Raw genomic sequence first — 57671 nt, forward strand, 5'->3', positions numbered from 1 at the left:
GCGGGGATGCCCTCGCACGATGCCGTTATCGCGCGGGTGCCGGAGGGCGTCGTTCCGGAAGCGCAGCCGGCGAGCCGGCCCGGCGGGGCCGGTCACCGGCGCCGTGGCCGCCAGGGGGCGGCCACGGCCGGCGGGGATGGTCGGGTCGCCGCCGGGCTCAGGCGGTCTGCTGGATGGCCGAGAGCATCCAGGGGCCGCCATCGGTGCGCAGGAAGGTCCACAGCTCGGTCGCCTCGGACGGGCGGGACGGGTCGCCCTCCACCACGGCGCCGTCCGCCGTGCGGCGGGTCACGTCCACCATCGAGACGCGCATCGCGACGGTGGCGTATTCCCGCCTGCCCTCGCGCCACGCCTCCGCGAGGTCGCCCTGGACGAGGCGGACATCGGCGGTCTCGTTGCGCAGGCCGCGGCTGGCCAGCTCGGTGAGCTGCTCGTTGAAGTAGGAGACCATCTCCGGCGTGCAGATGCGCTGCAGCCCGGCGAGGTCCTGGCGCGACCAGGCGCCGTTGACCTCCTTGAGCAGCCGCTCGAAGGCCTCGTAGTCGGTGGGCTGCACCGCCACGGGCGGGCCGCCGGCCGGCGAGACGCCGCCGCCGAGGGCGCGGCCGCCGTTCTGGAGCGGGCCGCCCATCGCCTCGCGCGCCATGCCGGGGGGCATGCCGGCGGGGGCCATCTGCGCCTGCTGCCGGCGCCGGAAGAAGCCGATCACCAGCCAGGCCAGACCGGCGAGCAGGGCGATCTGCAGCAGGAAGCCGAGGAAGCTGGCGAAGCCGCCGAGGCCGCCGGTGAAGCCGTGGCCGAACAGCAGGCCGCCGATGCCGGCGCCGATCAGCCCGCCCATCAGCCCGGCGCCGAAGCCGCCGCCGAACAGGCCGCCGCGCGCGGGCTGCGCCGCCGCGCCGGCCATTGGGGCCCCCATGCCCGGACGCGACGGCTCGGTCATGCTCCGCTCCATCGGGCGGGCCGTGCCGGGCGCGGTGCTGGTGGAGGGGGGTGCGCTGAAGGTGCGGCTGCCGCGGCTGCCGGCCGAGACGCCGCCACCCGGTCGCGCATCGGCCACGGTCGGGCCGAGAACGAGCGCCGCCACGGCGAGCGCGCTGAGGAAAGAGGCGGTGCGGCGCATGGCTGGACGACTCCCAGAGCAAGATTGCATGGATGTAATATAGGGAATTGCGCGGCGATTGCGATACCTATCGGTCCTCTACCTTTCGGCCCTCTGCCTTCCCTTCGGCCCGCATCCGTCGGCCCTGCCGCCGCGCTGCGCCAGCGAGGCGCATCGGACGGAGCTTGGCAGCCGGCGGCGGATGCCGGATGAATTCCCTGTCACCGTTCGCCCCCGCACGGAAGTTGCACACGGGAGTTGCAACGGTGGCGCTTCGCTCGGGTTGCCGGCACGGCCAACCGGGACTTCCCGCAGGGCATGCTTCGCCCGGTCGCCCGGTCGCCCGGTCGCCCGGTCGCTTGGCCGCGCGGCGATGCGCGAGGGCGCGGGGCCCGGCCCGACGGCCCCCGCGCGATGCCGGCACGCGACCGGCCGACCGTCAGGCCTCGCACGAGCCATTGACGCCCGCTCGCCGGCTCCGGCAATGACGCGGCACGATGGGGAGGGAGCCGGACCATGCCGGTATCGCGCAGCGGACACGGCCGGATCCGGCCGGCGGCACGGCCGGCGCCATGAGCGCCGCGCCCTTCCTGGTCGGCAACGGCGCCGGCTTCTCGGGCGACCGCGTGGACGCGCCGATCCCCGTGGTGCGCACCCTGGTCGCGCGCGGCCTGCCCGCCGCGCTGTTCCTGGAGGTGCTGGGCGAGCGCACCGTGGCGCTGGCGCAGCTCGAACGGCGGCGCGACCCGGAACTCGGCTACGAGCCGATGCTGGAGCGGCTGCTGGCGCCGATCCTGGCCGACTGCCACCGGCACCGCATCCCGATCCTCGGCAATTTCGGCGCCGCCAACCCGCCGGCGGCGGGGCGGCTGATCGCGGCGCTGGCCCGCCGCCTGGGCCTGCCCGAACTGCGCATCGCGGTGGTCACGGGCGACGACGTGCAGGGCAGCATCGACCTCGGCGCGCTGGCCGTGCACGAGGCCGATGCCAGCCTGCCGGCCGACGCGGCGCGGCTCGTCGCCGCCAACGCCTATATCGGCGCCGGGCCGCTGGTGGAGGCGCTGCGGCAGGGCGCCGACGTGGTGGTGGCCGGCCGCACCTCCGACCCCGCGCTGGCCATCGCGCAGCTGCTGCACCATTTCGGCTGGGCGGCGGACGACTGGGAGAAGCTGGCCGTCGGCGCCGCCTGCGGCCACCTGCTGGAATGCGGCAGCCAGGTCTCGGGCGGCGTGTTCTGGGACCCCGGCCGCAAGGACATCCCGGACCCCGCCGACATCGGCTTCCCGATCGCCGAGGTGACGGCGGAAGGCGGCCTCGTCGTCACCAAGGCGGACGCGACGGGCGGCGTGGTCGACCTGCGCACGGTCAAGGAGCAGCTCCTCTACGAGCTGCACGATCCGGCGCACTACATAACACCCGACGTGGTGCTCGACATCACCGGCTGCACGCTGGAGCAGCTTGGCCCCGACCGTGTCGCGGTGCGCGGGCTGCGCGGCCGGCCGGCGCCGGAATCGCTGAAGGTGACGGCCTGCTTCGAGGGCTCCTGGCTCGGCGAGGGCGAGGTTTCCGTCGCCGGCCCGAACGCGCTCGGCCGCGCCCGCGCCACCGCCGAGGTGCTGCTGGAGCGGCTGCGCCGGCGCGCGCTGCCGGTGCGCGCACGGGTCGATCTGATCGGCGTCGCCAGCGTGCACGACAGCGACGACGGCGCGCTGTGGCGCGGCTATGACGGTCCGGAGCCGCCCGAGATCCGCATCCGCCTCGCCGCCGAGGGCACGGACCGCGGCGCGGTGGACCAGGCGGCGCGCGAGGCGCTGGCGCTGCTCTGCTGCGGCACGGCGGGCACGGGCGGGGCGCGCTGGCGCGTCACGCCGCGCATCCTGACGCGCTCCTACCTCGTGCCGCGCGCCCTGGTGCCGACCGGGGTGACGCTGCGCACGGCACGGGAGATGAACTGATGCCCGGGGACGCGGACGAGACCATCGAGGTGCCGCTCTACGACGTCGCGCACGGCCGCGCCGGCGACAAGGGCAACCGCTGCAACATGAGCCTGATCCCGTACCGGCCGGAACTCTACCCGGTGCTGGCGGAGCAGGTGACGGAGGCGCGCGTGCTGGCGCTGTTCGCGCATCGTGGCGCCACGCGCTGCACGCGCCACGACCTGCCGAAGCTGCACGCCTTCAACTTCGTGGTGGACGACGTGCTGGAAGGCGGCGTGAACGGCAGCCTGAACCTCGACGGGCACGGCAAGACGCACTCCTTCCGGCTGCTCGGCCTGACCGTGCGCGTGCCGCGCGCGCTGCTGGAGGGCTGAGCGCGCCCTCCGCCCCGCTCAGTCGATCCCCGTCACCATCTCGTCGTCGGCGGTGCGCGTCATGAAGGCCGGCAGGCCGATCGGCCGCAGCTGCGAGGCCGGCAGCGACGGCTTGAACGGCCGGTCGCCGCGGCGCTTCGCGAAATCCGCCTTCGCCGCCTCGCGCAGCGCCGCGTCGGTCATCAGCTCCCAGCCCGCCGCCGCCAGGATGCGCGCCGTGTTGAGCGAGCCCTTGTCGCCGATCGACATGCCGCCGCAGGCGGTCACCGGCCAGGTGTGCAGCCCGACGCCGAGCGGCATGGTCGGCCAGGCGAAGACGCCGACCGGCGCCTGGTAGCTCACCTCGCCGACATCGGTGGAGCCGCCGGCCGAGATCTCGTGCAGGAAGGGCAGGGGCTGCGCGGCCAGGCCAGCCTCGCGCAGCTTCATCTCGCGCTGGCAGGCCTTCGCGAATTCCTGCTCGGCCGGCGTCCACTCGATCGGCACGGCGGCGAGGTGGCGGTGGAGCAGCCGCGCCAGCGGCTCGTTCGGCAGCAGGTCGTGCGTGCCGAAGAAGTGCAGCACCTCGGCGCGCGTCTGCGTCGCCGTGGCGGCGCCTTCCGCGACCTGCTTCACCCAGGCGGTGAGGCCCTCCACCTTCGGGCGGTCGAGGTCGCGCAGGATGATCCAGACCTGCGCGAAGTCCGGGATGACGTTCGGCGCCACGCCGGCCTGCTCGTAGATGTAGTGCATGCGGGCGCTGGGCTCGACGTGCTCGCGCATCATCTGCACGCCGATGCCGAACATCTCCGCCGCCTTCAGCGCGCTGCGGCCGTTCCACGGGTCGATGCCGGCATGCGCGGTGCGGCCGTGGAACATCACCTTCACCTTGTCGAGCGCGTTCAGCCGGACGATGCCGGCGCCGGCGAAGGGCGCCGGGTGCCAGGCGAGCGCGGCGTCGAGATCGGCGAAGAGGCCGTCGCGCGCCATGTACACCTTGGCGCCCTCGGTCTCCTCGGCGGCGCAGCCATAGACGCGGATGGTGCCCGGCGTGCCCTCGGCCTCCATCATCCGCCTGAGCGCGATGGCGCCGCCGGTGCAGCCGGCACCGAGCATGTTGTGGCCGCAGCCATGGCCCACCTCGGCGCCGGTCGGGCCTGGGGTCCGGCGCGGCTCGGCGGCGTTGCCGAGGCCGGGCAGCGCGTCGTATTCCGGCAGGTAGCCGAGGCGCGGGCCGCCGCTGCCGTTGCTCCATTCCGAGACGAAGGCCGTGGGCACGCCCGAGGTGCCGCGGCTGACGGTACGGAAGCCCGCCGCCTCCAGCTCGCGCAGGTGGATCGCGGCGGACTTCACCTCGTGCAGGCTCAGCTCGGCGTTGGTCCAGACCTCGCGCGAGAGGCGCAGGATGGCGTCGCGCACCGACTCCACGGCGCGCGCGGCCGCCGCCGAGGCGGCGGCCGGCGGCGGTGCCGAGGCGGCGGCGGGCGGGGCGGCGGCCGTCTGCGCCGCGGCGGGACCGGCCACGGGCAGCATGCCTGCCGCGCCCAGCGCGGTCAGGACCTCGCGTCGTCCGGTGGCGGGCATGGCGTCCTCCTTCTCGTCTTGTCTCGCGCGGCTCAGCCGCCTGCCGCGCCCTGCGTCCCGACATGCACGGCGTAGAGCGAGCGGCTCGCCGCCATGAACAGCCGGCTGCGGTGCCGGCCGCCGAAGCACAGGTTGGCGCAGCGCTCCGGCAGGTGGATGTGCAGCACCGGCTTCGCCTCGGGCGTGAAGACGCGCACGCCATCCAGCCCCTCGCCCATGCCCCAGCCGCACCAGAGGTTGCCCTCCACGTCGCAGCGGAACCCGTCCGGCGATTCCGCCGGGCCGCAGCGCAGGAAGACGCGTCGGTTGGCGATGCGCGTGCCGTCCCCGGTCACGTCGTAGACCAGGATGTTGCGCGGCGCGGCGCCGGATTCCACGACGTAGAGCAGCTTCCCGTCGGGCGAGAAGCAGAGTCCGTTCGGCCGCGCGATGTCGTCGGCCATCACGCGCAGCTCGCCCGTGGCGGGATCGAGCCGGTAGAGGTTGGTCGGCAGCTCCGGCTCGGCCTTCTCGCCCTCGTAGTGGCCGAGGATACCGAATTCGGGGTCTGAGAACCACACCGCCCCGTCGGGGGCCACGATCACGTCGTTGGGCGAGTTCAGCCGCCTGCCGTCGTAGCGGTCCGCCAGCACGGTGATGCGGCCGTCGTGCTCGGTGCGCGTCACGCGGCGCGTCAGGTGCTCGCAGGTGACGAGCCGGCCCTCGCGGTCGCGCGTGTTGCCGTTGGCGTTGTCGGAGGGCTGGCGCCAGGCGAAGGCGGCGCCGCTCGCCTCGTCCCAGCGCATGATCCGGTTGTTCGGGATGTCGCTCCAGTAGAGGCAGCGCGCATCGGCGAACCAGACCGGCCCCTCCGACCAGCGCGCGCCGGTGTAGAGCCGCTCGACGGCGGAATTCATGATCCGCAGCCGCGCGAAGGCGGGATCGAGCACCTCGATGGCCGGATCCGGGTAGCGCGAGGAGGGGGTCCAGCCGCCCGGGGCCGGGCCTGCCGTGTCGGTCTTGTGCATGCGTTCCCTTTCCCGCCTTTCCGGCGCGCGTCATGACCGCCCGTGCCGCGCGGTGGCGGCCGGCGGACGGTCCCGGCGCCGCGCAGTCTGGCGGGGCGGTCGCTTCGCGCCAACCCGCCCGGATTTCACAGGACGGAAGGGGGGCGGGCGGACGGGGGCGGGCGTCGTGCCCTACTCCCGCAGCCGCGGCAGCAGGAATTCCGGCACGCGGCGCAGCGCGTCCTCGCGCGCGGCGGGGTCCATGCCGGTGACCGGCACGATGCCGGCACCGGTGCGGAAATCCGGGCGGGCGCGGCGCGGCAGGCCGGGCCAGTCGAAGTCGTGCACCGCGCCGGGATAGGTGTGGATGGCGACCGGGCTGCCGGCGGCGGCCGCCGCCTCGACGATCGTCCGGCAGGGGCCGGCCGGGGTCCAGGCATCCTCCTCGCCCACCAGCACCAGCAGCGGCGTGCGCGTGGCGAGCGGCCGGCGCAGCCCGCCGGGGCGGCAGCTTCCCGGGTAGAAGGCCACCGCCGCGCGGAAATCCCGCGCGAGGCCGGCGGGGCGCGCCTCGTCGTCCTCGCGGATCGTCAGCAGCACCGCGCCGCCGCCCTGCGACCAGCCGACCAGCCCGATCCGGTCCGCCCGGATGTCGGGCCGCGCCGCCAGGAAGGCGAGCGCCGCGTAGGCGTCCCAGGGCCGGGCGCGGTAGAGGCCGAGGTCGAAATCGGCGGGCGCGCACATCGAGCGGGTGCCGCGCGCGCCGAAGCTGTCGGGCATCAGCACCGCGACGCCCTCGGCGTTGAAGCGCGCCGCCCAGTCCGTCTCGCGCGCGTTCACCGTCCCCTCGCGCGTGAACAGCCCGCCGCAGCCATGCAGGAAGACCAGGGCGGGATGCGGGCCGGGGCCGGGCGGCAGGAACAGCCGCGCCTCGATCGCCGCCTCGTGGCCGGGCGCCCGGCTCTGCAGGCGCACGCGCTGACCGTCCCTTTGGCCGTCCCTTTGGCCGTCCCTCGGCCCCTCTCCCTGCGCGCCGGCCGGGGCGCAGGCGGCGAGGAGCATCGCCAGGGCCGCCCAGAGCGCCTGCCGGCAGCCTTGTCCCCGGTTTGTTCCGAGTCGTGTTCCCTGGCGTGGCGGCCTCATGCGGCAGCGGTGCAGGCCCGGTGATCCTTGCGGATACGGATCGTCGAGGGCGGCGCCCGGTCCAGCAGCCCGGCGGGGCGGGTGGGGCGGCGCACCAGGTCGCCGCCGCAATTGGGGCAGTATCCGCCGAAGCGTGTCGCGGCGCATTCGGCGCAGAAGGTGCACTCGAAGGTACAGATCCGCGCGTCCGCGGCGCCGTTCGGCAGGTCGCGGTCGCAGCACTCGCAATTCGGGCGGATCTCCAGCATCGGGAACTCCTCCGGTAACGTCCGGAGCATAGGCCATGCGCCGCGCGGCTGTCGTGCCTTGTGGCACGCGGCGGCTGTCGTGCCCTGCGGCACGCGGCGGCTGTCCGACGCACGCTGCGTGGCGGCGTGCCGCCCGATCGCAAGCGGGAGCGGGTCGCACCTCCGACGCGCCGCCGCGTCACGGCACGGCGGCGCGGACCGGCACCGGCGCGAGCATGTAGCGCGCCGCCGCATCGTAGCTGGCGAGCGAGGCCCGCAGCGCCGGCCGCGTCGCCTCGGCGAAGCCGCGCGCCGCCCAGAACGGCACCGAGCCGCCCACGGCCACCAGCGCGGCGGTGCCGAGGCCGAGCCGCGCCGCCTCGGCCAGCAGCAGGACAACCGCCGCCGCGCCCCGGCCGCCGCCGCGCGCGCCGGGCAGCAGGGCGAGGTCGTGGATGTAGTAGGCGTCGGGCGCCTCCGGCAGCGGGCCGAGCGGCGTGTCGAGCTTCGGGATGTCCCACAGCCGCCAGGGATGGCTGAGCACGTAGCCGCCCGGTCCCGCCGCCGTCTCCAGCAGCAGGCAGCCCGGCGCATGCCGGTGCAGCCGCTCGGCGAGGATGGCGGGGCGCTCCGGGTAGCCGGGATGCACGGCCCCGGCGATGGCGACCACCGCGCCGAGGTCCGCCTCGCGCATCGGCCGCCAGCCGGCCGCCGGCGCGGCCGCACGATCGGTCGTCATCGGCCGCGCTACGCCACCCCGACCAGCAGCAGGACGATGCCGACCAGCGACACGCCCCAGACCAGCGAGCGCAGCATCGGCACGCCCAGCACGTAGAGCGGCCAGTAGAACAGCCGTGCCCAGAAGTAGAGATGCGCGCCCCAGACCGTCCAGCCGTTGGAGCGGCCGAGCACCGCGCCGGCCAGCACCAGCGCGGCGAAGAAGGGGAAGCTCTCCATGAAATTGGCGAAGGCGCGCCGGATGCGGCCGCCGATCGGCCCGAGCGGCCGCTCCTCGTCGCGCGGGCCGGCCGTGTAGGCGATGCCGAGCTGCGCCGAGGCGGCGACGCCGGTCGCCAGCAATTCGATCAGCCCCAGCACGACCGAGGCCAGGAGCAGGCTGAGTTCGGTGCTCATTCGGATCTCCGCGGCCCGTCGGCCGGACGTTACGGGAGATTGACGCGGCGGGGGAGCGGCCGTTCCGGGCCGCTCAGCCCCGGAACGCCGCGCCGATGGCGGCCATGAAGCCGTCCATCGCCGCCGGGTCGGTCCAGCGCAGCACGGCGACGAGGTCGCGCGAGGGATCGATCCAGGTCAGGTTGCCGCCCGCGCCCACGGCGCAGAAGCTCGCTTCCGGCGCCGAGGGCCAGCGCGTCCGCCCGGTGTTGAGCCACCAGAGGAAGCCGTATTCCGGGTTCAGCGCGCAGGGCGTGACGGATTGCGCCACCCACCCGGCCGGGATCACCTGCCGCCCTTCCCACGCGCCCCGGCGCAGCATCAGCAGGCCGATCCGCGCCTGGTCCTCCGCGCCGATGAACACGCCGCCGCCCCAGTGGCTGCCGCCCGAGACGGATTCCACCGGCCGCCCCGCCAACTCGACCATCGAGGTGCGGTAGCCGTGCCAGCGCCATTCGTCGGAGGCGCCGATCGGGCGCATCACCCGTTCGGCGAACACCGCCGGCAGCGGCCGGCCGAAGCGGCGCAGCAGGGCGAGGCTGAGCCGGTTCACGCGGACGTCGTTGTATTCCCAGTGCGTGCCCGGCGCCGCCAGGGTGCGCTGCCCCTTGCGCTGCGTCCCGCCCTCGGCGGCGAGGCTGCGGTTGCGGTCGATGCTGTCGGCCTTGCCGAACAGCGTGCCCTCCCATTCCGAGGTGTTGGTCAGCAGGTGGCGCCAGGTGACGGCGCCGTTGTGCGGCCCCTCGAAGCCGCCGTCATGCACGGTGCGGCCGACCGGCTCGTCGAGGTCGGCGATCAGCCCGTCCGCCACGGCGAGTCCGGCGAGAATGGAGAGATAGCTCTTGGCGACGCTGAAGGTCATGTCGGCGCGCCGCGTGTCGCCCCAGGCGCCGACCAGCCGCCCGTGCCGCAGGATCAGCCCGGTCGGTCCGCCGCGCGGGGCGACGGGGCCGATGATCTCGTTGTCGGGCGGCGGCTCGAAGTGGCCGGCCTCCAGATGCGCGCGGATGTCGCGCGGCCAGGGCGTCTCGTGCGTCTCGGCGAAGCGGATGGCGTCGGCCAGCGCGGCGCGGTCGAAGCCGGCGGCCTCGGGCGCCAGCATGGGCCAGGGGATGGTGCCGGGGACGGTGCCGGGGACGGTGCCGTCGGCGCCGGCATCGGGCGGCGGGAAGCGGGGATGCTCGGGAATGGTCGCGATTCCTCGGTCGGCGGCGCCGTGACTGGCGGGCAAAGCATGGGCCGGGCAAAGCATGAGCTGGGCAAAGCGTTGGACGGGCGGAGCATGGGCGGGACCGGGTGGGCCGGGCAAGACGCGCGCGCCCGGGGAGGAGGCCGGGGAGGCGCGAGAGGCGGTCGGTGGGGATGGGCGAGGGGCCTGATGATGGCGGCGGCACGCCGGGCCGCCGCGCATGCCCTTGCGCCGCGCGCGGCACCGTGCGCAGGAGCAAGGATCGGTCAGGGCAGGGGAGATCGAGGCATGGGGCTTGCCCCGCGGCAGTATCTGCGGCTGCGCACGCTGCGGCGCATGCCGCTCGTCTCGCCCCGCCTCTGGCGACGGCGGCTGATCTTCTGGGCGGGCGCCGTGATGGTGTCGCTGGTGGCGATCCTGTTCGCCCTCCTGGCCGACCGCGCCCAGGCCGGCTTCGCCGCGATCGTCGCGTACAGCCCGTATCTCGCCCTGGTCGTCTCGCCCGCCGGGCTGGCGCTCTCGGTCTGGCTCACCCGCACCGTGTTCCCCGGCGCGCAGGGCAGCGGCATCCCGCAGGCCATCGCGGCGCTGCGCATGACGGACCCGGCCATGGTGGCGCGCGTGCTGTCGCTGCGGGTCGCGGTCGGCAAGGTGCTGCTGACCCTGCTCGGCCTGCTCAGCGGCGCCTCGATCGGGCGCGAGGGGCCGACGGTGCAGGTGGGCGCCTCGATCATGCAGTCCCTCGGCGGCGCGCTGCGCCTGCCGCGCTTCGACTCGCAGCGCGCCCTGGTGCTGGCCGGGGCGGCGGGCGGCATCGCGGCCGCCTTCAACACGCCGCTCGCCGGCATCGTCTTCGCCATCGAGGAGCTGAGCCGCTCCTACGAGGCGCGCGGCAGCGGCAACGTGCTGACCGCCGTCATCATCGCCGGCATCACCACCGTGGCGCTGATGGGCGACTACAACTACTTCGGCTCGGCCGACCCGGCGCAGCTCGAGTTCGGCCCGGCCTGGGCGGCGGTGCTGGTGTGCGGGCTGGTCGGCGGGCTGCTGGGCGGGGCGTTCAGCCAGACGCTGATCAGCGCCTCCCGCCGCGGCCTGCCCGGCCCCGCCGGGCGCTGGCTGGCGGCCCATCCGATCCTGTTCGCGGCGCTGTGCGGGGTGGTGCTGGCGCTGCTCGGCCTCGCCTCCGGCGGCGCCACCTACGGCACGGGCTACGAGCAGGCGCGGGGGCTGGTGGAGGGGCGCTCCCACCTGTCCGGCGACTTCTTCCTGCTGAAGCTCGCGGCCACGGTGGTCTCCTACCTCAGCGGCATACCGGGCGGCATCTTCGCGCCATCGCTCGCGATCGGCGCCTCGCTGGGCGACTGGCTGGGCACGCTGCTGCCGATGGTGCCGTCGGGGGCGATCGTGCTGCTCGGCATGGTCGGGTACTTCTCGGGCGTGGTGCAGGCGCCGATCACCGCCTTCGTCATCGTGCTGGAGATGACCGACAACCAGCAGATGACCATCCCGCTGATGGCGACCTCGGCGCTGGGGTTCTTCGCCTCGCGGCTGGTGTGCCGGCGGGCGCTGTACGGGGCGCTGGCGCGGCGGTTCCTGCTGGCGGTGCAGCGGGTGGCCTGACGGGGCTCCGCCCCGGACCCCGGCGGGAAGGCGCCGCCTTCCCCGCACCCATCCGCCAGGGGCTTCGCCCCTGGACCCCACCAAAGGGCGAAGCCCCTTTGGAAACCCCGCTCCGCTTCAAGGCCCGACGGCTGAACCGGCGAGGCCGAAAACGCCGGCGGAGGTCCAGGAACCTGAGGTTCCTGGCGGGGGGGTTCCAGGGAGGGCAGCGCCCTCCCTGCAGAGGGGTGCGGGGAGGGCCCGTGGCCGCCCCCCCGGCGCAGGGCCGCGCCCCCCCCGCCCCCCCCCCCCCCCCCCCCGCGGGCGGGGGGGGGGGGGGGGGGCCCCCCCCCCCCCCCCCCGCCCGCGGGGGGGGGGGGGGGGGGGGCACGGACGCGGGGGCGCCGCCGCCCCGCGCGGGGCGGGGGGGGGGGGGGGGGGCCCCCCCCCCCCCCCCCCCGGCTCAGGCCAGCGCCCCCATCGCCCGCACCGCCACGCCGAGCCCGGCGAGGTCCGGCGTCGCCGCCGCTTCCTTGCCCAGCCGCACCGCCGCCTCGGGCGCCGCCGGCGCCTCGCCGCGCAGGGTGGCGCGCGCCAGCCGGAACTGCGCCGAGGCGAGGTCCTCCAGCAGCGCCGACTTCGCCCGCGCCCCGAACGCCCCGCGCAGCACCAGCCCGGCGGCCGCCGCGCGCAGCGGCTCCAGCCCGAATTCCTGGCCGGCCTGCCGCCAGGCCGCCGCCGCCTCGGTGGGCGGCACGCCGGTCGCCGCCGCGAGCCGCACGATGGCCGGCGCCGCCGCCAGCGCCGGTGCCGCCGCGACCTCGGCGGCGAGTTCCTCCGGCAGCCCGGCCTCGCGCAGCCGCGCCGCCTCGGCGCCGCCCGCCGCCTCGTTCGCCGCCGCGCCGGAGAGTGCCACGATGCCCGGCCGCAGCGCGGCGATGCCCTCCGCCAGCGGCCGGTCCATCTCGACCTCGCCCAGCAGCTCGTGCGCCACGGCCTCCTGGAGGTGCCGCAGCGACAGGGTGGCGCCGAGCCGCGCCATGGCCGGCGCCGGGGCGGCGTCCACCGCGTCGTCGCGCGCCTCCAGCCCGAAGGCGGCGCCGGCGAGCCAGGCGGCGCGGGCGATCCGCGCGGGCCCGGCCGAGGCCGCGAGGCGCGCCAGCGCGGCCGGGCCGAGCCGGTTGGCGACGGTGTTGGCGATGGCGGTCGCGATCAGCTCGCGCCGCAGCCGGTGCCGCTCGGCGTAGCGGGCATAGCCCTCGCGCAGCTCGGTCGGGAAGTAGTCGAGCAGCGTCTGCGTGAAGGCCGGGTCGTCCGGCAGGTCGCTCGCCTCGATCGCGTCGGTCAGCCAGAGCTTGGCGACCGGCAGCAGCGCCGCGATCTCGGGCCGGGTCAGCGACTCGCCCGCGGCGAGGCGCGACTGCATCGCCGTGGGCGAGGGCAGGCCGGCCACGGCGCGGTCGAGCAGCCCCTCCTCCTCCAGCAGCGTCATCATCGCGGCGTGGCCGGGCAGGGCCTCGGCGCCCTCCAGCGCCTCCAGCGAGACGGCGAGGGACTGCTGGTGGTTGTCGCGCAGCACCAGCGTGGCGACCTCGTCGGTCATGGCGGCGAGGAGCTGGTCGCGCTGGCGGCGGGTCAGCGCGCCGTCGCGCTCGGCGTCGGCGAGCAGGATCTTGATGTTGACCTCGTGGTCGGAGGTCGAGACGCCGGCGGAATTGTCCAGCGCGTCGGTGTTGATCCGCCCGCCCGCGCCGCCGGCGCCGCGCATCGCGTACTCGATGCGCCCGGCCTGGGTGACGCCGAGATTGGCGCCCTCGCCGATCACCCGCGCGCGGATCCCGGCGCCGTCCACCCGCAGCGCGTCGTTGGCACGGTCGCCCGCCTCGGTCTGGGTCTCGCCGGCGGCCTTCACGTAGGTGCCGATGCCGCCGAAGTAGAGCAGGTCCACCGGCGCACGCAGGATCGCCTGCATCACGGCGGCGGGCTCGGCGCGCTCGGCCTCGATGCCGAGCAGCGCGCGCGCCTCGGGCGAGAGCGGGATGGTCTTGGCGCTGCGCGGGAACACGCCGCCGCCCCGGCTGATCCGCGACCGGTCGTAGTCGTCCCAGGAGGAGCGGGGCAGGGCGAACATCCGGGCACGCTCCTCGTAGGCGAGGTGCGCGTCCGGATCCGGGTCGATGAAGATGTGGCGGTGGTCGAAGGCGGCGAGCAGGCGCGTCTCGCGGCTGACCAGCAGCCCGTTGCCGAACACGTCGCCGCTCATGTCGCCGACGCCGACGCAGGTGAACGGGTCCTTCTGGATGTCGAGGCCCAGTTCGGCGAAGTGCCGGGCGATCATCACCCAGGCGCCCTTGGCGGTGATGCCCATCGCCTTGTGGTCGTAGCCGGCCGAGCCGCCGGAGGCGAAGGCGTCGCCGAGCCAGAAGCCGCGCTCCACCGCGATGCCGTTGGCGATGTCGCTGAAGGTCGCGGTGCCCTTGTCGGCCGCCGCGACGATGTAGGGGTCCTCCGCGTCGCGCCGCACGATGCCGGGCGGCGTCACCGCGCCGCCGGCCTCGATGTTGTCGGCGAGGTCGAGCATGGCGTTGATCAGCACGCGGTAGCAGGCGACGCCCTCGGCCATGAAGGCCTCGCGGTCCGAGGCGGGCGGCGGGTGCTTGAGCACGAAGCCGCCCTTGGCGCCGGTCGGCACGATGACGACGTTCTTGAGGCGCTGCGCCTTCATCAGCCCGAGGATCTCGGTGCGGAAATCCTCGCGCCGGTCGGACCAGCGTATGCCGCCGCGCGCGACGGGGCCGGCGCGCAGGTGGCAGCCCTCCATGCGCACGGAATGGACGAAGATCTCGCGCCAGGGGCGGGGCAGGGGCATCTCGCCGGCCGCGGCGCTGTCGATCTTGATCGCGAGGTAGGGCTTGTCCTGGAACCAGTTGGTGCGGAGGACGGCGCGCAGCAGCGTCATCAGCCGCGTCAGGATGCGGTCCTCGTCGGGATTGGTGACGGTATCCAGCTCCGCCGTCCAGGCCGCCTCCAGCGCCTCCTCCTCGGCCGCGCGGCCGCGGTCCGGGTTGAAGCGGGCATGGAACAGCCCGAGCAGGATGCGCGCCGCCTCCGGGTGCGCGGCCAGCGTCGTCTCGACGCTCGCCTGGCTGAAGGCGAGGCCGACCTGCTTCAGCCAGCGGTACAGGGTGCGCAGCAGCCAGCATTCGCGCCAGGAGAGGCCGGCGCGCACCACCAGCCGATTGAACCCGTCCGCCTCGGCGCCGCCGTCGAGCAGCGCGTCGAGCGTGGCGAGCAGCGCCGGGAACACGGCATCCTCGACCGGCACGCCGGCGCGCAGGGTGAAGACGTGCAGCACCACGCGCGGCGCGTCGGCGGGGGCGAGGTGGTGCGGCGTCTCCTCGATGGCGCGCAGGTCGAGGCTTTCCAGCAGCGGCAGCGCGTCGGCCAGCGGCAGCGGGCCGCCGGGCCGGGCGAGGCGCAGCACGAGCTGGTCCGGCGCCGCGCCCGGCGGCCGCTCCAGCCGCGCCGCCGGGCGGCCGGTGGCCAGCGCGCGCTCGGCCAGGGCGAGGTCGGCGATGCCCTGCGCGGCGGTGGCGCCGTCGCGGTAGCCGGCGGGGAAGGCGTCGCCCCAGCGCGCGAGCAGGCGGGACGCGGCGGCCTCGCCCTCGCTCTCGGCCAGCGCCTCGCCGAGCCGGCCGCGGAAGGAGCGCGCGGCCTGCACCACGGCCGCCTCCAGCGCGGCGAGGTCCACCTTCGGCAGCGCGCCGGGCGTGGTGCCGATGATGTAGTTCACCCGCGCCAGCGGCGTGTCGCCCATGGCGATGTAGAAGGCGGAGAGATGCCCGCCCCAGGCGCGGGCCAGCATCTCGCCGATGCGCTCGCGCAGCGCCGTGTCGAACACGTCGCGCGGCAGCCAGGCGATGGCGGAGACGAAGCGCTCGAACGGGTCCTCGCGCACCACCAGCGCGGCGCGCGGGCGCAATTGCAGGTCCAGCGCCCGCCGGGCGCCGGCCAGGATCGCCTCCTCCGGCGCCTGGAACAGCTCGTCGCGCGGCCAGGTGTCGAGGATGTTGCGCAGCGCGCGGCCGTCATGGCTCTCGGGGTCGAGCCCGGCGCGGGCCAGGATCGATTCCACCTTCTCGGCCAGCAGCGGGATGGAGCGCGGGTTGCGGTTGTAGGCGGAGGCCGCGAACAGGCCGAGGAACAGCCGTACGCCGGTGACGCGGCCCTCGGCGTCGAACACCCGCGTCGCCACCACGTCGGCGTGCTGCGGCCGGTGCACCGTGGCGCGCAGGTTGGCCTTGGCGACGCTGACCGGCTCGGGCGTCAGGATCGCCGCCTGCACGGCGGTGGGCAGCGCGCCGAGGTCGCGCAGCACGTCGAAGGTGACCACCTTCGGGTCGCGCAGCATGCCGAGATTCTCCGCCGGCACCTGCGCCAGGTGCCCGTCCGCGCCGAGCATCAGCCGGCGGTGGCCGAGCAGCACGTAGTTCTCCTCGCCCATCCAGCGCAGGAAGGCGCGGGCGGGGCCGACGCCCGCCGCCTCGCCGCCCGCGATCTCGTCCCCGGCGGCGCGCAGGAAGCCGTGCATCGCCGCGAAGTCCTCGGTGGCGGCGCGCACATCGGCCATGGTGTGGCGCAGCAGGGCTTCCAGGGTCGCCCACTCGTCCTGGCCGGCGGCGGCGCGGAAGCCGGTGGGCAGGCCGCGCCCGACCATCTCGCGCGCCGTGCCGGTGAAGGCGATGCGCATCATGCTCTCGCGCAGCGTGGCGCCACCCGGCGGCGCCGCGGGCGAGGGGGCAGCGGGGCCGGCGGCGAGGCCGAGCAGGTCCCCGGCCGCATCGCGCCGCACCGTCAGGACCGGGTGCAGGAGCTGGCGCACCGGCCGCCCGGCGAGCGTCAGCGTGGCGAGCGCGCTGTCCACCAGGAAGGGCATGTCGTCGTTGACGATCTCGGCCACGGCGCGGGCGCCGGTGCCGGGGCCGGGCGGGATGACGCGCAGCTTCGCCCGGCCCGGCTCGCGCCGCGCGGCGAAGGACCAGAGGCTGGCGGCGGCGGCGGCCAGGGTCTCCGGCGCCTCCACGGCCAGCTCGCCGGTCGGCACGGCGGCGTAGAGCCGGTGCAGCAGCACCCCCGCATCCGGCGGCAGGTCCGGGGCGAGGCGACGCAGCGCCTCGGCGGCGGTGTTGAGCAATTCGGCCCTCACCGTGTCGGCCGCCGGGTTGGTCGGCGGCTGCTGGCTGGCGTCGTCGGGCATGCGCCCTCTCCCGTTGCTGCGGGTGTTTCGGTCGGTCGGGGTGTCGCCGCCGTGCGGGCGCCCCCCGGGGTGGCCGTTCGGCCTTGCGCGGCAGCCTAGCGTAACAGTCGCGCGGGCCGCCACCTCGCGCCGGCCGGGCGGTGGGCCGGTGTGGCAGGCCGGTGTGGCAGGCCGGTGGGGTAGGCCGGTGGGGCCGATCGGCCCGGGCAGCCCGGCGGGAGGCTCAGCCCGGCGCGCCGCTGCCCGTGTAGTCGGCCACGAGGTGCAGCATGGCGCGCAGCCCCGGCAGCAGCCCCGCCTCGTCCACCCGGAAGCGCGGCGAATGGTTCGGCGCGGCGCCGGTCGTGCCCGGCGCGTCGATGCCGACGAAGAAGAACATCCCCGGCGCCGCCTGCGCGAAATAGGAGAAGTCCTCGCCGGCCGAGGAACGCTCGCCCTCCTTCGCGTGCTCGCCCGCGACGCGCGCGAGGCTCGGCGCCATGCGCGCCACCAGCGCGTCGTCGGCGACGATCGGCGGGTAGCCGTTCGCTTCCCACACCACCTCGGCCTCGGCGCCCATGCCGGTGGCGATGCCCTCGGCCAGCGCCTTCGTGCGCTGCATGATGCGCTGGCGCGTCGCCTCGTCGAAGGTGCGCAGCGTGCCGCTCAGCTCCACCTTGTCGGGGATGATGTTGTAGCGCGTGCCGGCATGGATGGTGCCGACGCTGAGCACCGCCGCCTGCCGCGTCACGTCCGTCTCGCGGCTCACCAGGGTCTGCATCGCGGTGACGATCTGCGCCGCCGCCACCACCGGATCGACGCCCGCCCAGGGCATGGCGCCGTGCGTCTGCTTGCCCGTCACCGTCATGCGGAAGCCGTCCGAGCTGGCGGTGACGGCGCCGGCGCGGTAGCGCAGCTCGCCCACCGGCAGGCCGGCGACGACGTGCAGGCCGAACACCGCGTCCGGCCTCGGGTCGGCCATGGCGCCCTGCTCGACCATCAGCCGCGCGCCGCCGATCTCGCCGTTCGGCAGCTTCTCCTCGGCGGGCTGGAACAGCAGCTTCACCGTGCCGCGCAGCGAGTCCCGGTTCGCCGCCAGCACCTCCGCCACCGCCATCTGGATCGCGACGTGGCAGTCGTGGCCGCAGGCGTGCATCACCCCCACCTCCTCGCCGCCCCACTGCGTGCGGGCCTTCGAGGCGAAGGGCAGGTCCACCTGCTCGGCGACGGGCAGCGCGTCCATGTCGGCGCGCAGCGCCACCACGGGGCCGGGACCGGCGCCGCCGCGCAGCACGGCGACGAGGCCGGTGACGGCGACGCCCTCGCGCACCTCCCAGCCCAGCGCGCGCAGATGGGCGGCGACCAGCGCGGCGGTGCGCCGCTCCTGGTTGCCCAGCTCCGGGTTCTGGTGGATGTCGCGGCGCCAGGCGATCATCCGCGGCTCGATCGCGGCGGCGGCGGCGTCGAGCCGGGCATGGATCGGGCGCGCGGCGCCCACGACGGCGACGGCGGCCGAGGCGGGCCGCGCGCGCAGCGCCGGCAAGGCGCAGCAGGCGCAGGCGAGGCCGAGCAGGCCGCGCCGGGTGGGAGCGGCGACCGCCTCGGCACGGAGGGCGGGGCAGCCGGGTCCTGGCGGCTGGCGGAACGGCGTCATGGCGGGGCGACCTCGCGGGCTTGGGGAACCGGCCTCGCCGAGCATGGTCCAGGGCGGGGCAACGACGCCAGCGCCCCGCGCCGCGACCGGGACCGGGTGCGCGACGGATCCTCCTCCGGCGCGGATCCGCGCCGCGGGGCGCTCCCGCCCGGCGGCGATCCGCGCCGGCCGCTCAGCGATTCGTGTAGCGTGCCGTCAGCTCGCGCTCGCGCCGCTCGGTCTTGTCGAGCCGGCAGGCGAGGGTGGCCGGGCCCATGCCGGTGCCCTGGCCCCACTCGTAGGCGATCAACTCGCCGCAATCCGCGTCGCGGAAGGCGAGCCAGGCCCGCTGCGACACCTGCATCGCGCGCCGCCAGTTGGTCCGCTGCGTGGACACGGTGCCGCTATCGTTGTCGATCACGTGCAGGGCGCGCTCGAAGGCCTGGTTCATCGCCGTCTCGGCCCGGTTCAGCGCCGCCTCCAGGCACTCGCCCTGCTGCGCGGTCGAGGTCAGGCGGTCGCAGGGGCCGCCCGGGATGGGGTTGCCGCCGGGGGCGGGGGCCGGGGTGCCGGCGGGCGCGCGGCCGCCGGCCGGCGCCGGCCGGGCTTGCGTGGGCTGGGTCTGATTGGGTTGGGCCTGGGTGGGTTGAGCCTGGGCGGACGCGGCGCCGATCCCGGCCAGGGCCAGTTGCAGCAGCAGCAGAACGCCCGCTCGACGGCGCAACGGCAACGGCCCGCCTCCCGCGCAGGCGCCGCCCGCCTCCGTCGCGGCGGCGCCCTGCCATGCCAGGCAGGGCCACCGTCGGGCCGGACGGTCCGCCGGCGTGGAGCCGCGCCGGATGCGCTGAGCGGCGGCGATGCGCAGCCCCGGCCGGACCGCCTGGCGCGGCGGTCCCGGCGGCATCCATGTCCGGTGCGCCATGCTGCTCCGCTCCCGTTCCATCCCGCCGAATCGCCCGCCGGTTCCGGCCGCGCGCAGGATAGAGCGGATCGGTGGCGGGCGGCATGCCCGGTGGCGCGAATCCACCCTGAAAACAACGGGCTACGGCGGGGCGCGGACCCGGCCGGACCGCGCTGCGCCATGAGCCGAGGCCCGGCCGTGCCCGCAAGGCCGCTCAGGCCGGCTCCGATCCCGTCGTCGCACCCGTGCCGGTGCTGCCGAAGCCGCCGGCGCCGCGCGCGGAGGGGCGCGAGAACGCCTCGACCACCGAGAAGCGTGGCCGGAGCACCGGCACGAACAGCATCTGCGCGAAGCGCTCGCCGGGCGCGATGGCGATGGGCGGGCTGCCCGGCGGGTTGCGGTTCCAGGCGCTGACCAGGATCGGGCCGGTGTAGTCGGGGTCGATCAGCCCGGTGCCGTTGCCCATCAGCAGCCCCTCGCGGTGCCCGCGCCCGGAGCGGGGCAGCACCAGCGCGGCGAGGTGCGGGTCGGCCATGTGCAGGGCGATGCCGGCCGGGATCAGCAGCGGCGGCGCGCCGGCCTCGACCAGCGCGGGCGCCTCCAGGCAGGCGTGCAGGTCGATCGCCGCCGCCATCGCGCTGGCGTAGCGCGGCAGGCCCCATTCGTGCAGGCGCGGGTCGAGGATGCGGATCTCCACCGGCGGCGCCATGTCCGCCGCCGGTGAAGCCGGCGGGGCACCGCGCGGCGCGTCGTCGCTCACCGGGGCATCCCGGGTGGCGCGACGGCGGGTGCGCCGATGGGGGCGCCGATGGGGGCGCCAGCGGCGGGGGCGGCGGGCACGCCGGCGGGCGGGCGATACTGGGCGAGCAGCGACACCGTCCGGTCCACCTCGCGCCGGGCCGTGGCGAGGTCGCCGCTCAGCAGCGCGGCACGGGCCCCGGCGAGCCAGCGCACCGGACCGCCATCCACGGGCTGGTCGGCCTGCCAGGGCAGGGTGGAGCGGGTCAGCAGCCGCGTCTCGGCGCGCTCGATCAGCTCGTTGGCCTCGCCGTTGCGGCCGGCGCCCAGCGCCGCCAGCGCCGCCCGCAGCAGCCCGTAGGCGCCCTCGGGCGCGAATTCGTCGGCCGCCAGCGCATCCCGCCGCTGCGCGCCGACCGGCGCCGGGGTGGCGGAGCCGCGCTCGTCGCGCATCTCCCCCAGCGCCCCGCCGCCCGGGGGAAGGGGCGCGGTGCCCGGCCCGGCATGGGGCGGCGGGGCCGCGCCTGGCGTCTGGGTCATGGTCGCCTGGGCCAAGGTCGCCTGGGCCATGGTGGTCTGGGCCATGGCGGTCCGGGCCATGGCCGGCACGGCCGCGAGCAGCGCCAGGCCGAGGCCGGCCGCGCCGAGGGCGGGCCGGCGGGGGAAGGGGGAATGCATCCGATCGGCTCTCCTCGTGCCACGCGGTCGGGCGCCGCCGGCGGCGGCCCGGCGGCTCAGCCCAGCACGGTGGCGACGTCGTGGCGCGACGAGACGCCGATCAGCGTCCGCAGGTCGGCCTGCGGCCGGGCGCCGAAATGGCCGATCACCTCGGCCGCCGCGACGGAACCCCAGCGGCCGCACTCGGGCAGCGGCAGGCCGCGCGAGAGCGCCGCCAGGAAGCCCGCCGCGTAGGCGTCGCCGGCGCCGGTCGTGTCCACCACCCGTGCCGGCTCGGCGTTCACGGCGTGCGCCTCGGCGCCGGCGAGGATCACGCTGCCCCGCTCGGAGCGGGTCAGCGCCGCCAGCCCGACCTCGGTGCGGGCGGCCGCGGCGGCCTCGTCGAAGCTTTCCGCCTCGTAGAGCGCGCAGACCTCGGCCTCGTTGGCGAACAGGATGTCGGCCTCGTCGCGCACGAAGGCGCGGAACGCCGCGCGGTGGCGGCCGACGCAGAAGGGGTCGGACAGGCTGATCGCCACCTTGCGGCCGGCCGCGTGGGCGATGCGCGCCGCCTCCCGGAACGCCGCCTGCGCCGCCGGCGGGTCGAACAGGTAGCCCTCGAGGTAGACGATGCCCGCCCCCCGGATCGCCGCCGCGTCCAGGTCCGCCAAGCCGAAGCTGACGCAGGCGCCGAGATAGGTGTTCATGGTGCGCTGCCCGTCCGGCGTCACCAGGATCAGGCAGCGTGCCGTGGGGGCGCCGCCCCCTTGCCCCAGGGCGAGCGGCGCGGTCGGGAAGCGCACGCCGGCGGCCTCGATGTCGTGGCGGAAGGCGGCGCCGAGCAGGTCGTCGGCCACCTTGCCGAGGAAGCCCACCCGCGCGCCCAGCGAGGCCGCCACGGCGCAGGTGTTGGCCGCCGAGCCGCCGGAGCTCTCGATGCCCGGCCCCATCGCGGCGTAGAGCGCCTCGGCCTCGTCGGTGTCGATCAGGCGCATGCTGCCCTTGTCGAGGCCGCGCCCGTCCAGGAAGCCGTCCTCGGCGCGCGCCAGCACGTCGACGATGGCGTTGCCGATGCCCAGGATGTCGAGGACGGTGCCGGGCTGGGACGGCTGGTCGCTGGTCGCGGTCATCGGGAAACCCCTCGGAGGCGGCGGTGCGCCGCACGGTCCGGGCGGGGATACCGCCCGATGGCGTGCCGCGGCAACTGCGCCGGCGGCCGCCGCGCGTCCGGGTTCCCGTCCGGGCTCCCGTCCGGGGACGATCCGGCCCTGCGGACGAGATCCTCCAGGGACGAGACCTCCCGGCGACGACCCGCGGGGGCGGCTTGCCATGGAACCACCCCGGTGGGACGGGTCTTTCTCGTCGTCGCGCCCGGCCCGCCGGGCGGCGCCATGCCCGGACCGGAATTCGCTGCCCATGCCCGCCATCCTCGCCGCCCTGGTGCTGCCCCTCCGACAGCTCGGCGACCCGGCCTTCTACGGGCCGCTGCTGAAGGGGGCGGGCGCCGCGCTGGTGCTGTTCGCGGGGCTGCTGGTCGGCACGGTCTGGGGCGTCGGCGCGCTGACCGACCACTGGTCGGGCTGGATCGGCGGCACGCTGCAGGCGCTGGGCGGCCTCGCCTCGGTGCTGCTGGCCGGCTGGCTGTTCATCCCGATGACGCTGGCCATCTCCGGCCTGTTCCTCAACGAGGTGGCCGAGGCGGTGGAGCGCCGCTACTACCCGGCCCTGCCGCCCGCGCGCGGCGCCAGCAACGCGGCGCAGATCCGCTACGCCGTCGGCTTCGCGCTGCGGGTGCTGCTGCTGAACGTGGTGCTGCTGCCGCTCGCCTTCTTCCTGCCGGGGGTCGGCACCGTGCTGGCCTACGCGCTGGCCGGCTACGCGCTGGGTGCCGGCCTGTTCGACGGCGTGGCGCAGCGGCGCATGAGCGTGCCCGAGTCGCGGCGGCTGCGCTGGCGCCGCGCCTTCCCGGTCTTCGTGGTGGGGGGGCTGGCGGCGCTGGCGGCCACGGTGCCGGGGCTGAACCTGCTGGTGCCCGTGCTCGGCACGGCGGCGATGACCCATGTCCTGCACCGCTCCGGCGGCACCCCGGCATCGGCATCGCGGGCCGGCTGAGCCGGCCGGCATCCGCTCCTCCGCCCGGGCGAAGCCGCCGCCCCGCGCTCCTCCCGCCCCGGCGGCGCCGGTCCGGCCGCCGGCCCGCGCCCCGGCGGCATCCGCCGGCCTGCGCCTCGGCGGCGTCCGCCGGCCTGCCGGCGAAATCGGCGGCTGGCCGCCCCTTTTCCATGCCGGAGCGGTTGTGCCGGACGGATGCCGCGTGTTAGCCGGGCCGGCAGGCGGGATGCCCCGGCCGGACCCTCGGGCCCTGCCGGACCGCTCGCCGGCCGCGCCCCGGGGGGGACCAGCGCGGCCCGGCGCTCATCGCAACTCCGTCCTATTCGAGGGGGAACGACGCATGGCCATCTTCCGCCGCAAACCGGAGGAGGGCTCGGTCGCGCCAGCGACCGACGATGCCCTTTCCGCCCTACCGCCACCGGGTCCGCTCAACGCCCTGCCGACCGGGCGCGACCCCGAGCTTGCCGTTCCGCCGTTCCGACCCGCACCCAAGGAGACGCCGATGTCCCTCGCCCCGAAGCCGAGCGTCGGTCCCGCGGGTGGCGCCGTGCCGCCCGCCGCCGTGCCGCGCCCGGCCGGTGCGCCCGTCGGCGCCCGTCCGGCGCCGCGCCCCGAGCCGGCCGAGCGCCGCACCCTCGTGGTCGGCAAGGGCATCAGCCTGCAGGGCACGGTGGCCGATGCCGAGCGACTGGTGGTCGAGGGCACCGTCGAGTCGCAGATGATCCACGCGGCCGAGCTCTCCATCTCGCATTCCGGCGTCTTCAAGGGCGAGGTCGAGGTGGAGGAGGCGGAGATCGCCGGCTTCTTCGACGGCACCCTGACCGCCCGCACCAGCCTGGTGATCCGCTCGACCGGGCGCATCTCCGGCGTCGCCCGCTGCAAGCGCCTGCAGGTCGAGGAGGGGGGGCAGGTCTCCGGCCGCATGGAGATGCTGACCGACCAGGCCAATGCCACCCCGGCGATGCCCACCGCCATGCCGGTCCGCCCGCGCCCGGCCGACGCGCCCGACGCCTGAGGCGCCCAGGGAGGCTCCCAAGGGGGGCACCCGGGGAGGATATCCGGGGGGACGCCGCCGCGCCGCCGGTCCGGCCGATCGGGGCTGGCGGCACCGGGGCATTCCCTCGCGGAGACGGCCGCGGCGTGGACCCGGGCGGCGCGCCGGCCGCGGGGCCGGACGCCGCCCTGACGCCGGGACCGGCCGCGCCGGCGGCCACCCGGCCCCGCTACCGAGGCACTACCCGCGCCGCGCGGCCGCGGCCGGTCCCCGTGGCGTCGATCGCCGCGACAAGGCGGATGCGTGATGGCGAAGGGCCTGCGCCTCGTTCCCGTGATCCTGCTGCTCCTCGGCTGCGGTGGCAGCGGCGTGCCCGGCCCGGAAATGGCCGAGGCCTTGCAGGCGGCGCTCGATTCGGCCCGCGCCGCGGTGGCGGCCACGCCGACCGATCCCGCCGCGGCGCGCCGGGGCGACGGCCCGGTTCCGTCACCGGCCCAGCCCGTGTCGGCGGGTGCCGCATCCAGGCAGGCGCCGGCGGATGCGCCGATGGATGCTCCCTGGGAGATGAGCCTCGCCGCCACGCCGGGCGTGCCGGCGGCCGGCCGGTCCGTCCTGCCGGCCGTTCCCGGCCACGGCCCGCCGGCCGTTGCCGGCCACGGGCAGGCGGTGGGCATGCTGCCCCGTTCCCACGAGGCGCCGCCGGGCCTGCCGGCCCATGCCGCCCAACTGCTCGGCCTGCCTTCCACGGCGCTGCGGCACTGGCTGGGCGAGCCCTCGCTGCGCCGCCGCGACGGGCCGGCCGAGATCTGGCTCTATCTCGGCGCCGTCTGCGCGCTGGACGTGATCCTGTACGAGGAGCCCGGCCGGGACGCGCCGCAGGTGGGCTTCGCGGCGGCCCGCGCCACCGGCACGGAGCGGCGCAGCGAGGCGGCCTGCCTGCGTGAGCTGGCGACGACGGCGCGGCGCGGCGGCGCGGGAGGATAGGGCGCTCCCAGGCCGGGCGTCCTCGCCAGGCGACGCGGAACATGCGGCCGGATGCGGCCCCGCCCGTCGCGGCGGGCGGGGGCGGACGAGGGACCGGCCGCCGACACCTTCCGGCCCCGCTCACATCCCGCCCGGCAGCACGCCCTGCGCCTGGTTCAGCCGCGCCCGCGCCCGGCCCAGCTCCACCTCGGCACGCCCCTGCGCATAGGCCGCGTCCACCTGGAGCTGGCGCACGCGATAGAGGTCGAACAGGCCCGTCTCGCCCGCGCGGAAGGCGGTCAGCGCGCCGGCGGTCTGCCGGTTGGCGATCTCCAGCCGGGCGCGGGCCACGCGGTCGCCCTCCTCGGCGGCGCGCAGCGCGCGGCGGGCGATCGCGATCTCGCCCTCGACCTGCCGCCGGCGCTGGATGAGCTGGGCCTGGGCGCCGGTCACCGCGGCCTCGGCGGCGGCGCGGCGCGGCGCGTTGCGCGCCTCGGTGGCCAGCGGCAGGCGCAGCCGGAAGCCGATCGAGGAGCCGTTCTCGGTGACGTAGCCGTTCTGCTGCTGGCCGTAGAGGCCGATCTCGGGGTTGTCGCGCGGCGTCGCCGCGACGTAGCGCGACTGCGCCTCGGCGGCGGCCACGCTGGCCTCGGCGGCGCGGATCGCCGGGTGCCGCTCGATCGTCGCCCCGGCCGCCAGCGGCTCCGGTCCCGGCGCGGGGTCGGCACCGCCGGTCAGGGTGCGGTAGGCGGTGGCGGCGGTGTCGGCGGCCGCCTCGGCGCGGACCAGCTCCAGCTCGGCCGCCAGCACCTCGTTGCGCGGCAGCAGCGCCTCCAGCTCCGAGATGTCGCCGAGCTGCGCCTGCCGGCCGATGTCGCGGGCGATGTCGCGCGCCGTGGCGAGGCGCTCGCGCGCCACCTGCGCGTCGCGCATCGCCAGCGCCGCGGTCCACAGCGCGTCGCGCAGCAGCCCGGCCACCTCGAGCTGGCGGCGCAGGATGCGCCCGTCCGCCTCGCTCACCCGCGCCGCGATCTCGGCGCCGAGCGCGCTGCGCTGGCCGGGCAGCCAGACCGGCATCGCGAATTCGAGCTGGAATTCGCGCGCCCGCCCGGTGCCGCGCGTGTCGCCGCGCCCCAGCGCCCCGAGCGCCGGCGAGCCGTAGATGATCGGCGAGGCGGTGATGGCGCTGCGCGCCTGCTCGGCGCCGCGGTTGGCGAACAGGGTCCGGTACTCGGAATCGATCGCGAGCGCCTGCTCCAGGTCGGCCAGCAGCCGGCGCTGCCGCTCGGCCGGCGAGAGGGCGGGCGTCTGGTCGCGCGTCTGGGCCCGGGGCGTGTTGCGCGGCTCCGCCTGGCGGGGGCCGCGGCGGCGCGGCGGCGTCGGCACGCCGGTGCCCGGGCCGGATTCGCCCAGGGCGGGCAGCCGCACGTTCGGGATCGGCGGCTGGGGCGTCGCCGGGCGCGGCATCGCGCCGGCGCCGCCCGGCGGGGTGGTCAGCGGCGCGGCGGGGCCGCCGAGCGGCTGCGCCAGCGCCGCCGGCGCGCCGAGCAGCATCAGGGCGAGCAGGGCGACGGCCTGACCGCCACCCGGGGCCACCCGGGGTGTCGGCGCCGCGCCCCGCGCGCCGCGCCCCGCCGGCGTGGAAGGCATTGCCGGCGGGGCGGCCGGTGGGGCGACCGGTGGGTGCGCCGGTCGCGTCGAACCGCCTGGCGTGGCCGGCAGGACCGAACGTGGAGGCCGTGTGGCACCTTGCATCTCTGGAAACGGTCCCTGGCAGGATGAACGTCGTGGGATGGGGGAGCCGCCGCCGGGCGGCGGGGCGAGGCGGGAGGCGGGGCGGTGCTCCCCGGCACGGCCCGGCGCGGCGGTCGCCACGGCCGCGGGGCGGGCGGCCCGCAACGGGCCGGCCTACCGGCCGGCGGGCGGCAGGGCGGGTTCCGGCACCGCGCGGGCCGGCTTCGGAGCCGCGGCGGGCGGCGCCGGCGGCTCGTCCGTCGCCTCGGCCGGCATGCCGTGGCCCCGCTCCAGCGACTCCCGCACGGTGCGCGAGACGCCGAAGCGGTCGTACAGGATCGGCAGCAGGATCAGCGTCAGCGAGGTGGCGGTGACGAGGCCGCCGATCACCACCACGGCGAGCGGCCGCTGGATCTCCGAGCCCGGCCCGTCGGCGAACAGGAAGGGCACGAGGCCGAAGGCGGCGATGGTGGCGGTCAGCGTCACCGGCGTCATGCGGCGCTTGGCGCCCTCCATCACCGCGTCGCGCACCGTGCCGACCTCCTCGCGCAGCAGGCGGTTGATGTAGGAGATCAGCACCACGCCGTTCAGCACCGCGATGCCGATCAGCGCGATGAAGCCGATCGAGGCCGGCACGGAGAGGAACTCGCCCGACAGCCACAGCCCGATGATGCCGCCGATCGCCGCGAAGGGCACGTTGCAGAACACCAGCACCGCCTGCCGGACCGAGCCGAAGGTCAGGTAGAGCAGCAGGAAGATCGCCCCGAGCGCGATCGGCACCACGACGGCGAGACGGGCCGAGGCGCGCTGCTGGTTCTCGAACTGCCCGCCCCATTCCAGGTGGTAGCCGGCGGGCAGCCGCACCTGCTGTTCCACCGCCGCGCGCGCCTCGTCCACGAAGCCGACGAGGTCGCGGCCGCGCACGTTGGAGAGCACGGTCGCGTAGCGCTGCGCCTGCTCGCGCACCACCTGCACCGGCCCCTCCTCCTCGCGGATCTGCGCCACCTGGCCGAGCTGCACCGTGCCGCCGCCCGGCAGGGTGAGCTGCACGCGCGCGAGGTCGGCCGCCGAGCGGCGCAGGATCGCCTCGCCGCGCACCATCAGCGGGATGCGCGCCTCGCCCTCCAGCACGATGCCGGCCGGGGTGCCGTCCACCCAGACGCGCAGCGCCCGCTGCACGTCCTCCACCGAGAGGCCGAAGCGGCCGGCGGCCAGCCGGTCCACCTTGATGGTCAGGTACTTCATGCCCTCGTTGCGCAGCGCGTACACGTCGGTCGCGCCGCGTATGCCGCGCATCACCTCGGCCGCCTCCACGGCGATGCGGTTCAGCTCGGTGAGGTTCGCGCCGAACACCTTCACCACCACGTCGCCGCGCGCGCCGATCACCATCTCCTGCACGCGCATGTCGATGGGCTGGGAGAGCTGGTAGGAGATGCCGGGGAAACTCTCCATCACCTCGCGCACCCGGTCGATCACCCAGTCCGTGCTCTTGTTGCGCCATTCCTTGCGCGGGCGGAGCTGGATGAACATGTCGGTGTCGTTCAGGCCGACCGGGTCGATGCCCAGCTCGTCGGCGCCGGAGCGCGAGCGGATGCCGGCGATCTCCGGCACCCGCTCCATCAGCGCGCGCTGGATGCGGATGTCCATCTCCGCCGTCTCCTCGACGCTGATCGAGGGGTGCTTGCGCACGGTCAGCACCGGCGTGCCCTCGTCCATGGCGGGGACGAAGGTGGAGCCGATCTGGCGGTAGGCGAGGAAGGCGCAGACCACGCCGATGGCGACCGCGCCGAACACCCAGGCCGGCCGGCGCATGACGAAGGCGAGGAACGGGTCGTAGCCCTTGTGCAGCATCCGCACCAGCCAGGGCTCGCGCGGATGGCCGTGCGCGTCGAGCTTGCCGCCGCCGCGCAGCACGAAGGCCGAGAGCACCGGCACCACGGTGAGCGAGAGGATCAGCGCCGAGAGCAGCGCGAAGGAGATGGTCAGCGCCACGGGCGCGAACATCTTCCCCTCCAGCCCCTGGAGCGAGAGCAGCGGCGTGAACACGGTGACGATGATGACCACGCCGGCCACCAGCGGCGTCATCACCTCGCGCGTCGATTCCGCCACCAGCCACAGGCGGTGGCGGAAGTCGGGCGGGGTCTTCTCCGTCGCGAAGCGGTGCTGGGCGTTCTCCACCACCACCACGGCGCAGTCCACCAGCAGGCCGATGGCGATGGCGAGGCCACCGAGCGACATGATGTTGGCCGAGAGCCCCCAGAGCTTCATCACCCCGAAGGTGACCAGCACGGCGAGCGGCAGCAGCAGCGTCACCACCACCGCCGCGCGCAGCCCGCCGAGGAAGAGCAGCAGCAGCACCACGACCAGCACCACCGCCTCGATCAGCACCTTCTGCACGGTCCAGACCGCCTGGCCGATCAGGTCGGCGCGGTCGTAGAAGATGACGATCTCGACCCCCTCGGGAAGCTGGCCGCGGATCTCCTCGAACTTCGCCTTCACCCCGTCCACGACGGTGCGGGCATTGGCGCCGGCGAGGCCGAGCACCGTGCCCCAGACGCCCTCGCCGGCGCCGTTCTCCGCCACCACGCCGTTGCGGGCCAGCGCGCCGAAGCGCACATCCGCCACGTCCTCCACCCGAACCACGCCGCCGGGGCGGGAGACGAGCACGATCTGGCGCACGTCCTGCAGCGTCATGATCCGGCCGTCGGCGCGCACCAGCAGCGCCTCCTCGCCGTCCTGCACGCGCCCCGCGCCGTCGTTGCGGTTGTTCGCCTCCAGCGCCTCGATGAGCTGGCGCGTGGTCAGGCCGCGCGCGGCCAGCGCCGCCGTGTTGGGCACCACCTCGTAGGTGCGGACATAGCCGCCCATGGCGTTGACGTCGGCGACGCCGGGCAGGCCGCGCACCTGCGGGCGGATCACCCAGTCGATCAGGAAGCGCCGCTCCATCGGCGTCAGGTTGCCGCCCTCGACGGTGAACATCAGCATCTCGCCGAGCGCCGTGACGATGGGCGCGAGCCCGCCCTCGACGCCCTGCGGGAGCTGCTCCTCCACGTCGTCCAGGCGCTCCTTCACCTGCTGGCGCGCCCAGTACACGTCGGTGCCGGCGGCGAACTCGAAGATCATCAGCGCGGTGGAGTAGCGGGTGGTGGAGCGGATCATCTCCAGCCGGGGGATGCCCTTCATGGCCAGCTCCACCGGCACGGTCACGCGCGCCTCCAGCTCCTCCGGCGTCAGCCCGTTGGCGCGCATCGAGACCATGACCTGGGTCGGCGAGACGTCCGGGAAGGCGTCGATCGGCAGGCTGCGGTAGGCGCTGGCGCCCCAGACGGCGAGCGCGATGGCGGCGATGCAGACCATCAGGCGCTGGCGCAGCGCGAGGTCGACCAGGCGGTTCAGCATGGCGGCGTCTTTCTGCCTGCCGGCGGGGGCGCGTCGGCCGCCGCCGGGGGTTCGTTCTCGGGCGGGATCACGGGGCGCCCCTCAGGCGCCGTCCATCTCCGACAGCTCGGCGAGCAGCGTCAGGATGCCCCGCGCCGCGACCTCGTCGGTGGCGCGCAGCGGCGCGCGCATGGAGGTCGTCTGGCCGGTCTCGGTCACCACCGTCACGGGGCGGGCGGCGAAGCCCTCGGGCACGCGCACGAACACCCAGGAGCGGCCGCGGTGCCGCACCACGGCGCCCGCCGGCACGCGCCACTGCGGCGTGCCGTTCTGCGGCAGTTGCAGCGCCACCTGCACCGCCTCGCCCGGCCGCAGCGTCTCGGCGCCCTGGCTGATCTCGGCGGTGGCGGAGGTGGACTGCGTCGCGGCATCGACGCTGCGGCCGACGCGCAGCACCACGCCCGAGGCGCCGTGGTTGGGGATGCTGACCTGCGCCGCCGCCTCCACCGCGCTGGCCTGGGCCAGCGGCACCTGGATCTGCACCCAGAGCGGCTGCATCTGCGCCACGGTGAACAGCGGCGCCGACTGCGCCACGCGCTCGCCCGCCGAGGCCTGGCGCTGCAGCACCACGCCCTCGGCCGGGGCGGTGACGGTCAGGCTCGGCGAGATGCGCCGCGTGCGGCGCAGCGCCGCGATGTCGGCCTCGGCCATGCCGAACAGGGAGAGCATCTGCTCGCGCTCGGCCAGCCGCGCCTCGGCGAAGGCGGCGTCGGCGCGGGTGGTGAGCAGGCGGCGCTCGGCGATGATGCGCTCGCGGAACAGCGTCTCGTCGCGCCGCAGCCGCTCGCGCGCCAGGGTCTGCTGCGAGACCGCCTCCAGGAACAGGCGCTGCTGCTCCACCAGCTCGGTGGAGCGCAGCCGCGCCAGCGGCTGGCCGGCCTGCACCGACTCGTCCGGGTTCACCAGCAGCGCCTCGATCAGCCCGGCCGCCGGGGCGGCGACGACGCGGAGCTGGTAGGGCGGCACCTGCACCGTGCCGGGCAGCACGACCTCGGTGGTGCCGGCCTCGGGCTCCACCTTCACCGTGTCGATGCCGGCGGCACGGATCTGCCGCTCGTCGAGACGGATCAGCACCTGGTCGGCGGGCTGCGTCGGGCCGGGCCGGGCGGCTGGCCGGCCGGCAGGCTGGGCGGCCGGCTGGGTGTGGGGAGGGGAGCGATGCGATGGCGGCGAATGCCGGGAGGTGCCCTGGGAGGCGCCTTGGGAGGTGCCCTGGGCAGCGCCCGGGGGAGCATGCTGGGGGCTGTTCTGGGCGTGCACGGGGCCGGACCCGCCGAGAGCGCCCGGCAACAGGGCAGCGAGCAGCAGGGCGCTCGCCTTCAGGGCGGTGCGGGGGCCTCGGGGCACAGGTAGTTCCTTCTTCGGCGGAGCGGGAAGTCGTCGGTCGATCAGGGAATTAAATTTCGGTAATAACCGGCCTTCGTCAAGAGGCTCTGCCGCACTGCAACATTTCGTCGCCTTTCCGGCGGTCAGGAAGGCCCCGTGGCACAAGGCGCCTGCTCCGGCTCCGGCCGCTTCCGGCGGGCCCCGATGGCGGGGCCGAAGCGGCGAGGCCGGCCGGAGCGGCGCCGTGGATCACCGCGACGTGCTGCACCATCGCCGCTGCCACCGGGGATCGCATTTGCGCGAGGCGGGCAACCCCGCGGGTCGGTGTGGCGCGAATCCCAGCGTCCGGGTAGGCGGGATGCCGCCCCGGGGCGCCGGCTGGCGCGCTTGACGCGCGGCGGGCCGGCGCCGATGCCACCCGCGACGCCATGTCGGCGCGCCGCTTCCGGCCGCGCGGCGCACCGCCATGGCGTCGCCTCGTCGCCGGGGCGGCGCCATGTCTCCCGGCGTGCCCGCCCTCCGGCGACCCGCCTCAGCAGCAGGAGAACCCGCATGATCGTGCTCGTCACCGGCGCCACCGCCGGCTTCGGCCTCGCCATCGCCCGCCGCTTCGCCGCCGACGGCGCCCGCATCGTCGCCGCCGGCCGCCGCGCGGAGCGGCTGGAGTCGCTGCGCGCCGAGCTGGGCGACCTGGTCCACCCGCTGGAGCTGGACGTGCGCGACCGCGCCGCCGTCGAGCGCGCCGTCGCCGATCTGCCGGCGGGGTTCGCGGAGATCGACCTGCTGGTGAACAATGCGGGCCTCGCCCTCGGCCTGGAGCCGGCGCAGAGCGCCTCGCTCGACGACTGGGACGCGATGATCGACACCAACTGCAAGGGGCTGGTCTACCTCACCCGCGCCGTGCTGCCCGGCATGGTGGCGCGCGACCGGGGCCACGTGGTCAACATCGGCTCCACGGCCGGCGAGTGGCCCTATCCGGGCGGCAACGTGTACGGCGCCACCAAGGCCTTCGTGCGCCAGTTCAGCCTGAACCTGCGCGCCGACCTGTTCGGCACGAAGGTGCGGGTGACGGACATCGAGCCGGGCCTGGTCGGCGGCACCGAATTCTCGAACGTGCGCTTCAAGGGCGACGATGCGCGCGCCGGCAAGGTGTACGAGGGCGCCGAGGCGCTGACGCCGGAGGACATCGCCGACGCGGTGCACTGGGTGGCGAGCCGGCCGGCGCGGGTGAACGTCAACACGCTCCAGGTCATGCCGGTCGGCCAGAGCTTCGGGCCGCTGCGCGTCAACAAGGGCTGACGCCGCCGAAGGGTGACGCCGCCGGGGCTGGCGGGGCGGCCGCAGCCGCCACGCCTCCCGTCGCCCGCGGGGCCGCGGCCGGCCCCGCCCCGTCTCAGCGCCCCGTCTCAGGGCCGGTCGCGGCCCAGGATCACCGTGCCGCTGGCGGAGAACATGCCGCCGACGCCGTGGCAGACCGAGATCTCCACGTCGGGCACCTGCGCCGGCGCTGTGCCGCGCACCTGCCGCACGCTCTCCTGCAGGGCGAACATGCCGTACATGCCGGTATGGGTGTAGGAGAGGCCGCCGCCATTGGTGTTCATCGGCAGCTTGCCGCCCGGCGCCGTGTTGCGCTCCCAGATGAAGTCCTTCGCCTCGCCGCGGCCGACGAAGCCGAGATCCTCCAGCCCGTAGAGCGGCAGGTGCGCGAAGGCGTCGTAGATCATCAGATGGTCCACGTCCGCGTGCCTGATCCCCGCCGCCTGGAAGGCGGTGGGGCCGGCGACACGGAAGGCGCGGGAGGAGGTGAAGTCCTCCATCTGCGAGATCATGTTGGTCTCGACGCTCTCGCCGGTGCCGAGGATGTAGGCCGGCCTGCTCGGGAAGTCCTTGGCGCGGTCGGCGCTGGTCACGATCAGCGCGCCGCCGCCATCCGTCACCAGGCAGCATTGCAGCAGCCGGAACGGGTAGGCGATCATGCGCGAGTTCAGCACGTCCTCGACCGTGATCGGTTCGCGCTGCGCCGCGCGCGGGTTCTTGCCCGCCCATTCGCGCTGCACCACCGCCACCTGGGCGAGCTGCTCGTGCGTCACCCCGTACTTCTTCATGTAGCGCAGCACGGGGATCGGGAAGAGCGTCGGCGGGCCGAACGGGCCGTAGGGCATCTCGAACTGCCCGTTCAGGCTCTGCGGCTCGGCCGGGCGCGGCGTGCCGTTGACGCGCGACTTGCCGCTCTCGCCGTGCGTGATCAGCACGGTCTTGCAGTAGCCCGCGTGGATCGCCGCCGCCGCGTGGCGGACGTGCAGCATGAAGGAGCAGCCGCCGACGCTGGTGCCGTCCACCCAGCTCGGCGTGATGCCGAGGTAGTGGGCGATCTGCTGCGTCATCATCGGGCCGGTGCAGGCGACGCCGTCGATGTCGCCGGGCTTCAGCCCGGCATCCGCCATGGCGTTCAGCGCCGCGTCCGCGTGCAGCATGATCTGCGACATCTCGGGCACGGTGCCGATGCGCGTGCTCTCGGCCGCGCCGACGATGGCGATCGACCCTGGCTTGATGGTCATGCTCAGGCCCCCTTCGTGCCCGACTGCGCCGGGCGGAACAGCGGCAGGGTGATGGTCTCGTCCATGGGCGTGAAGACGACCTCGAGCGGCATGTCGAGCACCAGCGCCTCCGGCGTCTGCGGGCAGTCCACGATGTTGGTCATCATGCGCGGCCCCTCCTCCAGCTCCACCACGGCGATGGCGTAGGGCGGCTCGAAGCCGGGCACCTTGCGGTGGTGGATGACGTAGCTGTGCAGCGTCGCGCGGCCGGAGGCCTCGAACACCTCGACGTTGCGGGTGCCGGTGTAGGGGCTGAACGGGCGCGGCGGGAAATAGGCGCGGCCGGTGTCGCCGCAGCGTTGCAGCAGCAGCTTGCCGTCGCGGGCGCCGTCCCAGAAATGCTGCGTCTCGGGCGTGGGTTCGGGGCGCGGGCGCCCGGGGAGCAAGGCCATTCGGCTCTCCGTGGTGGGGCAGATCGGCGATCTGCGCTGTGGGTGATGGGGGTGCGGCGGGGCGCGGCCGCCTCAGCCCGCCGTCGCGGGCGTGGCCTGGGACGCGGCGTGGGGCGCGGCCTGGGGCGCAGGCGTGGCGAGGTAGCGTTCCTTCAGGATCCGGCGCAGCAGCTTGCCGGTCTCGCTGCGCGGCAGGCTGTCCGCGAACTCCACCGAGCGCGGGCATTTCGGCCCGGCCAGCCGCTCGCGGCAATGGGCGATCAGCGCGGTGGCCAGCGCCGGGCCGGGCTCGGCGTCGTCGGCGGCGCGCACCACCGCGTGCACCGCCTCGCCGAATTCCGGGTGCGGCACGCCGACCACCGCCACCTCGGCCACCGCCGGGTGGTGCGCGAGCGCCTGCTCGATCTCCCACGGATAGACGTTGACGCCGCCCGAGAGGATCAGGTCGGCACGCCGGTCGCTGAGGTAGAGGTAGCCGTCCGCGTCGAGATGGCCGAGATCGCCGTAGGTGCCGCGCCCCTCGGCGTCGAAGGCGGCCTCGGTCTTCTCCGGCGCGTTGTGGTAGCGGAAGCGCGTGCCGTTGCGGAACCAGACGTTGCCGATCACGCCCTGCGGCACCTGCTCGCCCGCCGCGTCGAGGATGAACACCTCGCTGTCGAAGGCGCGCCCGACCGAGCCCCGGTGCGCCAGCCATTCGTGGCTGTCGATCACCGTGCCGCCGACGGATTCCGAGCCGGCGTAGTACTCGACCAGGATCGGCCCCCACCAGTCGATCATCGCCTGCTTCACCGCGACCGGGCAGGGGGCGGCGGCGTGGATGGCGACGCGGTGGGTGGACAGGTCGTGGCGCCGCCGCGTCGCCTCCGGCAGGCCGAGCAGGCGCACGAACATGGTCGGCACCCACTGGCTGTGCGTCACGCCGAAGCGCTCGATCAGCGCCAGCGCCGCCTCGGCGTCGAATTTCCGCATCACCACCACGCTGCCGCCGAGGTCCAGCGTGCGCGTCACGTAGCGGTGCGGCGCGGCGTGGTAGAGCGGCGCGGGCGAGAGGTACACGCTGTCCCGCGCGAAGCCGTAGGCGCGCAGCCAGTTGGGCGTCCAGTCCGGCTTGTCGGCCCGGTCGCCCGGCAGCAGGTCGCGGCGGATGCCCTTGGGCAGGCCGGTGGTGCCGGAGGAGTAGAGGAATTCCCGCCCCAGCGGCCGGTCCCCGGGCAGTTCGGCGGGCGCCGGGTATGCCGCCAGCGCCGCCTCGTAGGACTGGTAGCCCGGCAGGCCGGCGCCGGTCGCGAAGCGCGGCAGCCCCTCGGCGATGCCGCCTTCCTGCACGGCGGCGGCGAGCGCCGCGAGCGCCGGGCTGGTCACCAGCAGCCGGGCACCGCTGTCGGCCAGCATGTAGGCCACCTCGGGCACGCGCAGATGCGTGCTGAGCGGCGTGTAGTACAGCCCGGCCCGGCGCGCCGCGTAGGCCAGCTCCAGCATCGCCGGCCCGTTCTCCAGCAGCAGGCAGATGCCGTCGCCCGGTTGCAGCCCGAGGCCGATCAGCCACTGCGCCGCGCGGTTGGCGCGCGCGTCCAGCGCCGCGTAGGTCAGGGCGGCATCATCCGGCGTGGCTTCCGCGTCCGGGAACCAGGCGGCGACCTTGTCAGGCTGCTCCGCGGCCCAGCGCGCCAGATGATCCATCCTCGGCCCTTCCTCTCCTCCCACCCGGCTTGCCGCCGCTGTCGTGGCGGCAAATTGGGCCAGCGGGACGGAGCGCGTCAATCTCGCCGAGCAAAAAATCCGTACCGCAGAGCGGAATTGACGTGGTCTGCCGGAGGGGGGAGGCTGGTGGGCAAGGAGCAGCGGCGCCCGGCCTGCCGGGCGGCCGACGAGGGAGAGACGAACCATGATCGGAACCGTGCCCGGACCCTGTCCACCCACGCCCGACCCCGCTCCGGGCAACCCCGCTCCGGGCAACCCCGCTCCGGGCTCCGCCCTGGGCGACCACGCTCCAGACAGGCCCGCGCCGACCCGGCGCCGCCTGCTGGCCGGCCTCGGCGGGCTGGCGCCCCTCGGCCTCGCCGTGCCGCGGCGCGGCGCCCGCGCCGACGCGCCCTGGCCCGCCGGCCAGACCGTGGCGATCGTCATCCCCTACGCCCCCGACGGCGCGCCCGACATCCTGGCGCAGGTCATCACGCGCGGCGTCGGCGAGCGGCTGGGCGGCAATTTCGTGATGGACCACAAGCCCGGCGCCTCCACCACCCTCGCCGCCCGCGCCGTGGCGCGCGCGAAGCCCGACGGGATGACCCTGCTGATGGGCACCGTCGTCACCTTCACCACGGCGCCGCACGCGCTGCGCAACCCGGGCTTCGACGCGCTGGCCGACTTCGCCCACGTCACCATGATCGCCGACACGCAGTACCTGCTGGTCGCCAACCCGCGCTGGCCGAGCCTCGACGCGCTGGTGGCGGAGGCGAAGCGGCGCCCGGGCCAGCTCTCCTACGCCACCTGGGGCGTCGGCACGGCGGCGCACCTGCTGATGGTGGACCTCGCGGCGCGACAGGGCATCGAGCTGCTGCACGTGCCCTACAGCGGCTCGCCGCCCGCGCTGACCGATACCATCGCCGGCCGCACCGACCTGATGTTCTCCACCTACGCCCCGGCCAAGCCGCACGTGGAGAGCGGCCGGCTGCGCGCCTTCGCCATCCCCTCGGCGCGCCGCGCCGCCAGCCTGCCGGACGTGCCGACCATGGCCGAGATCGGCGTGCCCGACTTCGTCTCCAGCGGCTGGTTCTGCCTCTCCGCGCCCCTCGGCACGCCGGCGCCGATCCTGGCGCGGCTGGAGACGGCCCTGGTGGAGAGCTTCACCGAGCCCGCCACGCGGGCGCGGCTCGACGGGCTCGGCCTCGCCACGGTCGAGTGGGGGCCGGTGGCGCTGCGCGAGCGCATCGCGCGGGAATCGGCGCAGAACAAGGTGCTGATGCGCCGGGCGGGGATCGAGCCGGAATGACGACGCCGCCCGACGCCGCCATCCCCGCCCCGCCGGCCATGGCCACGGCCGGGGTCACGATCGGCCATCTCGCCCTGCAGGGCCTCGCGCGCCGGCGCGACCGGCCGGCCTTCGTGCAGGACGGACGTGCCTGGAGCCGCGCCGCGATCGCCGACGCCATCCTCTCGATGGCCCGCGCGCTGCGCACCCTCGGCCTGCGCCCGGGCGAGGGCGTCTCGGCGCTGGTCGCCAACCGGCCGGAGGCGTTCGTGCTGCGCACCGCGGCCCAGCTCGTCGGCTGCCGCTACACGGCGCTGAACCTGATGGCCGGGCCCGAGGACCTCGCGCACATCCTGCAGGATGCCGAGATCCGCCTGCTCGCGCACGACCCCGACCAGGCCGGGCGCGCGCACGCCGCCGCCGAGGCGGCCGGCTGCCCGCTCGTCCTCTCGCTCGGCGGCGGCGAGGGGCGGCGGCGCGACCTGCTGGAGGCGGCGGCGCACGAATCCGCCGATCCCTTCCCGCCGCTCGCCCGCGAATTCGACCTCGGCCAGCTCTCCTTCACCGGCGGCACCACGGGAAGGCCGAAGGGCGTGATGCTGCCGCACCGCTCGCTCGTGCAGTGCGCGATGATGATGCTGGCCGAGTACGACTGGCCCGCCGCGCCGCGCATGCTGCTCGCGACGCCGATGAGCCACGCCGCCGGCTCCATGGTGGTGCCGACGCTGCTGAAGGGCGGCACGGTGCACGTCCTCTCCCGCTTCGAGCCGGAGCGGTTCATCGAGGCGGTCGAGCGCGACGGCGCCAATTGCGCCTTCGGGGTGCCCACCATGATCCGCGCCCTGCTCGCCGCCCCCGGCCTCGGCCGGGCGCGGATGCGCAGCATGGAGACCTTCATCTACGGCGCCTCGCCCATCGCCCCCGCCACGCTGCTGGAGGCGATGGAGCGCATCGGCCCCTGCTTCATGCAGCTCTACGGCCAGACCGAGGCGCCCAACACCATCTGCTGCCTGCGCCGCGCCGACCACGACCCGGCCCGCCCGGACCTTCTCTCCTCCTGCGGCCTGCCCATGGCCGGCGTCTCGGTGCGGCTGCTCGACGAGGCGGGCAACGACGTGCCGGAGGGCGAGCCGGGCGAGCTCTGCGTGCAGGGCCGGCTGGTGATGGACGGCTACTGGAAGCGCCCGGCCGAGACGGCGGAGGCGCTGCGCGGCGGCTGGCTGCACACGGGCGACGTGGCGCGGCGCGACGCCGACGGCTACCTGCACATCGTCGACCGCCGCAAGGACATGATCATCTCGGGCGGCTTCAACGTCTATCCGCGCGAGGTGGAGGACGCCCTCGCCACCCATCCGGAGGTCGCCGCCTCGGCGGTGATCGGCGTGCCGGACGCGCACTGGGGCGAGGCGGTGGCTGCCTTCGTGGTGCCGCGCGCCGGCTGCGCGCCCTCGCCCGAGGCGCTGGCCGAGCACGTCGCCGCGCGCAAGGGCAAGGTGCAGGCGCCGAAGCGCGTGGTGTTCGTGGACGCGCTGCCGACCACGCCGGTCGGCAAGGTGGACAAGAAGGCGCTGCGCGCGCCCCATTGGGGCGAGGGGCGCCAGGTTGGCTGATCCAGGCCGGGTCGGATCGGCGCGGCCCGCGCCGCCACGGCCGCGAGGATGACGGGCCCGCCCGCCCGCGGGTCCCATGGAGGATCGAGGATGCAGAACAGCGGCTCCGCCGACCTGCCGGTGCATGACCCCGCTTCCGTCGACGCCGCGCTGCGCGGCCGCCGCTCGGTGCGCGCCTACCTGCCGCGGCCGGTGGACCGCGCCCTCGTCGAACACCTGCTCGCCCTGGCGGCACGGGCGCCGAGCGGCACCAACATGCAGCCCTGGCGCGTCCACGTCGTGACCGGCGCGGCGCGCGAGCGGCTGTGCGACGCGGTGGAGGCCGCCTTCCTGGCCGGGGCAGGGGAGGGCGAGTCCGAATACCGCTACTACCCGAAGGAATTCTTCGAGCCCTACCTCTCGCGCCGGCGCAAGGTGGGCTGGGACCTGTACGGGCTGCTCGGCATCGCGCGCGGCGAGACCGCGCGGATGCGCGCGCAGCACGCCCGCAATTTCCGGTTCTTCGGCGCGCCGGTGGGCATGGTCATGACCATCGACCGGCGGCTGGAGATCGGCTCCTGGCTCGATTACGGCATGTTCCTGCAGGGGCTGATGACGGCCGCCGTGGCGCACGGCCTCGGCACCTGCCCGCAGGCCGCCTTCGCCGGCCAGCACCGCACCATCCGCGAGCACCTGCCGCTGGCGGCCGAGGAGGTGGTGGTGTGCGGCATGGCGCTCGGCTACCCCGACTGGGGCGCCACGGTGAACCGGCTGGTGACGGAGCGGGTGCCGGTGGGGGAATTCGCGACCTTCCACGGATAGGCGGCGCCCAGCGGGGCGGTCGGCGGGGCGGTCGGCGGGGTGCCGCGCCCCGGGTGCCACGGGGTAGGGGCTGTCCGCGCGCCGCAACCCTCGGAGACCGCCGAGGCGGCAGGGACGTCGCGGGGAGGGCCCGGCCCTTCCCGCCGTCAGTACCGGAACAGCAGGAACGCCGCCGCCCCGCCGCCGAGCAGCAGGAACGGGCTCGCCCGCGTCGTCAGCAGCACCGCCGCGGAAACCCCGGCCACGATCCAGGCCAGCACCCCGCCCTCCGCCGCGCTCAGCACGGTGAAGGCCGCCGCCAGCACCATCCCGGCCGCCACGGGCGCGAGGCCCAGCTCCACCGCCCGCTGCCAGGGCGCGCCGCGGTAGCGCGTCCACAGCCGCGCCAGCCCGTACACCAGCAGCGAGGAGGGGGCGAAGATCGCCAGCGAGGCCAGCAGCGCCCCCGCCCAGCCCGCCACCTGCCAGCCCACCAGCGTCACCAGCAGCGAGCCCGGCCCCGGCGTCATGCGCGAGAGGGCGAACAGGTCGAGGAATTGCGCGTCGGTCAGCCAGCCATAGACGTCCACCGACTGCCGGTGGATGTCGGAGACCACGCTCTGGCCGCCGCCGACGGTGAGGAAGGAGAGCGGCACGAAGACCAGCAGCAGCCGCAGCAGGACGTTGTCGTGCATCGGCTCAGGCCCTCCGCCCCGCCCGGGCCGGCGGGTGCAGCGCCGCCCAGGCGATGCTGGCCGGCGCCGCCACCAGCACCACCCAGAGCAGCGGCAGCCGGAAGGCGAAGATCGCCAGGAACACCGCCGCCATGATCGCGACCGGCATCGCCGAGCGCGCCGCCCGGCGCGCCGCCCGGACGCCCATCTGCAGCGAGAGCCCCACCGCCGCCGCGCCGATGCCGGCCAGCACCACGTGGGTGGCGTGGAAGCGCGACAGGTGCGCGAACAGCGCCGCCGCGCCGATCGCCACGAACATGGCCGGCACGACCATCCCGAGCACCGCCACCAGCGAACCCCGCCCGCCGCGCAGCCGGTAGCCGATCCAGACCGCGAGGTTGACCACGTTCACGCCGGGGAAGGCCTGGGCCAGCGACAGGCCGTTGAGGAACTCGGCCTCGTCCAGCCAGCGCCGGTTCTGCACGAACTCCCGCAGCATCCAGCCGGAAAGCCCGCCGCCGAAGCTGGTCAGCCCGATCTTGGCGAAGGCCAGGAAGATCGCGCCCAGATCGGGCGTCTTGTCGGGCGCCGACACGGCGCCCTCCGTCGTCAAATCGGTCCGCACGCCGGCCATGCCTCGCTCCACGCCTCCGCCCCGAAAACGCCGGCACCCCATGATGCCCCCGCCGGGGCGGGCTGCGCAGGGGGCAAAGGGCGCCGGCCGCGCTTCCTCTCCCCGCCGGCCCGGCCTCGCCGGGCCCGGACCCCGCCAGGCCCGGCGCGGCGCCGTCCGGGCGCCGGGCGCGGGGCCCGATGCCTGCCTGGACGGGGCCGCGCCGACGGGCCATTCACGCGGCGGCACCCGCCGCCGCACAGGAGTTCCCACGCTTGCCGGCTGTCTCGTTCCTCGGGTCTGGCGCCCTTTCCATCTGCCCCGCGCTGGCGGTGGCCCTGCTGCTCGGCATGCTGATCGGGATCGAGCGGCAGGTGCGGCAGCGGCACACCGGGCTGAACACCCATGCGCTGGTCTCCCTGGGCGCGGCGGCCTTCACCTCGCTCGTCATCCTGATCGAGCAGCAGACGGATATCCGCATGGGCGGCCAGGTCGTCACCGGCATCGGCTTCCTGGGCGCCGGGCTGATCATGCGCGACGGGCCGAACGTGCGCGGCCTGGCCGGTGCCGCCACCATCTGGGCGACGGGCGCGGTCGGCACCCTCGCCGGCTACGGCTTCCTCCTGGCGGCGACCGAGGTCACCGCCTTCGTGCTCGCGGCCAACATCGCCTCCCCCTGGCTGAGCCGGCTCCTCGACCGACGGCTGCCCGCCTTCGAGCTGAGCGAGCGCTACTACGCCATCATCCTCGAATGCGACGCGCGGCACGAGGCGACGATCCGCGCCCTGCTGCTGCGCTCGCTGCAGGGCCGCCGGCTCGGCCTGCACGGCATGCGCAGCCGCACCCTGAAGGACCCGACCCGCGTCGAGGTGGAGGCGACGCTGTACACCGCGCGGGACGAGGACGCGGCCGTCGAGCAGCTGGTCGGCGAGCTGAGCCTGCTGCCGGACATCGCCGCCGCCACCTGGACCACCGGCCTGCCGCCGGAATGAGCCGCGCGGCCCCCGCGGGGCGCGCCGCGCACGCCGCCCCGCCCCTTGCCTCCCATCCGCCCCGCCCGCAGGCTGCGCCGCAGGCCGCGCCACGAGGACCCCGCCGCATGCCCACCCCGTCTTACGCCACGCCCGACGCCCCGCTCCCGGCACTCGACCTGCCCTTCGACGCCGAGGCGATGCTTGCCGGGCTGCGCCCCTGGGTGGAGTGCGAGAGCCCGACCTTCGACACCGCCGCCGTCAACCGCATGATGGACCTCGCCGCGCGCGACCTCGCCCTGCTGGGCGCGCGGGTGGAGCGAATCCCCGGCCGGATGGGCCGCGGCGACTGCGTGCGCGCGCGCTTCCCGCACCCGCTCGGCGATGCGCCCGGCGTGCTGGTGATGGGCCATCTCGACACGGTCCACCCGATCGGCACGCTCGCCGCGCTGCCCTGGCGGCGCGAGGGCGGGCGCTGCTACGGCCCGGGCATCTGCGACATGAAGGGCGGCAACTACGTCGCGCTGGAGGCGATCCGCCAGCTCCGGCGCGCCGGCATCGCGACGCCGCTGCCCATCACCGTGCTGCTGACCAGCGACGAGGAGATCGGCAGCCCCTCGACGCGCGACCTGATCGAGGCCGAGGCCGCGCGCCACCGCCTCGTGCTGGTGCCCGAGCCGGCGCGCCCCGATGGCGGCGTGGTGACGGGCCGCTACGCCATCGCCCGGTTCAACCTGCGCACCACCGGAAGGCCGAGCCATGCCGGCTCCTCCCTCGCCGATGGCCGCTCGGCGATCCGCGAGATGTGCCGCCAGGTGCTGGCGATCGAGGCGATGACCACCGAGGCCTGCACCTTCTCGGTCGGCGTGGTGCATGGCGGGCAGTGGGTGAACTGCGTCGCCACCCATTGCGACGCGGAGTCGCTCAGCATGGCCAAGCGCCAGGCCGACCTCGACCACGCGGTGGAGCGCATGCTGGCGCTCGGATCGAGCGCGCCGGACGTGACCCTGACCGTGACGCGCGGCGTCACCCGCCCGGTCTGGGAGCCGGACGCGGCGGTGACGGCGCTCTACGAACGCACGCGCGACCTCGCCCGCCGGCTCGGCTTCGACATCACGGCGCAGAGCGCGGGCGGCGGCTCGGACGGCAACTTCACCGGCGCCATGGGCATCCCGACGCTGGACGGGCTCGGCGTGCGCGGCGGCGGCATCCACACGCTGGGCGAGTATCTGGAGGTGGACAGCCTGGTGCCGCGCGCCGCGCTGCTGGCCGGGCTTCTGGCGGGCGGCGGCGGCATCGCCTGAGGCGGCCGGGCGGGGCGCCTACTCCTCGGGTGGCCGCTGCCGGTTCTGCTTCACCGAGCCGCGCAGCGTCTTGGCCTCCAGCCGGCGCTTCTTCGAACCCAGGGTCGGCCGCGTCGGCCGGCGCGTCGGCGGGGGCGGCGCCGCGGCCTCGCGGATCAGCGCGAGCAGCCGCTCCAGCGCGTCCTGCCGGTTGCGCAGCTGCGAGCGGAATTGCTGGCCCTTGATGACGATCACGCCTTCCGCGGTGGCCCGGCTGCCGGCCAGCCGGATCAGCTTCTCCCGCAGCGCCTCGGGCAGGCTGGGGCTGCCGCGGGCATCGAAGCGCAGCTCGATGGCGGTGCTCGTCTTGTTGACGTGCTGGCCGCCCGGGCCGGAGGCGCGCACGTGGCTCTCCTGCACCTCGTCGTCGTCCAGGGTGATGCGGGGGGTGACCGGGATGGGCATGCGCCCATCAGATCAGGCCGCCGGCGCCGTGTCGTCCGGCGATGCGCGCGCCGCCCGGTTCCGGCCGTGGAGGATGGCACGGCGCGGCGTTACGCCCGCGGGGCGGACGGCCGGGCCGGTGCGCCGGGGCCGACCGTGCAACCGGACCGTGCCGGCAGGATGCCGCGCGCCGCGTGCCGGGGGAAATGCCTGTTCGCACCGCATCGATTGTCGATATGCAGAAAGTATCATGTAATCCGGCATGAAGTCGGCTTCCCGGCGGTCCCCGTCGGGTCGGCGGATTCCTGCTCCCTTCCTTCCACATCACGTGTTCTTCAACGGGTATGTTTCGTTATCGCGTTGAATATTGCATTCATTGTGGGATCGGGCCAAAAGCCGGCATGGGGTGCAACCAGATTCTCGCCGTCCTGCCGCCAGTCGTGCAGGAACACCTCGCTCCCTGGTTCAAGCCGGTCGAGCTGATCACGGGCGCTCTGATCCATGCCGATGGCGACCGGATCGAGAGCGTTCTCTTCGTCGACTCGGGGATGGTGTCGCTGGTGCTGGCACCGGACGGCGACGCCGCGGCCGAGGTCGGCATCGTCGGCAACGAGGGCATGGTCGGGCTCGGCGGGATGTTCGACGGGGTCAGCAAGGTGGAAGCCGTCGTGCAGATCGCCGGCACCGGACGCCGGCTGCCGACGGAGCGCCTGCGGTCGGCGATGGCGGCGTTCCCGGCCTTCGCCGACCTGATGCACCGCTACCTCTTCCTGCGCCTGCTGCAGACCGAGGTGGGCATGGCCTGCAACGCCCTGCACTCGGTCGAGCAGCGTGCCGCGCGCTGGCTGCTGATGACCGTCGACCGCGTCGGCGCCAGCTTCTCCCTGAAGCAGGATTTCCTGGCGCAGATGCTGGGCGTGCGCCGGGCCAGCATCAGTGGCGTGGCGAATTCCATGCAGAAGGCCGGGCTGATCCGCTACCGGCGCGGCGCGATGACGGTCACCGATCTGGCCGGGCTGGAGGCATTGGCCTGCGGCTGCCGGAACCGGGCCGTCGCCGCGCATCGCCGGCTGCTGGGGCCGGCGCCGCTGGTCTGCGCCCCGGCCTGACCGGTCCCGCCCGGCCGCTCGTCTCGCCCGACCCGGCGCCGCGCCGGGACGCGCCGCCCCCGCGAGCACCCCGCCGGGGCATGGGCTCGCCGGGAGCCCCGCGGGACGGGCGGGGCAGGGGCCGCTTCCGCCGGGGCGCCGCTTCGTGCTTCAATTGCGCATGGCCGACATCCAGCGCGACAACTCCCCGGACACGACCGCCGTGCCGCATGCCGTGCACCGCGGCGACTACCAGCCGCCGACCTTCCTGGTCGACGCGGTGGCCCTGCATTTCGAGCTCGACCCGGCGGCGACGCTGGTGCGCTCGCGCCTCGTCATGCGCCGCAACCCGCTGGCCAGGGAGAGCGCGGGGGAGCGCGCCGCGCCGCTCCGGCTGGACGGGGAGTCGCTGACCCTGCGCTCCCTCCGCCTCGATGGCGAGGCGCTGACCGCCGACCTCTACCGGCTGGAGCCGGACGGCGCGCTGGTGATCCCCGAGGTGCCCGACCACTTCGTGCTGGAGGTCGAGGTCGAGATCGCCCCCGCGGCGAACACGGAGCTGTCCGGCCTCTACACCTCGGGCGGCAACTACTACACGCAGTGCGAGGCGGAGGGCTTCCGCCGCATCACCTTCTTCCCCGACCGCCCGGACGTGATGGCGCGCTTCACCACCACCATCGTGGCGGACCGGGCGAGCTGCCCGATCCTGCTCTCCAACGGCAACCCGACCGAGGCCGGGGATCTGCCCGGGGAGCTGCCCGGGGAGCTGCCCGGGGAACTGGCAGCCGGTCGCCACCGCGCCGTCTGGGTCGATCCGCATCCGAAGCCCTGCTACCTCTTCGCCCTGGTCGCGGGCGACCTGGTCGCGGTGCGCGGCCGCTTCACCACGCGCTCGGGCCGGGAGGTGGCGCTCGCCATCTGGGTGCGGCGCGGCGACGAGGACCGCTGCGGGCACGCCATGCGCTCGCTCAAGGAATCGATGCGCTGGGACGAGGAGGTGTTCGGCCTCGAATACGACCTCGACGTGTTCAACATCGCCGCCCTCTCCGACTTCAACATGGGGGCGATGGAGAACAAGGGCCTCAACGTCTTCAACACCAAGTACGTGCTGGCGCGCCCCGACACCGCGACGGATGCCGACTACCAGGGCATCGAGACCGTCATCGCGCACGAGTACTTCCACAACTGGACCGGCAACCGCGTCACCTGCCGCGACTGGTTCCAGCTCTCGCTCAAGGAGGGGCTGACGGTCTTCCGCGACCAGGAATTCAGCGCCGACATGGGCAGCCGCGCGGTGAAGCGGCTGCGCGACGTGCGCGGCCTGCGCGCCGCGCAATTCCCCGAGGACGCCGGCCCGATGGCGCACCCGGTGCGCCCCGACAGCTACATCGAGATCGACAATTTCTACACGCCCACCGTGTACCAGAAGGGTGCCGAGGTGGTGCGCATGATGCACACCCTGATCGGCGCGCCCGCCTTCCGCAAGGGCATGGACCTCTACTTCGAGCGCCACGACAACCAGGCCGTGACCATCGAGGACTTCGCCCAGGCGATGCAGGACGCCTCGGGCATCGACCTCTCGCACTTCAAGCTCTGGTACGCGCAGGCCGGCACGCCCGAGGTGACGGTCTCCGACAGCTACGATCCCTCCACCCGGCGCTACGTGCTGACTCTGCGCCAGAGCACGCCGCCGACGCCGGGCCAGCCGGTGAAGCGGCCCATGCCGATCCCGGTCGCGATGGGCCTGCTCGACGGCGAGGGCCGGGAGCTGCCGCTGCGCCTGGCGGGCGAGAACACGACGCCCGCCCCGGGCACGCGCGTCCTCGTGCTGGAGGAGGCCGAGCAGCGCTTCGAGTTCGAGGCGGTGGACGCCCCGCCCGTGCCCTCGCTGCTGCGCGGCTACTCGGCGCCGGTGAAGCTGCTGGGCATGCCGCCGGAGCGTCTGCGCTTCCTCGCCGCGCACGACACCGACCCGTTCGTCCGCTGGGAATCCGGCCAGCAATACGCCACCGGCGTGATGCTCGACCTCGTGGCGCGCCATCAGCGGGACGGCGAGGCGGCGCTGGCGGCGCCGCCCGACGCCGGCCTGGCCGAGGCGATGGCGGCGACGCTCGCGGGGGCCGCCGCCGACCCGGCCTTCGCCGCCGAGGCGCTGCTGCTGCCGGGCGAGAACTTCGTGGCCGACCAGATGCCGGTGGCCGATCCGGCGGCGATCCACGCCGTGCGCGAGGCGCTGCGCGCCGGCCTCGCCGCGCGCCTCGCCGCGCCGCTGCGCGACGCGTATGACGGCCTCGCGGACGATGGTCCGTACCGCATCGACGGTGCCTCGATCGGCCGGCGCGCGCTGCGCAACGCCTGTCTCGGCTACCTCGCGCTCGGTCCGGGCGGGGTGGCGCTGGCCAGGGCGCAGTTCGACGGCGGCCGCAACATGACCGACGTGCTCGCCGCCCTCGCCGTGCTGGCCGACACCGACTCGCCCGAGCGCACCGAGGCCCTGGCCGCCTTCCATGCCAGGTGGCGCGACGACCCGCTGGTGCTGGACAAGTGGTTCGCCATCCAGGCCATGGCGCGCCGTCCGGGCCGCGCCGCGCCGGACGATCTGGCCGACATCCGCGCCCTCTACACCCATCCCGACTTCGACATCCGCAACCCGAACCGGGTGCGCTCGCTAGCCGGCAGCTTCGCCGCCGGCAACCCGGACCGCTTCCACGACGCGGGCGGCGCCGGCTACCGCTTCCTGGCGGACGTCGTGATCGCGCTCGACCCGCTCAACGGCCAGACGGCGGCGCGCATGGTGACGCCGCTCGGGGCGTGGCGGCGGCAGGCGGAGCCGCGCGCGGCGCTGATGCGGGAGGCGCTGGCGCGCATCCTCGCCGTGCCGGGGCTGAGCCGGGGCACCTACGAGAAGGTGTCGAAGGCGCTGGCCTGACGGGTTCCGCCGCGGGAATCGGCGCACCGGCAGTGCCAGAGCGGATCGCCGGAGGGCGGCTACGCCCGGAGGCGTGAAGCCGCTCCGAGCACAACGGGCCAGAGCATTTTCAAGCTGAGCGTCCTCGCTCAGCGGCTCGGAAAATGCGAAAAATCAAAAGGCTAGAGCCGTTCCGGCCTGATACAGTCAGGCTGGATCGGCTCTAAAGCGAACCGCAGTCCCAACCGGACTGCGGTCCGCCGTAGGCACCCGGTTCCCGTCGCCGGCGGGCGGTGCGCGGCGCGGCTTTCCCGGGCGCCCGGATCTGCCGCCCGGCACGGGGCCCGGCCCGTGCCGGGCGGGATCAGTCGGCGCCGGGTTCGGTCCTCGCGGTGATCCGGTCCAGCGGCAGGTCCATCCGGCACTCCAGCCCCGCCGGCACGAAGTCCAGCACCACGCTGCCGCCGAACTCCTGCGCCAGCCCGCGCTCCAGCAGGCGCGAGCCGAAGCCGCGGCGTGCCGGCGGCTGCACCGGCGGCCCGCCGCGCTCCCGCCACAGGATGTGCAGGCGCGGCTCGCCCGCCGGCGGCGGCGCCGGCGCGTCGTGCGTCCAGCGCACCTCCACCAGCCCGGTCGGGCAGGACAGGGCGCCGTACTTGGCGGCATTGGTCGCCAGCTCGTGGAAGGCGAGGTTGATGGTCACCACCGCGCTGGGCGTCAGCCGCACCGGCGCGCCCGCGATGCGCAGCCGGTCGGCGCCGTAGGCGGCCAGGGTGCGCTCCGTCACCTCGCGCAGGCTCGCCCCCTCCCAGGTCGCCTGGTGCAGCAGGTCGTGCGCCCGGGCCAGGGCGCGCAGCCGCGAGTCGAGCCGCTCGCGCATCTCGGCCGGCGTGTCCACCGAGCGCCAGGTCTGCAACGCCACGGACTGCACCGTGGCGAGCGTGTTCTTGACCCGGTGGCCGAGCTCGCCGAGCAGCAGCGCCGCCCGTTCCTCGGCGCGCTTGCGGTCGGTGATGTCGGCGATCACGCCGATCAGGTGCGTCACGTGCCCGTCGGGCGCGCGCAGCGCGTTGGCGAAGCCCTCGATCCAGCGGACCTCGCCGTCGCCGGCGCGGCGGATGCGGCATTCCATGTGCAGGCGGCCCGAGCCGGACTGGATCGCCTCGCGGAAGCCGAGATGCACGCGGCGCCGGTCCTCCGCCAGCACGTGCCGCAGCAGGCTGCGGTAGCCCCAGCGCGGCAGCGGCTCCTCGTAGCCGAAGATCCGGTCGTGCAGCGGCGAGCGTTCGGCCTGGTCGTGCTCCAGGTCCAGCTCCCAGACGCCGAGCCGCCCGGCCTCCAGGGCCGCCTGCAGCCGGGCCTCGCTGCGCTGCAGCGCGGCGTTGGCGATGGCGAGCTCGGCGGTGCGCTCGGCGATGCGGCGGTCGAGGTCGCGGTTGGCCAGTTGCAGGGCCGCGTTGGCCTCCTCCAGCGCCTCGCTGGTGGCGTCGAGCTGCCGGGAGGTGCGGTGCAGCGCCTGCTCCACCGAATCCGCCGCCCGGGCCTGGCTGGCCAGGGTGCCGACGGTCTCGGCCAGGCTGCGCACCGCCGCCTGGCTCGCCGCGCTGCGGCGGGCCATCTCGTCGCGCAGCTCGGCGAGCTCGGCCTGGGCGCTGCGCAGCGCCGCTTCCAGCCTGTCGGGATCGGGGGGCGGCGTGCCCGGACTGTCCTTCGGCGCTTCAGCCATCGGCACCACCCGGCGCCGTCGCGGTTTCAAAGCTGGTTATCGCATTCATGAATGAGGCGCGGCTACGCTTTCCCCGCTGATCGCCATCCCGTCCGGCCGCCATCCCGCCGGCCTGCCCCGGCCATCGGCGCGGACGGCCCGGAACCGCGGCCCCCGGCGCCGGCATGGCGTCGCGAGCGTGAACCGGACCAGGAATGATTCCGCCTCATAACGCAGGATTGTGGAAATTCCGACTGGGTTGTCCACCTTTCCCGGAAATGGGACACCGCGCACCCGTCATCGGCACCCGGCCCCTCGTCACGCCTCCCGCCATCCCCGCCGGTGCACCGACCACGGACTCGGACCCCGCATGGCCAGAACAGCCCTCGGACCCTCCCGCGGCACCGCGCCGTCGGCCGGCCCCGCCCCCTCGGCGGACGAGCGTCGGGGTGGCGCCGGCCCACGGTCCTGGCGCCGCCGGGCCGCCGCGGCGCTGGCGGGCGTGACCCTGCTGCGCCTGCTGGTCGCCGCCACCGGCCCGCTGGCGCCCGACGAGACGTACTACTGGGTCTGGTCGCACCACCTGCAGACCGGCTACCTCGACCATCCGCCCATGGTCGCGTTCTGGATCCGCGCCGGGACGCTGCTCGCCGGCGAGACGCCGCTCGGGGTGCGGCTGCTCGGCCCGCTCTCGGCGGCGCTCGGCTCGGTGCTGCTGGCACGCGCGGCGGACGCGCTGTTCCCGACCGCGCCCCCCGGCTCCCGGGGGCCCCTCTCCCCCCCGGGGCCCTGGTCGCCCGGCCTCTCGCCCGGCCTCTCGCCCGGCCTCTGGGCGGCGCTGCTGCTGAACGCCACGCTGGTGCTCGGCGTCGGCTCGGTGGTGATGGCGCCCGACACGCCGCTGCTGTTCTTCTGCACCGCCGCGCTCTGGGCGATGGCGCGGCTGCGCCGCTCCGGCGACGGGCGCTGGTGGCTGGCGGTCGGCGCCTTCGCCGGCGGCGCCCTGCTGAGCAAGTACACGGCGGTGCTGCTCGGCCTCGGCATCGCCCTCTGGCTGGTGCTGACCGCCGAGGGGCGGGCCTGGCTGCGCCGCTGGCAGCCTTGGGCCGGGGGAGCCGTCGCCGTGCTGCTCTTCGCCCCGGTGGTGGCGTGGAACGCGGCCAATGGCTGGGCGAGCTTCCTGCGCCAGGGGGGGCGGGCCGGCGCCACGGAGCCGGGCCGGGCACTGCGCTACCTCGGCGAGCTGGTGGGCGGGCAGGCCGGGCTCGCCACGCCGATCGTGTTCGTGCTGTGCGTCGTCGGCGTGGCGCTGGCGGCCGCCGCCTGGGTGCGGCGGCGAGACGCGTCGGCGGCGCTGCTGGCCTGCCTGACCGTGCCGGGGGCGCTGCTGTTCCTCTGGCAGGCGACGGGCAGCCGGGTGCAGGGGAACTGGCCGGCCATGCTCTACCCGGCCGCGGCCATCGCCGCCGCCGCCCTGCCCGGGCCGCGCTGGCAGCGGCTGCGCCCGGCGGCGGTGTGGGTCGGGGCGGTGCTGACGGCGCTGGTCTACGTGCAGGCGGCGCTGGCGCCGGTGGCGCTGCCGCGCCGGCTGGACCCGACCCTCGCGCGGCTCGGCGGCTGGGAGGCGTTCACCGCTTCCGTGGAGGCGGCGCGCCGGTCGGCGGGGGCGGATTTCGTGGCCGCCGAGGAGTACGGCCTGGCCTCGGCGCTGGCCTTCCGCCTGCCGCCCGGCGTGCGCGTGCTGGCGATCGACCCGCGCTGGCGCTCCTTCGGCCTGCCGGCGCCGCCGCCCGGCCTGCGCGGCCTGCTGGTGCGCAGCGAGCGGCGCGGCGAGGTGCCGCCACTCTGGCCCGAGCCGCGCCCGGCGGGAGAGCTGGTGCGGTCGCGGCACGGCGTCGAGGCGGAGCGCTACCGGCTCTACGAGGTGGTGACGCGGCCGGATGCGCCGGTGACGGTGGTGCTGCCGCGCCCGGGCGACTGACAAGCCCGGGCGACCCGGAAATCCGCGCCGCGCGTCGCACTTCAGCGTCCGGAATCACGCCCCCGGCTGCCGCTGGCCTCCGGCTCCCGGTCCCGGCCCCGGGGCGGCACGCGCTTGATCCCGGACCGTGCCACCCGATCTGATGCCGCAGGGAGCAAGGAGACCCCCGTCATGCTGATCCGTCGCCCCCGTGGCTGGGAGATCCCCGAGCGCCTCGTGACTCCCGAGGCCGTCGCCCTCGGCCGTGGCGTGGCGCGCGGCGCCGCCGCGCCCGTGGAGCGCCGGGCGGTGCTGGCCGGCGGCCTCGCGGCGGGCTTCGCGCTGGCCGGCGCCGCCCGCGCCGAGGACGCGCCGCCGGCCGCGCCCGCCCGCAACCCGCGCTACGAGCCCGGCCGCGCCGTCACCGGCGAGCGGGAGGCGACCACCTACAACAACTTCTACGAGTTCAACACCAGCAAGGACGTGGTGCGTCAGGCCCAGCGCATGCCGCTGCGCCCCTGGACCGTGCGCTTCGACGGCATGGTCGAGCGCCCGCGCGAGATGGGCATCGAGGACATATTGCGCGCCGTCCCGCAGGAGGAGCGCGTCTACCGCCACCGCTGCGTCGAGGCCTGGGCGATGACCGTGCCCTGGTCCGGCTTCGCGCTCTCGGAACTGGTGAAGCTGGCCGCGCCGACCGCCGGCGCGCGCTACGTGGTGTTCGAGACGGCGCAGCTTCCCGCCGTGATGCCGGGGCTGCGGGCGCCCTTCTATTCCTGGCCCTATGTCGAGGGGCTGACCCTGGCGGAGGCGAACAACGAGCTGGCCTTCGTCGCGACCGGCCTCTACGGCAGGCCGCTGCTGGCGCAGAACGGCGCGTCGATCCGGCTGGTGACGCCGTGGAAGTACGGCTTCAAGTCGATCAAGTCGATCGTGCGGGTGACGCTGACCGACCGGCGCCCGACCAGCTTCTGGGAAGGCATCCAGCCGCAGGAATACGGCTTCTGGGCCAACGTGAACCCGGCCGTGCCGCATCCGCGCTGGAGCCAGGCGAGCGAGCGGCTGCTCGGTACCAGCGAGCGCGTGCCGACGCAGCTCTACAACGGCTACGGCGAATTCGTGGCCGGCCTCTACACGGGCCTGCAGAACGAGCGGCTGTTCGTCTGAGGCGCCGCCATGCCGGCGCGCCTGCTGGGCGTGTTCCTCGTGGTGGTGGCGGCCGTCATCGCCTGGCGCGGCGGCGGCGGGCTGCGGCTCGGGCGCTTCCTCTCGGCGACGGCGCCGACGGGGCTGGCGGAGACGCAGGACTGGGTGACGCGCCACCTCGGCGCCACCGCCTGGGACGGCGTGTTCGTGCCGCTGCTCGGCACGCCGGCCTGGCTGGCGCCGCTGGTGCTCGGCCTGCTGTTCCTGCTGCTGGCCGCGCGGCGGTAGCCTTCGGGACGGCCCCACGCCGTCGGAGCGCCCACCGGGACGCCGAGCGCGCCACCACGGCCGCGCGGCGCGGGGGCGCCCACCCGTCCCCGGTGGCGCCTTCCCGCCGCCGGGCATCGCGCGGGCCGTGACGCCCCATCGGGCAGGGCTGCCTCTCCCTGCTTTCCTTCCAACCTCGGCGACGGCGTTCGAGTCCGGACCCGGAAGGTGACGGCCAATGCCGCTGTTCGAGACCATCATCGGCCTGCTGCTCGCCGCCGCGCTGCTCTCCGTCCTGGCGGAGCGGCTGGCCGTGCCGGCGCCGGCGCTGCTGGCCCTGGGCGGGCTGGCGGCCGCCTTCATCCCCGGCGTGCCGCAGGTCGCGATCGACCCGGAGCTGGCGCTGGCCCTGTTCGTCGCGCCGGTCCTGCTGGACGCGGCCTTCGACGCCTCGCCCCGCGACCTGCGGGAGAACCTCCTGCCCGTGGCCACCCTGGCCGTCGTCGCGGTGGGGATCACCATCGCCGCCGTGGCGCTGGTGGCGCGCTGGTGCCTGCCCGGCATGCCGCTGGCGGTGGCGGTGGCGCTGGGCGCCGTCGTCGCCCCGCCGGACGCCGCCGCCGCCACCGCCGTGCTGCGCCCCCTGCGCCCGCCGCACCGGCTCATGGTGATCCTGGAGGGCGAGAGCCTGTTCAACGACGCCAGCGCCCTGCTGGTGTACCGCCTGGCGCTGGCCGCCGCGGCCACCGGCGGCTTCGCCCTGATGCAGGCGGTGCCGCTGCTGCTGGTGACGGCGCTGGGCGGCGCCCTGCTCGGTTGGGCGGCGGCGCGGCTCTCCATCGCCTTCTCCCGCCGCCTGTTCCGCGACATGGCGACCAGCGTGCTGATCCAGTTCCTGAGCACCTTCGGGGTTTGGCTGCTGGCGGAGGCGCTGCACCTCTCGGCCATCATCACGGTCGTCGCCTACGGCATGACGCTGGCCCGCCACACGCCGCGCCGCAGCGGCGCGCGGCACCGCATCGCCTCCTACGCGGTGTGGGAGGTGGCGGTGTTCGTGCTGAACGCCGTGGCCTTCCTGCTGATCGGGCTGGAGATGCGCGTCATCCTCGGCCGGCTGGACGGCGACTGGGCGCCGGTGGCGTGGCTGGCGGCGGGCACCTGCCTCGCGGTGGTGGTGGCGCGCCTGGCCTGGGTGATGGCCTACAACACCGTGGTCCGCTGGGCGATCCGGCGCTTCGGGGCGCGGGCGCCCCAGGGTCGACCGCTGGGGCGGTCGCAGGGGCGGTCGCTGGGGCGGCCGCAACTCAGGCCCACGGTGGGCGGCGGGCTGCTGGTCGCCTGGTCGGGGATGCGCGGCATCGTCACCCTGGCCGCGGCGCTGGCCCTGCCGGAGAACCTGCCCTTCCGGGACGAGGTGGTGTTCGCCGCCGTCTGCGTGGTGCTGTTCACGCTGGTGCTCCAGGGCGTCACGCTCGGGCCGCTGCTGAACCGCCTCGGCCTCGCCGAGGACACGACCGTGGCGGAGGAGGTGCGGCTGGCGCGGCTGCGGACCGCCAAGGCCGCGATGCGCTGCCTGGAGGACGCGCCCGCCTCGCCCTCCCGGGACGCGCTGCTGCGGGACATGAAGGCCCGGGCGAAGCTGGACGAGGCGCGGATCGGGGCGCCGGCGCCGGACAGCACGGCGGCGCTGCAGGCCCAGGCCGTGGAGGCGGCGCGCGACGCGCTGGAGGATCTGCGGCGCGACGGCACCATCGGCGACGACGCCTTCCACGTGCTGGAGGAGGAGCTGGACCTGATGGAGCTGGCGGCCGACCCGCGCGTGCGGCCGGTGTAGGGCTGCCCGCAGGCAGCCCGTCGCCGACGCTCCGCGACCACGGCGCCGCGGCGAGGCCGGCCGGGCGGTGTCCCGGCCGCCGCGGTCACACCCGGCAGCGCGCCAGCGCGATCACCCGCTCCGCCTCCGGCGTCAGCCGGTAGCCCGGCAGGTCCGCCGGGGCGACGAAGGCGGCTTCCGTCACGTCGCAGGCGGCGCGCGGCTCGCCCGCCACCCAGCGGGCGCAGAAATCGACGATGGTGTAGTGGAAGCGCACCGCGCCGGCCTCGTCCGGCACGATGGAATCCACCACGGCGGCGAGTTCCAGCGGCCCGACCGTGACGCCTGTCTCCTCCAGCAATTCGCGCCGCGCCGCCGCCTCGGCCGTCTCGCCGACATGCTGGGCGCCGCCGGGCAGCGACCACTCGCCCATGCGCGGCGGCTTGCCGCGGCGGACCAGCAGCACCTCCTCGCCGCGCAGCACGATGACGCCGATGCCGATCCAGGGCCGGTCCGGGTATTCGCGGCTGGTCATGGGCGGGCGGGGGCTGCCGGCTGGGCCGGGGCCGGGGCCGGGGCCGGGGTCCGGGGCGCGGTCTGGGTCGGGGCTGGCGGCGTGTCGGGCGGCCGGGCCGGCGCGCCGGGCTGCGCCGGGGCGGCGCCATCCGCCGCGGCAGGCGCCGCCGGCGGCTCGGTCGGGCGCCTGAGGTCGTCCAGGGTCGGCACGAAGGCCTTCTCCTTCCACTGGCCGAGCTGGTAGGCCCAGCCACGCCAGCGCGCGTTCAGCCGCGCCGCCTCGGCATCGCCCTCGGCGGCGAGCGCCACCCAGAGCCGCTCGTCCTGCCGCCAGGCGCGGGCGGTGACGGCGAGGTTGTCGGTGTATTCCAGCCGGCTTTCCCCCAGCGCCTCGCCCAGCCGGCCGCCTTCCGCCTCCGCCACCGGCCGCACCTCTACGAAGCTGAGGAATTCCAGCGCCCGCGCCACCTCGTCCAGCGCCGTCTCGTCCTGCGGCGGGGCGTCGGCCGGGGTGGTGACGGCAAGCTTCGAGTCCGGCTCGCCGCTGCGGGTGATCACCAGTTCGGGCTGTCCCTGCCGGCGGATCACGGCACGGCGCAGCCGGTCGCGCGCGATGCCGGCGATGTCGCGATCCAGCCAGGATTGCGGGTCGGGGTCGAGCGCGAGGCGCCCCTCGGCCACCCAGGCCTGCGTCTCGCCGGGGCGGCGGACATAGAGGGAATCCGGCAGCGACGCCGCCCGCTCGCCGGCCGGGCGCGGCCGGCGGTTGCCGATCACCAGCTCGGCCAGCGGCGCGCCGGCGGCATCCAGCACGCGCAGCAGCGTGGCGGTGCTGCCCGCCTCGGACGGCTCGTCCAGCCCGAGCCGCGCCAGCGCCGCCGGGTCGCTGGTGCGCGGCTCGACGAGGCGAAGCTCGGTCAGCGCGGCGAGCAGCTCGTGCACGCGCTCGGGGCGCACCGGGTAGTTCGCCTTGTCCGGCAGGCCCCAGGCACCGTCCGGCGGGCGCGCGAGGACCAGGGTCGCGGCGTTCGCCTTCGCCTCGATGCGCGCGGCGCGGGCGAGGCGCTCCGCCAGGCCCGGGAAGGCGAGGCGGGGCGCACGGGAGGCGTCGCCCGGTGGCGTGGTGCCCGGCGTCAGCAGCAGGGCGGCGCCGACCGTCGCGACGGCGGCCCCGCCGAGCAGCAGCAGGTGGCGTCGGTTCATCGGCCCGGCCTCCCTCGGGGCTTCGCCCCGGCAGAGAGGGCGGCGCCCTCTCCTTCTCCCCTTGGGCACTCTCCCGCCAAGGGGCGCCGCCCCCTGGATCCCCGCCGGGGGCGAAGCCCCCCGGACCCCCCGGATGATTCAGCCACGGGCGGCGGCACGGCGGCGGGAGCGCCAGACGGCGAGGCCGACGGCGAAGCACGCCACCAGCGCCGGCACCAGCGCCACGTTGAGCAGCCGCAGCGTCGATTCCAGCCGCTCGATGTCCTGGCGCAGGTCGCGCTGCACGCCGCGCAATTCCTGGCGCGTGCGCAGGATCTCGTCGCGCGCGCGGTCGATCTCGGCGCGCTGCTCGGGCGTGATGACCGCCTGGGCGCGCTCGCCCGGCTGGCCCTGGCCCTGCCCCTGGGCCTGCCCCTGGGCTTGCGGCATGCCCTGGCGCAGCTCGCGCAGCCGGCGCTCGGTCTGCTGCAGGCGCTGTGTCAGCGCGCGCTCGGTCTGGCGGTAGCGGGCCTCGGCCTCGCCGCGCATCTCGTCGACCAGCGTGAAGGGACGCGCCGCCTCGCCGCGCGAGCGCAGCGAGATCAGCGCGTCGCCGCCGGCCAGCGTGTCGAGCAGGTTGGCCACCAGCGAGCCGTTGTCGCTGAACGGCGTCGCCACCTGCTGGCCGAAGAAGTCCTGCACGCGGACCCAGAAGCGGTCCTCCAGCACGTCCGTGTCGTTGAACACGACGAGGTTGGCCGGCGTGCCGCTGTCGGCGCGGTGGGCGGGCAGGTCGGCCGGGCGCTGCTGCCCCTCCGGCGGGGCGGGCGGGCCGTCCGGGAAGGCCGAATGCAGCACGCCCCGCACCCGCGCCGCGATCACCCGCCGGTGTCCGTCCGGCCGGAACTCGGCCAGCACGCGCGCCGGGTTGGGGTCGTCGCGCACCTGCGCCACGTCCACGAGCTGCGAGCGGTCGGAGCTGGTCAGCAGCGGCGTGAAGGTAACGCCCGCGACGCCGGCGCGCGGCCGCAGCTCGCCGGCCGAGGCGACCGTGACGCGCGAGAGCTGCGCCGTCGCCACGTCGTCATGGCTCAGGCTGTCGCCCTGCATGTCGAACCAGGCGAGGTAGTCCACGACCTGGAGCCGGTCGTTCGGGTTGGCACGCACGCGCCAGGCGCCGCGCGCGTCCAGCACCACCTTGTCCGAGGGCGCATCGACGCCCCAGGCGTGCAGCAGCCGGTCCAGCGAGGAGGTGGTGGCCGGGTTCGGCGCGCTCGGCGGCGTGCCGGGCGGGGCGCGGCCGACCTGGCTCTCGGCCTGCGGGTCGACCAGCACCATCAGCTTGCCGCCGCGCATCACGAACTGGTCGATCGCGTACTGCGTGGCGTCCGGGAGGTCGCGCGGATGCGCCAGCAGCAGCACCTGCACCTCGTCGTCGATGCGCTGCGCGTCGAGCGGCACGTCCTTGACGGTGAAGAACTGCCTGAGCTGCGTCATGATCACGGCCGGCTGCCCGGCGCCCGGCTGGCGCAGCATCATCGCGCGCGGGTCGCCGTTGAGTTGCAGCGTCGTCATCACGCCGAGCACCGGGCGGGCGGGGTTGGACAGCTCCCAGACGAGGCGCGTCAGGTCGTATTCGAGGAAGCGCTCGCGGTCCGGCTGGAAGAAGGCGACGATGCGCTCGGCATCCAGCAGGTTGGTGCCGGCGAGGCCGAAATAGACCTGC

General features: G+C 75.4%; 45 protein-coding genes (1 of these 45 running past the window's edge). 18 read left to right on the top strand and 27 right to left on the bottom strand.

From position 1 onward, the window contains the following. Window positions 1-157: 157 nt before the first annotated feature. A complete protein-coding gene (locus M0638_RS00555; RefSeq protein WP_248664999.1) occupies window positions 158-1123 on the bottom strand; it encodes a Tim44 domain-containing protein in 966 nt (321 codons plus the stop codon). 551 nt (window positions 1124-1674) lie between these two features. Between M0638_RS00555 and M0638_RS00560 the strand changes: the two genes are divergently transcribed. Both M0638_RS00560 and M0638_RS00565 read left to right on the top strand, forming a co-directional pair. Next, window positions 1675-3057, top strand: a complete 1383-nt coding sequence (locus M0638_RS00560) for an acyclic terpene utilization AtuA family protein (protein WP_248665000.1) — start codon at window positions 1675-1677, stop codon at window positions 3055-3057. Beyond that, complete coding sequence (locus M0638_RS00565) at window positions 3057-3413, top strand: AtuA-related protein (protein WP_248665001.1); 357 nt, start codon at window positions 3057-3059, stop codon at window positions 3411-3413. The genes M0638_RS00560 and M0638_RS00565 overlap by 1 nt, the downstream gene beginning before the upstream one ends. An 18-nt stretch (window positions 3414-3431) precedes the next feature. Here the strand turns inward: M0638_RS00565 and M0638_RS00570 are convergent, their stop codons facing one another. From M0638_RS00570 to M0638_RS00600, 7 genes are all read right to left on the bottom strand, one after another. Continuing rightward, window positions 3432-4976: an amidohydrolase gene (locus M0638_RS00570; protein WP_248665002.1), complete on the bottom strand. Its 1545-nt coding sequence runs from the start codon at window positions 4974-4976 to the stop codon at window positions 3432-3434. Between the two features lie 32 nt (window positions 4977-5008). Beyond that, window positions 5009-5983, bottom strand: coding sequence for an SMP-30/gluconolactonase/LRE family protein (locus M0638_RS00575; protein WP_248665003.1), 975 nt, complete (start codon window positions 5981-5983; stop codon window positions 5009-5011). A gap of 171 nt (window positions 5984-6154) precedes the next feature. Beyond that, window positions 6155-6937, bottom strand: a complete 783-nt coding sequence (locus tag M0638_RS00580) for a dienelactone hydrolase family protein (RefSeq protein ID WP_248665004.1) — start codon at window positions 6935-6937, stop codon at window positions 6155-6157. A 164-nt stretch (window positions 6938-7101) separates the two neighbouring features. Next, the gene (locus M0638_RS00585) at window positions 7102-7353 is read right to left on the bottom strand and encodes a DUF1272 domain-containing protein (RefSeq protein WP_248665005.1); all 252 of its coding nucleotides are present in this window, start codon (window positions 7351-7353) and stop codon (window positions 7102-7104) included. A 178-nt stretch (window positions 7354-7531) separates the two neighbouring features. After that, window positions 7532-8071, bottom strand: a complete 540-nt coding sequence (locus tag M0638_RS00590) for a GNAT family N-acetyltransferase (RefSeq protein WP_248665006.1) — start codon at window positions 8069-8071, stop codon at window positions 7532-7534. 8 nt (window positions 8072-8079) lie between these two features. Continuing rightward, window positions 8080-8466: an MAPEG family protein gene (locus M0638_RS00595; protein ID WP_248665007.1), complete on the bottom strand. Its 387-nt coding sequence runs from the start codon at window positions 8464-8466 to the stop codon at window positions 8080-8082. A gap of 73 nt (window positions 8467-8539) precedes the next feature. Beyond that, the gene (locus tag M0638_RS00600; protein ID WP_248665008.1) at window positions 8540-9736 is read right to left on the bottom strand and encodes a serine hydrolase domain-containing protein; all 1197 of its coding nucleotides are present in this window, start codon (window positions 9734-9736) and stop codon (window positions 8540-8542) included. Between the two features lie 246 nt (window positions 9737-9982). Between M0638_RS00600 and M0638_RS00605 the strand changes: the two genes are divergently transcribed. After that, entirely contained in the window at window positions 9983-11317 is a 1335-nt protein-coding gene (locus M0638_RS00605; RefSeq protein ID WP_248665009.1) for a chloride channel protein, read from the top strand. 442 nt (window positions 11318-11759) lie between these two features. On the opposite strand, the gene M0638_RS00610 is transcribed toward M0638_RS00605, so the two are convergent. The 6 genes from M0638_RS00610 to M0638_RS00635 form a co-directional block, all read right to left on the bottom strand. Continuing rightward, the gene (locus M0638_RS00610; RefSeq protein ID WP_248665010.1) at window positions 11760-16553 is read right to left on the bottom strand and encodes an NAD-glutamate dehydrogenase; all 4794 of its coding nucleotides are present in this window, start codon (window positions 16551-16553) and stop codon (window positions 11760-11762) included. Window positions 16554-16776: 223 nt separating this feature from the next. Then, a complete protein-coding gene (locus M0638_RS00615) occupies window positions 16777-18186 on the bottom strand; it encodes an amidohydrolase (protein ID WP_248665011.1) in 1410 nt (469 codons plus the stop codon). Between the two features lie 172 nt (window positions 18187-18358). Further along, complete coding sequence (locus M0638_RS00620) at window positions 18359-18889, bottom strand: lysozyme inhibitor LprI family protein (RefSeq protein WP_248665012.1); 531 nt, start codon at window positions 18887-18889, stop codon at window positions 18359-18361. A gap of 391 nt (window positions 18890-19280) precedes the next feature. Further along, entirely contained in the window at window positions 19281-19826 is a 546-nt protein-coding gene (gene dut, locus M0638_RS00625) for a dUTP diphosphatase (protein ID WP_248665013.1), read from the bottom strand. Then, on the bottom strand, window positions 19823-20482 hold the full coding sequence (locus M0638_RS00630; protein WP_248665014.1) for a hypothetical protein: 660 nt from the start codon (window positions 20480-20482) through the stop codon (window positions 19823-19825). Before M0638_RS00630 ends, dut begins: the two co-directional genes overlap by 4 nt. 56 nt (window positions 20483-20538) lie before the next feature. After that, the gene (locus M0638_RS00635) at window positions 20539-21591 is read right to left on the bottom strand and encodes an adenosine kinase (RefSeq protein ID WP_248665015.1); all 1053 of its coding nucleotides are present in this window, start codon (window positions 21589-21591) and stop codon (window positions 20539-20541) included. A gap of 286 nt (window positions 21592-21877) precedes the next feature. On the opposite strand from M0638_RS00635, the gene M0638_RS00640 reads away from it, so the two are divergent. The 3 genes from M0638_RS00640 to M0638_RS00650 all read left to right on the top strand — a co-directional run bounded on the left by M0638_RS00640 (window position 21878) and on the right by M0638_RS00650 (window position 24551). Further along, on the top strand, window positions 21878-22573 hold the full coding sequence (locus M0638_RS00640; RefSeq protein ID WP_248665016.1) for an EI24 domain-containing protein: 696 nt from the start codon (window positions 21878-21880) through the stop codon (window positions 22571-22573). A gap of 502 nt (window positions 22574-23075) precedes the next feature. Then, entirely contained in the window at window positions 23076-23588 is a 513-nt protein-coding gene (locus M0638_RS00645; RefSeq protein ID WP_408902662.1) for a bactofilin family protein, read from the top strand. Window positions 23589-23873: 285 nt separating this feature from the next. Next, window positions 23874-24551, top strand: a complete 678-nt coding sequence (locus tag M0638_RS00650; protein WP_248665018.1) for a hypothetical protein — start codon at window positions 23874-23876, stop codon at window positions 24549-24551. 120 nt (window positions 24552-24671) lie between these two features. Here M0638_RS00650 and M0638_RS00655 read toward each other — a convergent pair whose 3' ends face one another. The 3 genes from M0638_RS00655 to M0638_RS00665 all read right to left on the bottom strand — a co-directional run bounded on the left by M0638_RS00655 (window position 24672) and on the right by M0638_RS00665 (window position 30776). After that, on the bottom strand, window positions 24672-26126 hold the full coding sequence (locus tag M0638_RS00655; RefSeq protein WP_248665019.1) for a TolC family protein: 1455 nt from the start codon (window positions 26124-26126) through the stop codon (window positions 24672-24674). A gap of 312 nt (window positions 26127-26438) precedes the next feature. Further along, complete coding sequence (locus M0638_RS00660) at window positions 26439-29663, bottom strand: efflux RND transporter permease subunit (RefSeq protein WP_248665020.1); 3225 nt, start codon at window positions 29661-29663, stop codon at window positions 26439-26441. A gap of 81 nt (window positions 29664-29744) precedes the next feature. Then, on the bottom strand, window positions 29745-30776 hold the full coding sequence (locus M0638_RS00665) for an efflux RND transporter periplasmic adaptor subunit (RefSeq protein WP_248665021.1): 1032 nt from the start codon (window positions 30774-30776) through the stop codon (window positions 29745-29747). A gap of 804 nt (window positions 30777-31580) precedes the next feature. On the opposite strand from M0638_RS00665, the gene ydfG reads away from it, so the two are divergent. Beyond that, complete coding sequence (ydfG, locus tag M0638_RS00670) at window positions 31581-32327, top strand: bifunctional NADP-dependent 3-hydroxy acid dehydrogenase/3-hydroxypropionate dehydrogenase YdfG (protein WP_248665022.1); 747 nt, start codon at window positions 31581-31583, stop codon at window positions 32325-32327. Between the two features lie 107 nt (window positions 32328-32434). Here the strand turns inward: ydfG and M0638_RS00675 are convergent, their stop codons facing one another. From M0638_RS00675 to M0638_RS00685, 3 genes are all read right to left on the bottom strand, one after another. Then, on the bottom strand, window positions 32435-33586 hold the full coding sequence (locus tag M0638_RS00675) for a thiolase C-terminal domain-containing protein (protein WP_248665023.1): 1152 nt from the start codon (window positions 33584-33586) through the stop codon (window positions 32435-32437). A gap of 2 nt (window positions 33587-33588) precedes the next feature. After that, on the bottom strand, window positions 33589-34017 hold the full coding sequence (locus tag M0638_RS00680; RefSeq protein ID WP_248665024.1) for a Zn-ribbon domain-containing OB-fold protein: 429 nt from the start codon (window positions 34015-34017) through the stop codon (window positions 33589-33591). Window positions 34018-34089: 72 nt separating this feature from the next. Further along, window positions 34090-35697 (bottom strand): AMP-binding protein, encoded by a 1608-nt coding sequence (locus tag M0638_RS00685; RefSeq protein ID WP_248665025.1) that lies wholly within the window; start codon window positions 35695-35697, stop codon window positions 34090-34092. 205 nt (window positions 35698-35902) lie between these two features. On the opposite strand from M0638_RS00685, the gene M0638_RS00690 reads away from it, so the two are divergent. The 3 genes from M0638_RS00690 (at window position 35903) to M0638_RS00700 (ending at window position 39396) form a co-directional block, all read left to right on the top strand. After that, entirely contained in the window at window positions 35903-37006 is a 1104-nt protein-coding gene (locus tag M0638_RS00690) for a Bug family tripartite tricarboxylate transporter substrate binding protein (protein WP_248665026.1), read from the top strand. Then, entirely contained in the window at window positions 37003-38595 is a 1593-nt protein-coding gene (locus M0638_RS00695) for an AMP-binding protein (protein ID WP_248665027.1), read from the top strand. Before M0638_RS00690 ends, M0638_RS00695 begins: the two co-directional genes overlap by 4 nt. A 90-nt stretch (window positions 38596-38685) precedes the next feature. Then, window positions 38686-39396 carry a nitroreductase gene (locus M0638_RS00700; RefSeq protein ID WP_248665028.1) on the top strand — a complete coding sequence of 237 codons (711 nt, stop codon included), beginning with the start codon at window positions 38686-38688 and terminating at the stop codon, window positions 39394-39396. Window positions 39397-39542: 146 nt separating this feature from the next. On the opposite strand, the gene M0638_RS00705 is transcribed toward M0638_RS00700, so the two are convergent. Further along, the gene (locus M0638_RS00705; RefSeq protein WP_248665029.1) at window positions 39543-40070 is read right to left on the bottom strand and encodes a chromate transporter; all 528 of its coding nucleotides are present in this window, start codon (window positions 40068-40070) and stop codon (window positions 39543-39545) included. Between the two features lie 4 nt (window positions 40071-40074). After that, the gene (locus M0638_RS00710; RefSeq protein ID WP_248665030.1) at window positions 40075-40644 is read right to left on the bottom strand and encodes a chromate transporter; all 570 of its coding nucleotides are present in this window, start codon (window positions 40642-40644) and stop codon (window positions 40075-40077) included. 293 nt (window positions 40645-40937) lie between these two features. Between M0638_RS00710 and M0638_RS00715 the strand changes: the two genes are divergently transcribed. Together M0638_RS00715 and M0638_RS00720 are read left to right on the top strand one after the other, a co-directional pair. Further along, window positions 40938-41654 (top strand): MgtC/SapB family protein, encoded by a 717-nt coding sequence (locus tag M0638_RS00715; RefSeq protein WP_248665031.1) that lies wholly within the window; start codon window positions 40938-40940, stop codon window positions 41652-41654. Window positions 41655-41761: 107 nt separating this feature from the next. Further along, window positions 41762-42937, top strand: a complete 1176-nt coding sequence (locus M0638_RS00720) for a M20/M25/M40 family metallo-hydrolase (protein ID WP_248665032.1) — start codon at window positions 41762-41764, stop codon at window positions 42935-42937. A gap of 18 nt (window positions 42938-42955) precedes the next feature. Here the strand turns inward: M0638_RS00720 and arfB are convergent, their stop codons facing one another. Further along, the gene (arfB, locus tag M0638_RS00725) at window positions 42956-43381 is read right to left on the bottom strand and encodes an alternative ribosome rescue aminoacyl-tRNA hydrolase ArfB (protein ID WP_248665033.1); all 426 of its coding nucleotides are present in this window, start codon (window positions 43379-43381) and stop codon (window positions 42956-42958) included. A gap of 380 nt (window positions 43382-43761) precedes the next feature. On the opposite strand from arfB, the gene M0638_RS00730 reads away from it, so the two are divergent. Further along, window positions 43762-44469: a Crp/Fnr family transcriptional regulator gene (locus M0638_RS00730; protein ID WP_248665034.1), complete on the top strand. Its 708-nt coding sequence runs from the start codon at window positions 43762-43764 to the stop codon at window positions 44467-44469. A gap of 160 nt (window positions 44470-44629) precedes the next feature. Continuing rightward, window positions 44630-47377, top strand: a complete 2748-nt coding sequence (gene pepN / locus M0638_RS00735; RefSeq protein ID WP_248665035.1) for an aminopeptidase N — start codon at window positions 44630-44632, stop codon at window positions 47375-47377. Between the two features lie 343 nt (window positions 47378-47720). Here pepN and M0638_RS00740 read toward each other — a convergent pair whose 3' ends face one another. Continuing rightward, complete coding sequence (locus M0638_RS00740; RefSeq protein ID WP_248665036.1) at window positions 47721-49082, bottom strand: sensor histidine kinase; 1362 nt, start codon at window positions 49080-49082, stop codon at window positions 47721-47723. A gap of 481 nt (window positions 49083-49563) precedes the next feature. On the opposite strand from M0638_RS00740, the gene M0638_RS00745 reads away from it, so the two are divergent. The 4 genes from M0638_RS00745 (at window position 49564) to M0638_RS00760 (ending at window position 54268) form a co-directional block, all read left to right on the top strand. Continuing rightward, window positions 49564-51042 (top strand): glycosyltransferase family 39 protein, encoded by a 1479-nt coding sequence (locus M0638_RS00745; RefSeq protein ID WP_248665037.1) that lies wholly within the window; start codon window positions 49564-49566, stop codon window positions 51040-51042. 171 nt (window positions 51043-51213) lie between these two features. Then, a complete protein-coding gene (gene msrP / locus M0638_RS00750) occupies window positions 51214-52188 on the top strand; it encodes a protein-methionine-sulfoxide reductase catalytic subunit MsrP (RefSeq protein WP_248665038.1) in 975 nt (324 codons plus the stop codon). 9 nt (window positions 52189-52197) lie between these two features. Next, a complete protein-coding gene (locus tag M0638_RS00755) occupies window positions 52198-52455 on the top strand; it encodes a hypothetical protein (RefSeq protein ID WP_248665039.1) in 258 nt (85 codons plus the stop codon). Between the two features lie 217 nt (window positions 52456-52672). After that, on the top strand, window positions 52673-54268 hold the full coding sequence (locus M0638_RS00760; protein WP_248665040.1) for a cation:proton antiporter: 1596 nt from the start codon (window positions 52673-52675) through the stop codon (window positions 54266-54268). Window positions 54269-54353: 85 nt separating this feature from the next. Here M0638_RS00760 and M0638_RS00765 read toward each other — a convergent pair whose 3' ends face one another. The 3 genes from M0638_RS00765 to M0638_RS00775 form a co-directional block, all read right to left on the bottom strand. Beyond that, on the bottom strand, window positions 54354-54782 hold the full coding sequence (locus M0638_RS00765; protein WP_248665041.1) for an NUDIX hydrolase: 429 nt from the start codon (window positions 54780-54782) through the stop codon (window positions 54354-54356). Next, window positions 54779-55966: a DUF4340 domain-containing protein gene (locus M0638_RS00770; RefSeq protein WP_248665042.1), complete on the bottom strand. Its 1188-nt coding sequence runs from the start codon at window positions 55964-55966 to the stop codon at window positions 54779-54781. The genes M0638_RS00765 and M0638_RS00770 overlap by 4 nt, the downstream gene beginning before the upstream one ends. Window positions 55967-56104: 138 nt before the next feature. Further along, window positions 56105-57671, bottom strand: the 3' portion of a protein-coding gene (locus tag M0638_RS00775) for a GldG family protein (RefSeq protein WP_248665043.1). The gene runs 470 nt beyond the window's last position; 1567 of the gene's 2037 nt are visible here — the last part of the coding sequence; its start codon lies off the right edge, out of view — the gene reads right to left on this strand; it ends in the stop codon at window positions 56105-56107.

Source organism: Roseomonas acroporae (assembly GCF_023223525.1).
GTDB classification, from domain to species: Bacteria; Pseudomonadota; Alphaproteobacteria; order Acetobacterales; family Acetobacteraceae; genus Roseomonas_E; species Roseomonas_E acroporae.

Bases quoted from the DNA above. Each gene is read 5' to 3' on its own strand.
- M0638_RS00555 (WP_248664999.1), bottom strand. From the start codon at position 1,123: ATGCGCCGCACCGCCTCTTTCCTCAGCGCGCTCGCCGTGGCGGCGCTC.
- M0638_RS00560 (WP_248665000.1), top strand. From the start codon at position 1,675: ATGAGCGCCGCGCCCTTCCTGGTCGGCAACGGCGCCGGCTTCTCGGGC.
- M0638_RS00565 (WP_248665001.1), top strand. From the start codon at position 3,057: ATGCCCGGGGACGCGGACGAGACCATCGAGGTGCCGCTCTACGACGTC.
- M0638_RS00570 (WP_248665002.1), bottom strand. From the start codon at position 4,976: ATGCCCGCCACCGGACGACGCGAGGTCCTGACCGCGCTGGGCGCGGCA.
- M0638_RS00575 (WP_248665003.1), bottom strand. From the start codon at position 5,983: ATGCACAAGACCGACACGGCAGGCCCGGCCCCGGGCGGCTGGACCCCC.
- M0638_RS00585 (WP_248665005.1), bottom strand. From the start codon at position 7,353: ATGCTGGAGATCCGCCCGAATTGCGAGTGCTGCGACCGCGACCTGCCG.
- M0638_RS00590 (WP_248665006.1), bottom strand. From the start codon at position 8,071: ATGACGACCGATCGTGCGGCCGCGCCGGCGGCCGGCTGGCGGCCGATG.
- M0638_RS00595 (WP_248665007.1), bottom strand. From the start codon at position 8,466: ATGAGCACCGAACTCAGCCTGCTCCTGGCCTCGGTCGTGCTGGGGCTG.
- M0638_RS00605 (WP_248665009.1), top strand. From the start codon at position 9,983: ATGGGGCTTGCCCCGCGGCAGTATCTGCGGCTGCGCACGCTGCGGCGC.
- M0638_RS00610 (WP_248665010.1), bottom strand. From the start codon at position 16,553: ATGCCCGACGACGCCAGCCAGCAGCCGCCGACCAACCCGGCGGCCGAC.
- M0638_RS00615 (WP_248665011.1), bottom strand. From the start codon at position 18,186: ATGACGCCGTTCCGCCAGCCGCCAGGACCCGGCTGCCCCGCCCTCCGT.
- M0638_RS00630 (WP_248665014.1), bottom strand. From the start codon at position 20,482: ATGCATTCCCCCTTCCCCCGCCGGCCCGCCCTCGGCGCGGCCGGCCTC.
- M0638_RS00635 (WP_248665015.1), bottom strand. From the start codon at position 21,591: ATGACCGCGACCAGCGACCAGCCGTCCCAGCCCGGCACCGTCCTCGAC.
- M0638_RS00640 (WP_248665016.1), top strand. From the start codon at position 21,878: ATGCCCGCCATCCTCGCCGCCCTGGTGCTGCCCCTCCGACAGCTCGGC.
- M0638_RS00645 (WP_408902662.1), top strand. From the start codon at position 23,076: ATGTCCCTCGCCCCGAAGCCGAGCGTCGGTCCCGCGGGTGGCGCCGTG.
- M0638_RS00650 (WP_248665018.1), top strand. From the start codon at position 23,874: ATGGCGAAGGGCCTGCGCCTCGTTCCCGTGATCCTGCTGCTCCTCGGC.
- M0638_RS00660 (WP_248665020.1), bottom strand. From the start codon at position 29,663: ATGCTGAACCGCCTGGTCGACCTCGCGCTGCGCCAGCGCCTGATGGTC.
- ydfG (WP_248665022.1), top strand. From the start codon at position 31,581: ATGATCGTGCTCGTCACCGGCGCCACCGCCGGCTTCGGCCTCGCCATC.
- M0638_RS00675 (WP_248665023.1), bottom strand. From the start codon at position 33,586: ATGACCATCAAGCCAGGGTCGATCGCCATCGTCGGCGCGGCCGAGAGC.
- M0638_RS00680 (WP_248665024.1), bottom strand. From the start codon at position 34,017: ATGGCCTTGCTCCCCGGGCGCCCGCGCCCCGAACCCACGCCCGAGACG.
- M0638_RS00685 (WP_248665025.1), bottom strand. From the start codon at position 35,697: ATGGATCATCTGGCGCGCTGGGCCGCGGAGCAGCCTGACAAGGTCGCC.
- M0638_RS00690 (WP_248665026.1), top strand. From the start codon at position 35,903: ATGATCGGAACCGTGCCCGGACCCTGTCCACCCACGCCCGACCCCGCT.
- M0638_RS00695 (WP_248665027.1), top strand. From the start codon at position 37,003: ATGACGACGCCGCCCGACGCCGCCATCCCCGCCCCGCCGGCCATGGCC.
- M0638_RS00700 (WP_248665028.1), top strand. From the start codon at position 38,686: ATGCAGAACAGCGGCTCCGCCGACCTGCCGGTGCATGACCCCGCTTCC.
- M0638_RS00705 (WP_248665029.1), bottom strand. From the start codon at position 40,070: ATGCACGACAACGTCCTGCTGCGGCTGCTGCTGGTCTTCGTGCCGCTC.
- M0638_RS00720 (WP_248665032.1), top strand. From the start codon at position 41,762: ATGCCCACCCCGTCTTACGCCACGCCCGACGCCCCGCTCCCGGCACTC.
- arfB (WP_248665033.1), bottom strand. From the start codon at position 43,381: ATGCCCATCCCGGTCACCCCCCGCATCACCCTGGACGACGACGAGGTG.
- M0638_RS00730 (WP_248665034.1), top strand. From the start codon at position 43,762: ATGGGGTGCAACCAGATTCTCGCCGTCCTGCCGCCAGTCGTGCAGGAA.
- pepN (WP_248665035.1), top strand. From the start codon at position 44,630: ATGGCCGACATCCAGCGCGACAACTCCCCGGACACGACCGCCGTGCCG.
- M0638_RS00740 (WP_248665036.1), bottom strand. From the start codon at position 49,082: ATGGCTGAAGCGCCGAAGGACAGTCCGGGCACGCCGCCCCCCGATCCC.
- msrP (WP_248665038.1), top strand. From the start codon at position 51,214: ATGCTGATCCGTCGCCCCCGTGGCTGGGAGATCCCCGAGCGCCTCGTG.
- M0638_RS00755 (WP_248665039.1), top strand. From the start codon at position 52,198: ATGCCGGCGCGCCTGCTGGGCGTGTTCCTCGTGGTGGTGGCGGCCGTC.
- M0638_RS00760 (WP_248665040.1), top strand. From the start codon at position 52,673: ATGCCGCTGTTCGAGACCATCATCGGCCTGCTGCTCGCCGCCGCGCTG.
- M0638_RS00765 (WP_248665041.1), bottom strand. From the start codon at position 54,782: ATGACCAGCCGCGAATACCCGGACCGGCCCTGGATCGGCATCGGCGTC.
- M0638_RS00770 (WP_248665042.1), bottom strand. From the start codon at position 55,966: ATGAACCGACGCCACCTGCTGCTGCTCGGCGGGGCCGCCGTCGCGACG.